At 63.7% G+C, this 55,098-nt stretch carries 55 protein-coding genes and 1 other RNA gene; 39 read left to right on the top strand and 17 right to left on the bottom strand.

All coding sequences use genetic code 11. The features are described from left to right. Positions 1–229 precede the first annotated feature (229 nt). The 4 genes from putA to ACN0X9_RS09760 all read left to right on the top strand — a co-directional run bounded on the left by putA (position 230) and on the right by ACN0X9_RS09760 (position 7,858). Positions 230–3,355 carry a bifunctional proline dehydrogenase/L-glutamate gamma-semialdehyde dehydrogenase PutA gene (gene putA, locus ACN0X9_RS09775; protein WP_417487418.1) on the top strand — a complete coding sequence of 1,042 codons (3,126 nt, stop codon included), beginning with the start codon at positions 230–232 and terminating at the stop codon, positions 3,353–3,355. A 285-nt stretch (positions 3,356–3,640) separates the two neighbouring features. Further along, the gene (locus tag ACN0X9_RS09770) at positions 3,641–5,554 is read left to right on the top strand and encodes a ribonucleoside-diphosphate reductase subunit alpha (protein ID WP_417487417.1); all 1,914 of its coding nucleotides are present in this window, start codon (positions 3,641–3,643) and stop codon (positions 5,552–5,554) included. Positions 5,555–5,773: 219 nt separating this feature from the next. Beyond that, entirely contained in the window at positions 5,774–6,604 is an 831-nt protein-coding gene (locus tag ACN0X9_RS09765; RefSeq protein WP_417487416.1) for a lipid A-modifier LpxR family protein, read from the top strand. Between the two features lie 219 nt (positions 6,605–6,823). After that, on the top strand, positions 6,824–7,858 hold the full coding sequence (locus tag ACN0X9_RS09760) for a ribonucleotide-diphosphate reductase subunit beta (protein ID WP_417487415.1): 1,035 nt from the start codon (positions 6,824–6,826) through the stop codon (positions 7,856–7,858). Between the two features lie 432 nt (positions 7,859–8,290). Here the strand turns inward: ACN0X9_RS09760 and cueR are convergent, their stop codons facing one another. Continuing rightward, on the bottom strand, positions 8,291–8,680 hold the full coding sequence (gene cueR, locus ACN0X9_RS09755) for a Cu(I)-responsive transcriptional regulator (RefSeq protein ID WP_417487414.1): 390 nt from the start codon (positions 8,678–8,680) through the stop codon (positions 8,291–8,293). Between the two features lie 71 nt (positions 8,681–8,751). On the opposite strand from cueR, the gene ACN0X9_RS09750 reads away from it, so the two are divergent. Further along, positions 8,752–9,204, top strand: coding sequence for a DUF4396 domain-containing protein (locus ACN0X9_RS09750; RefSeq protein WP_417487413.1), 453 nt, complete (start codon positions 8,752–8,754; stop codon positions 9,202–9,204). A gap of 32 nt (positions 9,205–9,236) precedes the next feature. Here the strand turns inward: ACN0X9_RS09750 and ACN0X9_RS09745 are convergent, their stop codons facing one another. Beyond that, entirely contained in the window at positions 9,237–10,439 is a 1,203-nt protein-coding gene (locus ACN0X9_RS09745) for a helix-turn-helix transcriptional regulator (RefSeq protein ID WP_417487412.1), read from the bottom strand. Between the two features lie 152 nt (positions 10,440–10,591). Between ACN0X9_RS09745 and ACN0X9_RS09740 the strand changes: the two genes are divergently transcribed. Further along, complete coding sequence (locus tag ACN0X9_RS09740) at positions 10,592–11,281, top strand: hypothetical protein (RefSeq protein WP_417487411.1); 690 nt, start codon at positions 10,592–10,594, stop codon at positions 11,279–11,281. Continuing rightward, the gene (locus tag ACN0X9_RS09735; protein ID WP_417487410.1) at positions 11,278–11,991 is read left to right on the top strand and encodes a DUF2306 domain-containing protein; all 714 of its coding nucleotides are present in this window, start codon (positions 11,278–11,280) and stop codon (positions 11,989–11,991) included. Before ACN0X9_RS09740 ends, ACN0X9_RS09735 begins: the two co-directional genes overlap by 4 nt. Here the strand turns inward: ACN0X9_RS09735 and ACN0X9_RS09730 are convergent. Then, entirely contained in the window at positions 11,988–14,561 is a 2,574-nt protein-coding gene (locus tag ACN0X9_RS09730; protein ID WP_417487409.1) for a bifunctional aspartate kinase/diaminopimelate decarboxylase, read from the bottom strand. The two genes, ACN0X9_RS09735 and ACN0X9_RS09730, sit on opposite strands and share 4 nt — an antisense overlap. Positions 14,562–14,728: 167 nt before the next feature. On the opposite strand from ACN0X9_RS09730, the gene ACN0X9_RS09725 reads away from it, so the two are divergent. The 5 genes from ACN0X9_RS09725 to ACN0X9_RS09705 all read left to right on the top strand — a co-directional run bounded on the left by ACN0X9_RS09725 (position 14,729) and on the right by ACN0X9_RS09705 (position 19,980). After that, positions 14,729–16,195, top strand: a complete 1,467-nt coding sequence (locus ACN0X9_RS09725) for an AMP nucleosidase (RefSeq protein WP_417487408.1) — start codon at positions 14,729–14,731, stop codon at positions 16,193–16,195. Positions 16,196–16,375: 180 nt separating this feature from the next. Continuing rightward, a complete protein-coding gene (locus ACN0X9_RS09720; protein ID WP_417487407.1) occupies positions 16,376–17,008 on the top strand; it encodes a hypothetical protein in 633 nt (210 codons plus the stop codon). Between the two features lie 94 nt (positions 17,009–17,102). After that, positions 17,103–17,873 carry a tyrosine-protein phosphatase gene (locus ACN0X9_RS09715; RefSeq protein ID WP_417487406.1) on the top strand — a complete coding sequence of 257 codons (771 nt, stop codon included), beginning with the start codon at positions 17,103–17,105 and terminating at the stop codon, positions 17,871–17,873. 14 nt (positions 17,874–17,887) lie between these two features. Continuing rightward, positions 17,888–19,183, top strand: a complete 1,296-nt coding sequence (pabB, locus tag ACN0X9_RS09710) for an aminodeoxychorismate synthase component I (protein ID WP_417487405.1) — start codon at positions 17,888–17,890, stop codon at positions 19,181–19,183. After that, positions 19,180–19,980 carry an aminotransferase class IV gene (locus ACN0X9_RS09705; protein ID WP_417487404.1) on the top strand — a complete coding sequence of 267 codons (801 nt, stop codon included), beginning with the start codon at positions 19,180–19,182 and terminating at the stop codon, positions 19,978–19,980. The genes pabB and ACN0X9_RS09705 overlap by 4 nt, the downstream gene beginning before the upstream one ends. Here ACN0X9_RS09705 and ACN0X9_RS09700 read toward each other — a convergent pair. Genes ACN0X9_RS09700 through ACN0X9_RS09690 form a run of 3 tightly spaced genes read right to left on the bottom strand, consistent with a single transcriptional unit; the run spans position 19,977 to position 21,607 of the window. Continuing rightward, positions 19,977–20,540, bottom strand: a complete 564-nt coding sequence (locus ACN0X9_RS09700) for a TadE/TadG family type IV pilus assembly protein (protein ID WP_417487403.1) — start codon at positions 20,538–20,540, stop codon at positions 19,977–19,979. The two genes, ACN0X9_RS09705 and ACN0X9_RS09700, sit on opposite strands and share 4 nt — an antisense overlap. Further along, entirely contained in the window at positions 20,533–21,090 is a 558-nt protein-coding gene (locus tag ACN0X9_RS09695) for a TadE/TadG family type IV pilus assembly protein (protein ID WP_417487402.1), read from the bottom strand. Before ACN0X9_RS09695 ends, ACN0X9_RS09700 begins: the two co-directional genes overlap by 8 nt. 58 nt (positions 21,091–21,148) lie before the next feature. Beyond that, the gene (locus tag ACN0X9_RS09690) at positions 21,149–21,607 is read right to left on the bottom strand and encodes a pilus assembly protein N-terminal domain-containing protein (protein WP_417487401.1); all 459 of its coding nucleotides are present in this window, start codon (positions 21,605–21,607) and stop codon (positions 21,149–21,151) included. 274 nt (positions 21,608–21,881) lie between these two features. On the opposite strand from ACN0X9_RS09690, the gene ACN0X9_RS09685 reads away from it, so the two are divergent. The 11 genes from ACN0X9_RS09685 (at position 21,882) to ACN0X9_RS09635 (ending at position 31,943) form a co-directional block, all read left to right on the top strand. Continuing rightward, positions 21,882–22,040 (top strand): Flp family type IVb pilin, encoded by a 159-nt coding sequence (locus tag ACN0X9_RS09685; protein ID WP_011642356.1) that lies wholly within the window; start codon positions 21,882–21,884, stop codon positions 22,038–22,040. A gap of 127 nt (positions 22,041–22,167) precedes the next feature. Continuing rightward, a complete protein-coding gene (locus ACN0X9_RS09680) occupies positions 22,168–22,665 on the top strand; it encodes an A24 family peptidase (RefSeq protein WP_417487400.1) in 498 nt (165 codons plus the stop codon). Positions 22,666–22,804: 139 nt separating this feature from the next. Continuing rightward, positions 22,805–23,641 (top strand): Flp pilus assembly protein CpaB, encoded by an 837-nt coding sequence (gene cpaB / locus ACN0X9_RS09675; RefSeq protein ID WP_417487399.1) that lies wholly within the window; start codon positions 22,805–22,807, stop codon positions 23,639–23,641. An 8-nt stretch (positions 23,642–23,649) separates the two neighbouring features. After that, positions 23,650–25,113, top strand: a complete 1,464-nt coding sequence (locus ACN0X9_RS09670) for a type II and III secretion system protein family protein (protein WP_417487398.1) — start codon at positions 23,650–23,652, stop codon at positions 25,111–25,113. An 11-nt stretch (positions 25,114–25,124) separates the two neighbouring features. After that, positions 25,125–25,808, top strand: a complete 684-nt coding sequence (locus ACN0X9_RS09665; protein ID WP_417487397.1) for a CpaD family pilus assembly protein — start codon at positions 25,125–25,127, stop codon at positions 25,806–25,808. Positions 25,809–25,820: 12 nt separating this feature from the next. Next, complete coding sequence (locus tag ACN0X9_RS09660) at positions 25,821–27,323, top strand: AAA family ATPase (protein ID WP_417487396.1); 1,503 nt, start codon at positions 25,821–25,823, stop codon at positions 27,321–27,323. A gap of 7 nt (positions 27,324–27,330) precedes the next feature. Next, on the top strand, positions 27,331–28,857 hold the full coding sequence (locus ACN0X9_RS09655; RefSeq protein ID WP_417487395.1) for a CpaF family protein: 1,527 nt from the start codon (positions 27,331–27,333) through the stop codon (positions 28,855–28,857). Between the two features lie 17 nt (positions 28,858–28,874). Beyond that, complete coding sequence (locus tag ACN0X9_RS09650) at positions 28,875–29,858, top strand: type II secretion system F family protein (protein ID WP_417487394.1); 984 nt, start codon at positions 28,875–28,877, stop codon at positions 29,856–29,858. A 7-nt stretch (positions 29,859–29,865) separates the two neighbouring features. After that, positions 29,866–30,861 carry a type II secretion system F family protein gene (locus ACN0X9_RS09645; protein ID WP_417487393.1) on the top strand — a complete coding sequence of 332 codons (996 nt, stop codon included), beginning with the start codon at positions 29,866–29,868 and terminating at the stop codon, positions 30,859–30,861. Positions 30,862–30,923: 62 nt separating this feature from the next. Next, positions 30,924–31,424 (top strand): hypothetical protein, encoded by a 501-nt coding sequence (locus ACN0X9_RS09640; RefSeq protein ID WP_417487392.1) that lies wholly within the window; start codon positions 30,924–30,926, stop codon positions 31,422–31,424. Positions 31,425–31,505: 81 nt separating this feature from the next. Then, positions 31,506–31,943, top strand: a complete 438-nt coding sequence (locus tag ACN0X9_RS09635) for a hypothetical protein (RefSeq protein ID WP_417487391.1) — start codon at positions 31,506–31,508, stop codon at positions 31,941–31,943. Here the strand turns inward: ACN0X9_RS09635 and ACN0X9_RS09630 are convergent. Continuing rightward, entirely contained in the window at positions 31,940–32,734 is a 795-nt protein-coding gene (locus tag ACN0X9_RS09630) for a tetratricopeptide repeat protein (protein WP_417487390.1), read from the bottom strand. The genes ACN0X9_RS09635 and ACN0X9_RS09630 overlap by 4 nt on opposite strands. A 102-nt stretch (positions 32,735–32,836) precedes the next feature. Between ACN0X9_RS09630 and ACN0X9_RS09625 the strand changes: the two genes are divergently transcribed. The 3 genes from ACN0X9_RS09625 to ACN0X9_RS09615 are packed head-to-tail and all read left to right on the top strand — an operon-like array spanning position 32,837 to position 35,426. Further along, a complete protein-coding gene (locus tag ACN0X9_RS09625; protein WP_417487389.1) occupies positions 32,837–34,201 on the top strand; it encodes a leucyl aminopeptidase family protein in 1,365 nt (454 codons plus the stop codon). A gap of 32 nt (positions 34,202–34,233) precedes the next feature. Next, positions 34,234–34,635: a MarR family transcriptional regulator gene (locus ACN0X9_RS09620; RefSeq protein ID WP_417487388.1), complete on the top strand. Its 402-nt coding sequence runs from the start codon at positions 34,234–34,236 to the stop codon at positions 34,633–34,635. Next, positions 34,575–35,426: a C40 family peptidase gene (locus tag ACN0X9_RS09615; RefSeq protein ID WP_417487387.1), complete on the top strand. Its 852-nt coding sequence runs from the start codon at positions 34,575–34,577 to the stop codon at positions 35,424–35,426. The genes ACN0X9_RS09620 and ACN0X9_RS09615 overlap by 61 nt, the downstream gene beginning before the upstream one ends. A gap of 83 nt (positions 35,427–35,509) precedes the next feature. Here ACN0X9_RS09615 and ACN0X9_RS09610 read toward each other — a convergent pair whose 3' ends face one another. Continuing rightward, positions 35,510–36,220 carry a c-type cytochrome gene (locus tag ACN0X9_RS09610; RefSeq protein WP_417487386.1) on the bottom strand — a complete coding sequence of 237 codons (711 nt, stop codon included), beginning with the start codon at positions 36,218–36,220 and terminating at the stop codon, positions 35,510–35,512. Between the two features lie 283 nt (positions 36,221–36,503). Here ACN0X9_RS09610 and ACN0X9_RS09605 point away from each other — a divergent pair, with 283 nt between their 5' ends. After that, complete coding sequence (locus ACN0X9_RS09605; RefSeq protein ID WP_417487385.1) at positions 36,504–37,028, top strand: porin family protein; 525 nt, start codon at positions 36,504–36,506, stop codon at positions 37,026–37,028. A gap of 58 nt (positions 37,029–37,086) precedes the next feature. Here ACN0X9_RS09605 and nudC read toward each other — a convergent pair whose 3' ends face one another. Continuing rightward, positions 37,087–38,007 carry an NAD(+) diphosphatase gene (gene nudC / locus ACN0X9_RS09600; RefSeq protein ID WP_417487384.1) on the bottom strand — a complete coding sequence of 307 codons (921 nt, stop codon included), beginning with the start codon at positions 38,005–38,007 and terminating at the stop codon, positions 37,087–37,089. Between the two features lie 154 nt (positions 38,008–38,161). On the opposite strand from nudC, the gene ACN0X9_RS09595 reads away from it, so the two are divergent. The 6 genes from ACN0X9_RS09595 to ACN0X9_RS09570 all read left to right on the top strand — a co-directional run bounded on the left by ACN0X9_RS09595 (position 38,162) and on the right by ACN0X9_RS09570 (position 42,224). Continuing rightward, positions 38,162–38,395, top strand: coding sequence for a hypothetical protein (locus ACN0X9_RS09595; protein WP_417487383.1), 234 nt, complete (start codon positions 38,162–38,164; stop codon positions 38,393–38,395). A 44-nt stretch (positions 38,396–38,439) separates the two neighbouring features. Continuing rightward, positions 38,440–38,537: signal recognition particle sRNA small type (gene ffs, locus ACN0X9_RS09590), an RNA gene on the top strand. A 127-nt stretch (positions 38,538–38,664) separates the two neighbouring features. Continuing rightward, positions 38,665–40,485 carry a DNA polymerase III subunit gamma/tau gene (locus ACN0X9_RS09585; protein ID WP_417487382.1) on the top strand — a complete coding sequence of 607 codons (1,821 nt, stop codon included), beginning with the start codon at positions 38,665–38,667 and terminating at the stop codon, positions 40,483–40,485. Next, positions 40,482–40,805 (top strand): YbaB/EbfC family nucleoid-associated protein, encoded by a 324-nt coding sequence (locus ACN0X9_RS09580; protein WP_417487381.1) that lies wholly within the window; start codon positions 40,482–40,484, stop codon positions 40,803–40,805. Before ACN0X9_RS09585 ends, ACN0X9_RS09580 begins: the two co-directional genes overlap by 4 nt. A gap of 16 nt (positions 40,806–40,821) precedes the next feature. Beyond that, entirely contained in the window at positions 40,822–41,427 is a 606-nt protein-coding gene (recR, locus tag ACN0X9_RS09575) for a recombination mediator RecR (protein WP_417487380.1), read from the top strand. Between the two features lie 62 nt (positions 41,428–41,489). Further along, positions 41,490–42,224, top strand: coding sequence for a queuosine precursor transporter (locus tag ACN0X9_RS09570; protein ID WP_417487379.1), 735 nt, complete (start codon positions 41,490–41,492; stop codon positions 42,222–42,224). Between the two features lie 14 nt (positions 42,225–42,238). Here the strand turns inward: ACN0X9_RS09570 and ACN0X9_RS09565 are convergent, their stop codons facing one another. Then, complete coding sequence (locus ACN0X9_RS09565) at positions 42,239–43,366, bottom strand: PQQ-dependent sugar dehydrogenase (RefSeq protein ID WP_417487378.1); 1,128 nt, start codon at positions 43,364–43,366, stop codon at positions 42,239–42,241. A gap of 101 nt (positions 43,367–43,467) precedes the next feature. Continuing rightward, the gene (locus ACN0X9_RS09560) at positions 43,468–44,586 is read right to left on the bottom strand and encodes a GNAT family N-acetyltransferase (RefSeq protein ID WP_417487377.1); all 1,119 of its coding nucleotides are present in this window, start codon (positions 44,584–44,586) and stop codon (positions 43,468–43,470) included. A gap of 186 nt (positions 44,587–44,772) precedes the next feature. Between ACN0X9_RS09560 and rmuC the strand changes: the two genes are divergently transcribed. Together rmuC and def are read left to right on the top strand one after the other, a co-directional pair. Next, positions 44,773–46,254, top strand: a complete 1,482-nt coding sequence (rmuC, locus tag ACN0X9_RS09555) for a DNA recombination protein RmuC (RefSeq protein ID WP_417487376.1) — start codon at positions 44,773–44,775, stop codon at positions 46,252–46,254. Between the two features lie 31 nt (positions 46,255–46,285). Further along, positions 46,286–46,810: a peptide deformylase gene (gene def / locus ACN0X9_RS09550; protein WP_417487375.1), complete on the top strand. Its 525-nt coding sequence runs from the start codon at positions 46,286–46,288 to the stop codon at positions 46,808–46,810. Here def and ACN0X9_RS09545 read toward each other — a convergent pair. Continuing rightward, on the bottom strand, positions 46,807–47,658 hold the full coding sequence (locus ACN0X9_RS09545; RefSeq protein WP_417487374.1) for a pirin family protein: 852 nt from the start codon (positions 47,656–47,658) through the stop codon (positions 46,807–46,809). The genes def and ACN0X9_RS09545 overlap by 4 nt on opposite strands. Positions 47,659–47,809: 151 nt before the next feature. Here ACN0X9_RS09545 and ACN0X9_RS09540 point away from each other — a divergent pair, with 151 nt between their 5' ends. The 3 genes from ACN0X9_RS09540 (at position 47,810) to truA (ending at position 50,199) form a co-directional block, all read left to right on the top strand. Then, a complete protein-coding gene (locus tag ACN0X9_RS09540) occupies positions 47,810–48,382 on the top strand; it encodes a hypothetical protein (protein ID WP_417487373.1) in 573 nt (190 codons plus the stop codon). Positions 48,383–48,520: 138 nt separating this feature from the next. After that, the gene (gene fmt, locus ACN0X9_RS09535; RefSeq protein WP_417487372.1) at positions 48,521–49,450 is read left to right on the top strand and encodes a methionyl-tRNA formyltransferase; all 930 of its coding nucleotides are present in this window, start codon (positions 48,521–48,523) and stop codon (positions 49,448–49,450) included. After that, positions 49,450–50,199, top strand: a complete 750-nt coding sequence (gene truA / locus ACN0X9_RS09530; RefSeq protein WP_417487371.1) for a tRNA pseudouridine(38-40) synthase TruA — start codon at positions 49,450–49,452, stop codon at positions 50,197–50,199. Before fmt ends, truA begins: the two co-directional genes overlap by 1 nt. Here the strand turns inward: truA and ACN0X9_RS09525 are convergent. The 5 genes from ACN0X9_RS09525 to ACN0X9_RS09505 all read right to left on the bottom strand — a co-directional run bounded on the left by ACN0X9_RS09525 (position 50,196) and on the right by ACN0X9_RS09505 (position 53,874). After that, the gene (locus tag ACN0X9_RS09525; protein ID WP_417487370.1) at positions 50,196–50,777 is read right to left on the bottom strand and encodes a hypothetical protein; all 582 of its coding nucleotides are present in this window, start codon (positions 50,775–50,777) and stop codon (positions 50,196–50,198) included. The genes truA and ACN0X9_RS09525 overlap by 4 nt on opposite strands. Next, positions 50,774–51,943: a succinyl-diaminopimelate desuccinylase gene (gene dapE, locus ACN0X9_RS09520; RefSeq protein ID WP_417487369.1), complete on the bottom strand. Its 1,170-nt coding sequence runs from the start codon at positions 51,941–51,943 to the stop codon at positions 50,774–50,776. The genes ACN0X9_RS09525 and dapE overlap by 4 nt, the downstream gene beginning before the upstream one ends. Then, positions 51,933–52,517, bottom strand: a complete 585-nt coding sequence (locus tag ACN0X9_RS09515) for a hypothetical protein (protein ID WP_417487368.1) — start codon at positions 52,515–52,517, stop codon at positions 51,933–51,935. The genes dapE and ACN0X9_RS09515 overlap by 11 nt, the downstream gene beginning before the upstream one ends. 516 nt (positions 52,518–53,033) lie before the next feature. Next, positions 53,034–53,441, bottom strand: a complete 408-nt coding sequence (locus ACN0X9_RS09510) for a GNAT family N-acetyltransferase (protein WP_417487367.1) — start codon at positions 53,439–53,441, stop codon at positions 53,034–53,036. A 91-nt stretch (positions 53,442–53,532) separates the two neighbouring features. Continuing rightward, on the bottom strand, positions 53,533–53,874 hold the full coding sequence (locus ACN0X9_RS09505) for an aspartate decarboxylase (RefSeq protein ID WP_291764055.1): 342 nt from the start codon (positions 53,872–53,874) through the stop codon (positions 53,533–53,535). Positions 53,875–54,013: 139 nt separating this feature from the next. On the opposite strand from ACN0X9_RS09505, the gene ACN0X9_RS09500 reads away from it, so the two are divergent. Next, positions 54,014–55,098, top strand: a 1,085-nt coding sequence (locus ACN0X9_RS09500; protein WP_417487366.1) for an NAD(P)/FAD-dependent oxidoreductase, incomplete at its 3' end; no start/stop codon positions are given.

Here is a 55,098-nt window from a genome sequence, read left to right as displayed (position 1 = left end):
CCGGGAGACTTCGTCGCCGGCGACGGTTTAGCGGGCAAGAAATTTGTGATCAGGCCGGGCTTGTACCGGTCGCCACGCAATGTTTGTCTCGAAGACGAAGGGCGTTCGCTGTTTGGTCCGCCCAAGGGATGTGAGTGCGAAGACAGACGAGCGGAAGACTTCGCTTGCTCTTGTCAAAACGCCATACCATTGTCCGCGCCAATCACTTGCCCAACAGGGAGTTTCCGCCATGAATGTCCAGGCCCGTGACATGATGCGATGGGATGATCTTGATGCGGTGAAATTCGCCGACGAGACGGCGAGTGTCCGCGACCTGGCGGCGGCCACCGGGCTGGACGATGCGGCGCAGGCGCGCGTGCGTGATGCCGCGGTCGAGCTGGTCAGGACTGCGCGCGAGACCACCAAGGCGCGCGGGCTGATGGACAGCTTCCTGCAGGAGTTCACCCTGTCCAACCGTGAGGGGCTCGCTCTCATGTGCCTGGCCGAAGCACTGCTGCGCGTCCCTGACGCGGCCACTGCTGACAAGCTTATCGCGGAACGGATTTCGGACGGCGCCTGGTCGGAGCATATGGGGCGGTCCGAGAGCTGGCTGGTCAACGCCTCGACCATCGGGCTGATGCTGACCGGAAACATCATCGATGTCGAACCGGAGGCGCGAAAGAGCCCCGGCACTTATCTGCGCAAGCTGACCCAGAAAATGGGCGAGCCGGTAATTCGCGCCGCCGTCTTCCGTGCCATGGGCATCATGGGTGAGGAATTCGTGCTGGGGCGGACCATCAAGGAAGGCCTCAAGCGCGCGAAGAAGGGTGAAGGTGAGTTGTGCTCCTTCGACATGCTGGGCGAGGGCGCCCGCACGGCCAAGGACGCGGCGCGCTATCACAAGCGCTATCTCGAAGCGATTGCCGCAGTTGGAAAGGCCCGCGAAGAGGGCCCGGTCGAACGCGTGCATGGCGTGTCGGTCAAGCTCTCCGCCCTGCACCCCAAATATCTGGCGGTGAAGGAAAAGCGGGTGCTCGAAGAGCTTTACCCGCTGGTGCTCGAACAGGCGGTCGCGGCGAAGTCGCATGATATCAGCTTCTGCCTCGACGCCGAGGAATCCGACCGTCTGATCCTGTCGCTGAAACTGCTCGACAAGCTGGCGCGCGCGCCGGAACTGGCCGGCTGGAACGGGCTTGGGTTGGCGGTGCAGGCCTACCAGAAGCGCGCCCGCCAGGTGATCGAGACGCTGATCGAGCTGGGCCGGGCCAGCGAGCGTCGCTTCATGGTCCGTCTGGTCAAGGGCGCTTATTGGGACAGTGAGATCAAGTTCGGCCACCAGAATGGCTGGCCGGACTTTCCGGTCTGGACCACCAAGCCGGCGACGGACCTCAACTATCTCGTTTGTGCCCGCGTCATGCTGGGGGCGCCGGATGCGATCTATGGCCAGTTTGCGACCCACAACGCCCATTCGTTGGCCGCCGTGCGGGAACTCGCGCAGCAGGCCGGTGTCGACTCCTACGAATTTCAGCGATTGCACGGCATGGGGGATGCGCTCTACGCGGCTGACGGTCAGCTGAACCCTGACACACCGGTGCGGGTCTACGCGCCGGTCGGCAGCCATGAAGACCTGTTGCCTTATCTGGTCCGTCGTCTGCTTGAGAACGGCGCCAACACCTCTTTCGTACACTCCTTCCTCGATCCCGAAGTTCCGGTCGAGCAGGTCGCCGGTGGTCCGTTCGAGGCGGCCGCGACAATCGACCGTCATGCCAAGATCGCGCTGCCGCGCGATCTTTATGGTGAGGAGCGGGCCAACTCGGACGGGTTGGATCTGGCCCAGGCTACGGCCCGTAATCGCGTTGCGCGGGCCCTGGAGGCTTTCAATCGCGAAGACCAGCTGATGGCGTCACCCCTGGTGGCCGGACATGCGGTCGACGGTGCCGCGCATCAGGTGATGTCACCGGTCGATATGAGTCGCCAGGTCGGAGCGGTGGTCGACGCGTCCGTCGAAGATGTCGACACCGCGTTCGACAGTGCCGTTGCCGCCCAGCCGGGCTGGGACCAGCGCGGGGGTCGGGCGCGCGGCGCCATCCTGCGGGCCATGGGCGATGCCATGGAAGCGGATATGGACCGGCTGCTGGCGATCATGGCCGTCGAGGCCGGCAAGACCCTCGCCGACGGCATCGCCGAAGTGCGCGAGGCGGGCGACTTCTGCCGTTATTATGCCGCTCAGGCCGAGCGTGAATTCGACAGCGCCGTACGGCTGCCGGGTCCGGCGGGCGAGACCAATCATCTGGGCATGAAGGGGCGGGGTGTCTTCGTCACCATCAGCCCGTGGAATTTCCCGCTGGCGATCTTCGCCGGCCAGATCGCCGCTGCCCTTGCGGCCGGCAATACCGTGCTGGCCAAACCGGCCGAGCAGACTCCGCTGATCGCCTTTGAGGCCGTGAAGATGTTTCATGCCGCCGGTCTGCCAGCGGACGTGTTGCACCTCCTGCCGGGCCGCGGGGAGATCGTTGGAGCAGCATTGACCACGGATCCCCGGACCGCCGGTGTTGCCTTCACCGGTTCGACCGAGGTCGCGCGCCTGATCAATCGGTCCCTGGCCGCCCGTGAGACCGCGATTGCCCCGCTGATTGCCGAAACCGGGGGTCTCAATGGCATGTTCGTCGATACCACCGCCCTGAAGGAGCAGGTCATCGACGACGCGATCAACTCGGCCTTCGGATCGGCCGGTCAGCGGTGTTCGGCTCTGAGGGTGATCTTCCTGCCGGAAGACACTGCTGACGAGATCATCGAGGGGCTGGCCGGGGCGATGGACGAGTTGCAGATCGGCGATCCGAGCGATCCGGCAACCGATGTCGGTCCGGTGATCGACAATGAGGCCCGCGAAATCCTGCTGCGCCATGTCGAGCGCATGGAGGCCGGCGCGAAAATCATCAAGCAGATCGATGTCGGCGACAAGTTCGACAGCGGCTTCTTCTTCGGGCCGACGCTGGTCGAGCTGCCGTCGCTGGACCTGCTTGAGCGCGAGGTGTTCGGCCCGATTCTCCACGTCGTCCGCTACAAGCGCAAGGAATTGTCGGCCATCGCCGCCGAGCTTGCCGACAAGGGCTATGGTCTGACCCTCGGCATCCATTCACGCCTGACATCTTTCCACAGGCAAATTCAGTCGCTGGTGCCGGCTGGCAATATCTACGTCAATCGCAACATGGTGGGCGCTGTTGTCGGGGTCCAGCCATTTGGCGGAGAGGGCTTGTCTGGCACGGGTCCCAAGGCGGGCGGGCCACACTATCTGCACCGTTTTGCCGGCGAGCGGACGGTGTCAATCAACATCGCGGCGCAGGGCGGTGACCCGGAACTGCTCAATCTCGAGTGAGCCGGGGTTAACGGCTGTTAATCCTTGTTGGACACGCGGATGCGCCCCGTTAACGATGTGTGACGGGGCGCATATCTTATTAGCGGCTTGTTAACCAAAAAATCCGCTCAAGGATCATTCTCCCCGTTGACCAGCGCCCCGGCTTTGATCCACTATATGTTGGGTCGGCTGGCGACAGCGACACACTATACAGATTTTCAGACGACCTTTGGGTTTGTTCGGTGCGCAGCATTGGGGCTGTCGCAGCAGGGATTTTTTGCCTCGGGCTTGGGGAGTAGACTTACCATGACGCCAATGGATACAGCCGCAAAACAGACACCGGACGACGCCCGGCAGACCGTTTCCACGACCCGTCGTGGCAAGCCCAAATCAACGACGTCGAAACCGGCGGCTGACACCACGCACCTGCGCGTCGTCGAGAGTGTCCGCATTGACCGTTCGCGCGATGCCTTCCTGACCGAGTTCGGCAAGAAGACCCTGGAAGACCGCTATCTCCTGCCCGGCGAGAGCTATCAGGACATGTTTGCCCGCGTCGCCACCGCCTATGCCGATGATACCGAACACGCCCAGCGTCTGTATGATTACATCTCACAGCTCTGGTTCATGCCCGCGACACCGGTCCTGTCCAATGGCGGCGCCGATCGTGGTCTGCCGATCTCGTGCTTCCTCAATTCGGTCGGCGACAGTCTCGACGATATTGTCGGCACCTGGACCGAGAATGTCTGGCTCGCCTCAAATGGCGGCGGTATCGGCACCTATTGGGGCGATGTCCGTTCGATCGGCGAGAAAATCGGCGAAATCGGCCAGACCTCCGGCATCATTCCCTTCATCCGTGTGATGGACAGCCTGACCCTGGCAATCTCGCAAGGCTCGCTGCGCCGCGGATCGGCCGCCGTCTATCTCGACATCCACCATCCGGAAATCGAGGAATTCCTCGAGATCCGCAAGCCGTCCGGCGACTTCAACCGCAAGTCCCTGAACCTGCACCACGGCCTCAACATCTCCGACGCCTTCATGGAAGCCGTGCGCGATGATGAAGAGTTCGAGCTGAAATCCCCGAAATCCGGTGAGGTCGTCAAAACGGTCAACGCTCGCAAGCTGTGGCAGAAGATCATCGAGCTGCGCCTGCAGACCGGCGAGCCCTACATCATCTATTCGGACACAGTGAACCGCGCCCTGCCGGCCCACCAGCGCAAGCTGGGCCTCAAGGTGCGCCAGTCCAACCTGTGTGCAGAAATCATGCTGCCGACCGGTTTCGACCAGAACGGCAAGGAGCGTACCGCGGTCTGCTGCCTGTCTTCGCTCAATGCGGCGAAATACATGGAGTGGAAGGACAATCCCGATTTCATCGAGGACATTTACCGCTTCCTCGACAATGTGCTGCAGGACTTCATCGACCGCGCCCCGGCAGAGATGGACCGCGCTGTCTATTCAGCCATCCAGGAACGTTCGGTGGGCCTCGGCCTGATGGGCATGCACACCCTGTTGCAGCAGATGAATGCGCCGTTCGAGAGCGCCATGGCCAAGTCGTGGAACCTCAAACTGTTCAAGCATATCCGCACGGCCGCCGACGCCGCCTCGGTGAAGCTGGCGGAAGAACGCGGCGCCTGTCCGGATGCCGAGGCCTCGGGCGTGAAGGCCCGCTTCTCGCACAAGCTGGCGATTGCCCCGACCGCCTCGATCTCGATCATCTGTGGCGGTGTCTCGGCCGGCATCGAGCCGATCCCGGCCAATGTCTACACCCACAAGACGCTGTCGGGTTCGACCACGGTCAAGAATCCGCAACTGGAAGCTGTGCTGGAAGCCAAAGGGCTCAACACGCCGGGCATGTGGGCGTCGATCCTGGAAGCGGAAGGCTCGGTCCAGCACCTGGATTGCCTCGACGAGCACGAGAAGGCGACTTTCCGCACCGCTTTCGAGATCGACCAGCGCTGGGTCATCGAGCACGCCGCCGACCGTACGCCCTATGTGTGCCAGTCGCAGTCGCTGAACATCTTCCTGCCGGGTGATGTCGATAAGTGGGACCTGCACATGCTGCATTGGTCAGCCTGGGAGAAGGGCGTGAAATCGCTCTACTACTGTCGCTCCAAGTCGATCCAGCGGGCAGCCTATGCCGGCTCCGAGAAGAAATCGGACGCTGAAGCCTCAATGGCCGAGGCCGCCCCGACCGACTACGAAGAATGCCTCGCCTGCCAATAGGTGTGGCGGGCACATCGCCGGTCCGACCGAGGGGGTAGGAGCGGCAGAAAAGGGGCGCGGCAAGGCGCCCCTTTTTGCGTCTGGCGTCGCGCTTTTCGCATTGCAGCAAGCCTTTCATTGGACCCGGTTCGCGGGCACCGTTAACCTTTTCGCTTCCAGGGTGAATCAGCGTGCGTAACCGCCGCCGATTGCCCAGTGTCGCGCGAGGGGGGATGCGTGATGGCTTTCGGGCGCACATCGGAGATCATGACGGCGGGGCTTGTCGCGCTCGGCGGTGTCTCGTGGGTGCTGACTCAGCCCGGCGAGGCGGCGTCTGACTGGGCATCGTCCACCCAGATGATTGAACAGCAGATCGCCGTTGAAGGCGATGTCCGCCCGCTGTCGCCTGAAGCGGCCCGCGTGGCCCTGTCGGCCCTGGCGCTGAGTGATGACCCGTTCAGTGGCAATCCGCTCGCCGGACTGACACCGACCGGCGCCACCAGGATCGATCTGGGCAATGCCGGAGTGATTGAGGTCGCCGTCCTCGAGGACTCGCGGACAGATCGGGCTCACCAGTTGTTCGCCGCCCTGGGCGACAGTTATTCACCGGTCGTGCTGGATCGCGGCCGGCACGAGGCGACGATTGCCGTTGCCTATGAGCGGGCCTTCCAGTCGACCGGTGCCGGTGAAGAACTCGATGTCAGCTTCACGCCGCGGGCAGCCGTCAGTGTCGGGCCGGACGGTTCGGCGACCAGTGCCGGTGCCGAGGTGCGCGTCGGACAGTATCTGCGTCAGAACAATTTGTCCGAGAGCCCGGCATGGTATGTTTTTGCAGGGGCTGACCGCCGAACCCTGATGTACGATCCGGGTGCCGGCGTTGATTTTCAAAATGCCATGTATCTCACCCAGCGTGAGGTGATCGGTGATGCCCAGGCCGGCATCGCCATGCGCATGGGCAAGGCCGATCTGTCGCTGGCCTATGTGCGCCGCGAATACCGCCATGTCGCCGGCGTTCGCGCCTTCGACGAAACCGAGGAATTCGGCGCGGTGACGGTGAACTGGCGCTGGTAGGGGCCGAGGCCTGCGACGCGCCACCCTCTGACAGAAATCGTGATGTGGCCAACCCTGCCCATGAACAGGGGAATCGGGCAGTTTCCACAGTCGCGATCAGTCATGGCTTCATCAAGCTGTAGACGATTTGGAAACCACGAACACAATATGTTGTGTTCATCGCAATGATTCGGGCGCGCGCCATGTGGGCTGCCAGCGCCAAGCAGGAGAGCCAAGACCATGACCACTGAAACCGCGAAACTTCCCGGCCTCCTGACCACCTCGCATTCCTACAAGCCGTTCCGCTATCCGTGGGCCTATGACTTCTGGAAGAAGCAGCAGCAGGTCCACTGGATGCCGGAAGAAGTCCCGCTCGGCGAGGACTGCAAGGATTGGGCGACCAAGCTCAATGATGGCGAGCGCAATCTGCTGACCCAGATCTTCCGCTTCTTCACCCAGTCCGATGTCGAGGTGAATGACAATTACATGGAGCGTTACAGCCGCGTCTTCCGCCCGACCGAGGTGAAGATGATGCTGGCCTCCTTCTCCAACATGGAGACGATCCACATTGCCGCCTATGCGCTCCTGCTGGAGACGATCGGCATGCCGGACTCGGAGTTCTCGGCCTTCATGGAATACCAGGCCATGGCCGACAAGCATGACTACATGCAGCGCTTCGGCGTCGAGGACGAAGCCGACATCCTGCGCACCGTCGCGATGTTCGGCGCCTTCACCGAAGGCCTGCAACTGTTCGCCTCCTTTGCGATGCTGATGAACTTCCCGCGCTTCAACAAGATGAAGGGTATGGGCCAGATCGTGACCTGGTCGATCCGTGATGAGAGCCTGCATTGCGAAGGCATGATCAAGCTCTTCCACGCCTTCGCCGAGGAGACCGGTGCCCTGACCCAGGAGGTCAAGGACGACATCACCGAGTGCTGCCGCACCGTGGTCGGCCTGGAAGACAAGTTCATCGACCTGGCCTTCGAGGCCGGTGACGTCGAAGGCATGACGCCGGACGATATCAAGACCTATATCCGCTACATCGCCGACTGGCGTCTCGGCCAGCTCGGCCTGCCCAAGATCTACGGCGTCAAGGAACACCCGCTCCCGTGGCTGTCGGAAATCCTCAACGGCGTCGAGCACGCCAACTTCTTCGAAGCGAGAGCCACCGAATACTCCAAAGGCGCCACCAAGGGCGACTGGCACGGCGATGAAGGCGTGTGGGGCATGTTCGACAAGATGAAGGTGGAGAAGACGGAAGAGCCGGCGGAGTAATCCGTCGCCATCCGAACCGTATCAGAGGGCCCTCGGCAGACGCCGGGGGCCTTTTGTTATCCAGGCGCCCACGCGCACAAACATCCATAACCTCTTGTCAGCCAGCGGGCCGTATCGGGTTCTTCAGGTCAAGGGCGCCGCAGGCCCCGCTCCGCGGTTTCACCCTTGAGCTGAAGAACCCGATACGGCGAACTCCCGGCAAGGAGTTTAGGGCGGGGAATGCGCCGCGCGCGCCTTTCCCCAAACCAACCCCTACTATTTTTCCCGGACGCGCATCAGCGCGATCCGGGACCCACGGGAGACTCATCGCTGGCCAGCCAGGCCGGTGGGTCGCGGCTCTGCGCCCCGCTTTTGCGGGGCTTCGGCCGGGAAAAATGTGGGTGGTGACGGGGTGGTGTGCGTAGTGGCACGCAAAATCGGCCCAGCCCCCCGCTATTCCGCCTCCAGCCGATCCAGGATCGGGCAATCGGGGCGGTCATTGCCCTGGCAGGCGCTCACCAGATGGGCGAGTTCGTCGCGCAGGGCGGCGAGCTGGCGTTGTTTTTCCTCGATTTCGGCAAGATGGGTGACGGCGAGGGCGCGGACATCGGCGCTCGAGCGGTCACGGTCCTCATAGAGGGCGAGCAAGTTTCGGCATTCCGGGATGGAGAAGCCGAAATCGCGGGCGCGGCGCACAAAGACCAGTTTGGCCAGCGCTGCCGGGTCATAGTCCCTGTAATTGCTGTCTGTCCGTCCCGGCGGCCGGACAAGGTCGATATCGGCATAATAGCGGACGGTTTTGACCGGCAGCCCGGCGCGCCTGGCGGCGTCGCTGATCTTCATTCATCCCTCCTTGACCTTCCAGTTACTGGAAGCATTAGCGTCCAGCACGGTTGCTGACAAAGGAGCATGACATGTCTGCCCCGACCTTCTCGATCGCCCGACCGGCCTTCTGGTCGAATCCGGGCCATTGGCGCGCGGCGTCACAGAATACGGCCTGGTGCCTGCTGGGATGTTCGATCGGAGATTTCGGCACGATTGCCGTCTTCCAGGTTTTTGATATCGGCTGGCCGACCCTGGCGATCATGACGCTGGCCATCATCAACGGGCTCTTGACTTCGATTGCGCTGGAAACCGTTATCCTGTCACGGCAGATGGCGCTGGCCACGGCTTTCAAGACGGCCATCGGCATGTCCTTCATCTCGATGATCGCCATGGAAGCGGTGATGAATGGCGTCGATGTCTGGCTGACCGGCGGCGCGATGCTGACCTGGTGGGTCATTCCAATCATGCTGCTGGCCGGCTTCCTGGCACCCTTGCCCTATAATTACTGGCGCCTCGCAGCCCTGAACAAGGCGTGCCATTGATGCGCCAAGGGCGGGCGACAGTCCGTGCCGCCCTATCCCGGCTCAGTGCTCTGGCTGGCCCGCCACTGGCCTGGGGTCTGGCCGGTAACCGCCTTGAAGGCGGTATAGAAGGTCGAGCGGGCGTTGAAGCCGACATCAAGCGCGATGGTCAGGACGGTCGCATCGCCCGCGAGAACCCTTGGCAGCGACGCCTCGATCCGCCAGCGATTGACGTAGTCGAAGAAAGTGGTGTCGAGGTTCTGGTTAAGAACCTGGGAGACCAGATTGGCCGGTACGGCGATGGCCTTGGCCAGTTTCGGCAGCGACAGGTTGGGGTCGAGATAGAGCGCGTCCTTGACCATGACGGCTTCGATGCGCGCGGCGATGCGGGCGGCGTGATCCGGTTCGAGGGCTGACTTGCGATATTTGGCCGATCTGTTTTCTGCTTGCGTCTCATCATCCGGCGCGTCGACATTCGTGCCCCCGTCGACCCGCTCGACCGTCGCCAGGCCCGGGAATTGTGACAGGCCACGCGCGGCCAGCATCGCCGTCAGCAGCATGACCAAGAGGCTGCCGACAACCGGCGGAAGCGACAGGCTGGCGACCAGATTGTCCCAGACAAGCACCGCCATGACGGCCAGCCAGACGGCGACGATCGCGACAATCATGACCCGAAGCCAGGCCAGTTCGCGGCGTTCGGTATTGGAGAAATGGTCGCGCAGGGCGCGTCTATAGGCGTTCAGACGGGACAGGATGCGGTGGACATAGACGCCCGACACCAGGTTCCAGGCCAGCACGAGGACGAAGACGCAAAAGACAGTTGCCGCAGCGTGGGTTCCGCCCGGCAGCTCGCCGGTCGCCAGGATGAAATCGACGCTTCCCGCGGGCAGCGTCCAGATCAGCCCGGCACAGGCCAGGGCCAGTCCCGGCCCGACCCAATGCCAGAGCGAAAGCGGTCGAGGCGCGTCCGGGCCCAGCCGTGTCAGGGCCGTCACATAACCCCAGAAGAGCGGTGGCAGGGCGTAGAGTGCGACCAGCAGGAGACCGGCCATCAGCGCTTGCCCGCTGGGCAGCATCGCCGCCACGACCGGACCGGAAGCGAGGATGGCGAGCATGGTGAAAAACCCAGCCAGCCAGCGGCGCGGCAATGGGCTGGACTGGCCGGTCAACACAACAAGAAGGCAGAGCAGGGCCTGCCCGCTCGCTGCCGAGGCGAGGGCAAATGGCAGCAGGTCTAGAGAGGCGGATGGGCTCATGCGGGCAATGCGCCTTGCTGGAGTTTGCCTGTCCGGACCGGCTGGCCCGGACATGTCCGGTGTCCGCGCCTGCAGGGCGAGGCGCGCAAATATTCGCAAACCGACATGTTGCGAGCCTCGCTCTCTGACACAGGCCAAATCAGGAATCCAGCATGACGCCCGAATTGCTCACACTCTTTCATGTCCTCACCGGCACGCTCTGTGTCGCCGCTGGCGGGATGGCTTTCCTGGCCCCCAAGGGCAAGTCCATCCACCGGGCTGCCGGATCGCTCTTCCTGGTCTCGATGCTGGCAACGGCCCTGTCGGGCGCGGTGATTGGCCTTCTGGATCCTGAACGCCTGTTGATCACTGCCTTCGCCGGGCTGCTGGCCGCCTATCTGGTTCTGACCGGATGGCGTACCGCGCGCTGGCGGACCCACCGGCCTGGTGCCTTCGAATGGACGGCCCTGGCCGCCATCCTCTTCGGACTGGCTGGACTGACGACGCTGGCTGTCATGGCCTTCCAGACAGAGACCGGCCGCCTGTTCGGTTTTGCCGCCGAGGACTATCTGATGCTGGCCATGATGACCGCGATGGGTGCAATCGCCGATCTGACCTTGCTGGTGCGCGGCCCCGTCTCCCCGCGTCACCGCATCGCCCGCCATCTCTGGCGCATGGGTCTGGCCTATTTCATTGCGGTCGGGTCCTTCTTCACCGGACCGGGTGCCCGTGTCTTTCCCGAGGCGTTGCGAGAGAGCGGCTTGCTGTCCCTGCCCGAGGGGCTGACGGCCTTGCTGATCCTGTTATTCCTCGCTCGCACGCTGTTGAAGCGGTCGCGCCGTCATCCGGGAACGGCGTCATGATCAGCACCATCAGCAGCCTGCCGCTTGTCGGACAGCTCCATTTCCTCGTCGGTGTGATCTGCCTCCTTGCTGGCGGCACGCCCTTTCTTGTCCGCAAGGGCGGGACTTCGCATCGCCTGGCCGGGCGGGTATTTGTGGTCTCGATGCTGCTGCTTTGCGCCAGTGGCCTGTATATGAGCCTGTCGCGCTCAATCCTGTTCACCGCCTTCCTCGCCCTCTTGGCCGGGCATGCCGTGACGACCGGCTGGATGGCCGCCGCCCGGATTACGGGTCTGGCTGAGCGGGTCGCCGCCGGCCTTATCTCCCTCGTCGCCATCGCGGCGGTCGGCTCCGGCCTGGTGGTCGCCAGCCTGCCCTCGGGCACATTAAACGACTTGCCGCCCATGGCTTTCTACAGTCTTGGCGGTGTGGCGTTCTGGATTGCCGGCATTGATGTCCTGTCCCTGCGGCGCGGCCCGGCGAATGACCGCCAGCGCCTGACCCGGCATGTCTGGCGCATGGGCTTTGCCCTCTTCATCGCCAGCTTCATCTTCTTCTTCGGCAATAATTCCGTACTGCCGCCCGTCCTGCGCTCGCCGCTGGCATTGTCGGCTCCAGTGCTGACGGTCATTGGTCTGACACTGTATGCGAGCTTGCGCATGCGCTTCGGCCGCCGCCCTGCGTTTCCATCCAGGATGAAAACGCAGGGTCGGGGAGAGGAGGGCGTCTAAATCACAGCCTCACCCGCCGGTTCGCGCATATTATAGCTCGACGCCATGACCCGCCCATAGGCGCCGCCATTGGCGATCAGGATGACATCGCCTTCCTGCGTCTCCGGCATCAGGCGCTGGGCGCCCAACCGGTCGGCGGTTTCGCAGATCGGGCCGACAATGTCGGCGATCCAGGCGGGCGCTTCGTCGAGCCGCGTCAGGTTCACAATCTCGTGGCGGGCACCGTAAAGCGCCGGGCGGATGAGTGAGTTCATGCCGGTATTGATGCCGACAAAGCGCGCATCCGGTGTGTGTTTGAGCTGGGTGACGCGGGCCAGCAGTACGCCCGACTCGGCCGAGATATAGCGGCCCGGCTCGATCCAGAGCTGGTATCTGGGATGGGCCGTCTTGAGGTCGGTCAGGACTTGGTCGAGCGCCGCCATGTCGATGCGGCGCACGCCGGAGGCTTCATCGACCGAGAGACCGCCGCCGAGATCGAGGATTTCGACATCGGGCATGTCGCGGGCGGTGTCCACCAGGAAGAGGCCGACACGGCGCCAGTGATCGGGATCGGAAATCCCCGAGCCGGAATGCACGTGCAGGCCGTTGATGATGGCGCCGGCCTTCTTCGCGAGGTCGCGCGCCTCAACCAGCTCGTCGGCATGCAGACCGAATTTGGCCTCCGGCCCGGCCGTGCGGACATGTTTGTGATGACCTTCCGGGCGCTGGGGATTGATCCGCAGCGTGATCTTGCGGCCCTTGAAAATCTCCGGCCAGGCGCGCAGCGGGTGCAGACCGTCCAGGGTCAGGTGGATGCCCATCTCCAGCGCCTGGGCGTATTCCGCCCTGGGCGCGAAATTGGGGGTGAAGAGGATGCGGTCGACCGGCAGGTCCGGCACCGCCTTGCGGGCGGCCTGGACTTCGTTGATCGAGACGCATTCCACGCCCAGCCCGGCCGCAACCGCGGTGCGGATCATGTCGGGATGGCCATTGGCCTTCATCGCATACCAGCCACGATCCAGCCCCTTGAGACCGGCAACGGCCGAGGCGCGCGTTTTCACGGTCTCGAGGTCGTAGACATAGGTCGCGCCATCAACCGGGCAGAGATCCAGCAGGGCCTGACGCTTGGCGCGCCACCAGGTGCCGGTTCCCGCCGGGGCGGTCTCGGTCAGGTTTTCGCCGATCTCGCGCCAGGACGGGCCGAAGGTCCTGTCCATCGGCTTGGGCTGGATCAGCTGGTCGTGCAGGCGGCGGCACAGTGGCTTGCCCTGGTCGCCATCGACAACAACGGTGAGATTGAGATCGTTGGCCGCTTGCGAGACCAGGCGGACCGGATAATGGGCAAAGGCCTCCATCGCCGGGCCGAACTGGGCCAGCAGGGCGCGCACGCCGCGACCGACCAGGCTGACGGCGGCGCAATTCTCGATGATTTCGACGCGGGCGATTTCGGCCAGGTCGTCCTCCAGCGCGCCGAGCACGTCCGGGGTCAGGCCCGGATCATCGTCCAGCGAGACGGTGACGGAGGTTTCCGAGGTCGAGACCAGGTCGATCGAGACGCCGTGGCGGGCGAAGGGTTCAAAGGCTTTCGACAAAAAGCCCGAAGCGCGCCACATGCCGTCGGTTTCCAGCGTGATCAGGCGCACGCCCTGCTTGACCGATACCGCTTTCAGGCGCGGCGCGTCCTCGGACGGATTGACCGAGATGGTGGTGCCGGACATGTCCGGGCGGTGGGTGCACAACACCTGCATTTCGATCCCGGCCTTGCGGACCGGTGAGATGGCACGCGGATGCAGCACGCCGGCGCCCATCGAGGCCAGTTCCTGGGCTTCGGCATAGGCGAGCGAGCGGATCTGGCGGGCGGCACCGGTCAGGCGCGGATCGGCCGAGAAGAAGCCGGGCACATCGGTCCAGATTTCGATCCGCTCGGCGCCCAGCTTGGCGGCGAAATAGCTGGCCGAAGTATCCGATCCGCCGCGCCCGAGAAGGGCCGTATCTCCATCTTCGCGCCGGGCGATGAAGCCTTGCGTGACGACGACCGGCGGCAGTTCGGCGCACAGGCGCAGCAGTTCGTCATCGCGGTCATGCTCACAATCGACGGCCAGATAGCCGCGCGCACCCGGGGCGGGCAGGGCGGCGAGGTGGTCGCGCGCATCCAGCCAGATCGAGTCGGTGCCGCCCCTGGCCAGCCAGGCCTGGCCGAGGCGGGTCGCCATCAGCTCGCCCTGGGCCATGATGCGCGCTTTCAGGCGCGGCGAGGCATCGCCGGTCAGCGCCAGGCCGGCGCGAAGCCGGGTCAGCGCGTCGAAATGGTCGGCGAGGAGGTTGTTGCCGTCCACACCCAGCTCGTCGGCGAGCTCCAGGTGGCGCGCCTTGATCGCGGCCAGCTCGGCCTCGCCCTCACCCTCGACGGCGCGGGCGACCAGCGTGTCGAGCAGGTTGGAGATGGTGGCGATGGCGGAATGGACGACGAAGACGCGCTTGCCCTCAGCCCTCACCGCTTCGATCCGTTTCGAAATCACACGCCAATCAGCCAGCGATTTAACGCTGGTGCCGCCAAATTTCAGGACGACCCAACTTTGCGCATGTTCCATGTTGAATTCTCCGTTCTTATGCCCGTGCCGGGCAACCGGCGTGCATATCCGTTCAAAGCCGCGACGCCAATCTCTGAATACGACTGTCATGGAGTTTTGGCAGTCTGCATTTCCGGGAAGCGGGTTTGCCCTTTATCCGGCGCGCAAAATCGGGCATGAGAGCGGCGATGAAAAAAGACTATAAGGTCGCAAAGACACCCGCTGAAGCGGTGGAGCAACTCGAAGCGCTCTACCAGACGTCCGTTGAACGCCTCCAGACCGCGTTGAAAACCTTCCTTGATGGCGGACCGCCGCCGTCGGAAGCGACGCGAAAGTCGGGGGCTTTTGTTTATCCCGAACTGCGCGTGACCTATGAGCCGGACGGCCCGCCGCCGCCGGTCAGCCGCGCCTTCGGCAAGTTTACCGATACCGGGCTCTACGCCTCCACCATCACCCATCCCGAGCTGTTCGCCGATTATCTGATCGAGCAACTGACCCTGCTGGCCGACCAGTACGAGATCACCATCGAGACCGGGCCGTCAGAGACGGAGATCCCCTTCTCCTATGTGCTCGACGGCGCCGACGATCTGGACATGGACGCGGCCTCGCCGGCTGATCTGGTCCGCCACTTCCCTTATGCCGACCTGTCCAAGGTCAATGATGACCTGCCCAACGGGCTCAAGGTGATGCAGCAGGAAGCGGTCAAGCCGCTCTCCCTGTTCGAGGCACCCCGGGTCGATTATTCGCTGCAGCGGCTGCGCCACTACACCGGCACGCCCTATGAGGACACGCAGCAATTCATCCTCTTCACCAATTACCACCGCTATGTCGACGCCTTCACGGCCTGGGCGATCCGCCAGCTGAAGGAAGACAATCACTACGAGGCCTTTTCGGCGGCCGGCAATGTGCGCGTCGATGCCGATACGCCGAACGCCCATGCCGTGGTCGAGGGCGCGCCCTGGCGCCGTTTCCAGATGCCGGCCTACCACCTGATCGCCCCGGGCGGTCGCGGCATCACCCTGGTCAATATCGGGGTCGGCCCGTCCAACGCCAAGACGATCACCGACCATCTCGCCGTTCTGCGCCCCCAGTGCTGGCTGATGATCGGCCATTGCGGCGGGCTGCGTCACTCGCAGCGCCTTGGGGATTATGTGCTGGCCCACGCCTATCTGCGCTATGACGCAGTGCTGGATGAGGACCTTCCGCTGGAAGTCCCGATCCCGCCGATCGCCGAGATCCAGATCGCTCTGGAACAGGGCGTTGCGTCGGTCTCCGGCGATAATCGCGAAGCGCTGAAAGCACGTCTGCGCACCGGCACCGTCGCCACCTATGCCGACCGCAACTGGGAGCTGCGCTATGCCGCCCAGGCGCGGCGCATCAACCAGTCTCGCGCCATTGCCGTTGACATGGAATCCGCCACGATAGCTGCCAATGGCCTGCGCCTGCGTGTGCCGTACGGCACGCTGCTCTGCGTCTCCGACAAACCGTTGCATGGTGAGCTGAAACTGCCCGGCGCCGCCAATCTCTTCTATCAGCGCTCGGTGTCGGAGCACCTGGCCGCCGGAATCGAGACGGTGGAAATCCTCAAACGCGACGAGGGCGAGGCCCTGCATTCACGCAAACTGCGCAGCTTCGACGAGCCGCCGTTCAGGTAGGGGGGGAACGGGGGACGCGGCTGGTAGGCTGACAAGTGAATAAGGAGGCCTTCGCGCCTCGCGCGTCCTGTAACCCCGTCAGGTCGGGGAGACGCTGTCCGGGACTCAAGCCTTGTCAGTCCTGTTGTTGTCCGGCGGCAATTCTGCATAGTCTCGTCTGAAACAATACCGGACCTGCCCATGTCGACTGCCAACACGCCCTCACTCCCCTCCTGGTTCGGTCGCGCCGTGGTCGAGGGGACGCTTATCGTCTTTGCGGTGGTGCTCGGTTTTCTGGTCAATGAATGGCGTGAGGATGTGGCCGACCGGCGCGCCGCCGAGGCGGCGATGGGGCGTGTGGTGGCCGAGATCGAGGCCAATATCGAGGCGCTGGAAGATGTCGTCGCCTATCACGAAGAAGTGGTCGAGCGGATCGGCGCGCGGCTGGCAGAGATCGAAGCCTCGCCGGAACTGGCCGAGGGCGTGTTGTTCGACGAATTCCCGAGAGTCCTGCCACGCGGGGTCAATGCGCCCGGTCTGTCGCGTTTTGCCTGGGAACATGCGCAGCAACATGGTCGGCTGAATGTGCTGCCTTATGAGCGCGTGTCGGAAGTAGCCCGCATCTATGAAATGCAGGCCTATGGCGTGGAATCGACCTGGCGGCAAATTGTCGAACTGATGTTTTCCGGCCCGCAGATCATGAGCCCCCAGGACCTCGTGCCCAGCCTGCGTTTCACCCAGATCGGCTTTACCGAACTGGCCTCGCAGGAGCGCTTCCTGATCGGGCAGTATCGTCGCCTCCTGGAGGAAATAGGCGAGGCGGAGGTCGGTTGATCCCGTCAGGCCTGTTGGCGGTGTATTCAGCCGTCAACGGATTTTGTCGGGCGGCAGCCTTGTCGCGGGGCAGGTGATTGCGTACCTCCGATACATGACACGCATTACACCGCTCGAGGGCGTCCACAATTTCCGGCACTTTCACGGCTATGACGGCCTTGATGGCGCGCGGGTGAAGACGGGGCTCTATCGCTCCGGCCATTTTTCCCGCGCCAGTGATCCTGACTGGGATCATATCGGCGGGCTGGGCATCCAGGTTGTGGCCGATCTGCGCAAGCCGCGCGAACGCACCAATGAACCGTCCAACTGGCCCGACCCGATCGCGCCGCGCGTACTGGCGTCTGACAAGGGTGATGCCGGCGAGCCGCCGCATCTGCGCTTTCTGCGCACCGGCGTGCACACGACCGAAGGCGTGCGCGACTACATGCTCTCGGCCTATCGGCGGATCCCGATGGAAGCGGGCAATCAGGATGTCTATCGCGACGCCTACCGGGCCCTGGCGACTGGCGATGCCGAAGCCGGTTTCCTGGTCCATTGCGCTGCCGGCAAGGACCGGACCGGGATTTTCTGCGCCATCATTCTCGATGAGTTGGGGGTCGATGCCGACACCATTGTCGCCGATTACGAATTGACCAACCAGGCGGTCGATTTCGACGCCATCATCCCGCGTATTCGCGAACGCGTGCTGGCCGATTACGGCCAGGCCATGGAGCCGGCCATGATGCGCACCTTCCTGGGCGTTGATGGCGATTACCTGCGCCAGGCCTTCGAGGTGATGGGCGGGGTCGATCACTATGTGCGCGATCATCTGGGCATTGCCGAGCACGAGCGGGATGCGCTGCGTGCGCGTTGGCTGACGGGCTAGGCCGCGCGCGCCCGATGGCGGTTTCCCGACACGAAGTTTCACTTGCCTGGCGTGATCCGGTCACGGCGTTCACGCCGTGGAGCGACCAGCCGCACGCCTTGCTTCTGCATGACGGGCGGCAGGAGCGGGCGCGTCTGTTTGTGTCACCCGACCAGGTTCTGGTCGGCGAGGGCCGGGAAGGCTTCGACCGGTTCGCGGCCGTCGCCCGGCGTGATGGCGGCATGTGGGCCGGACTGCTGGGTTATGATCTTGCCGCCGCCTTCGAGCGCCTGCCCGATCTCGATCCGCGCTGGCCGCCGCTGGCGATGGCCCACTATCCGGCCTGGGCCGAGTTCGACCGGGGTGCGGGGACGCTAGTGGTACGCGGCAACTCGCGCGAAGCGGCACAAGAGATGGCCGCGGCGATCGAGGCGGTTGATGCGTCCACTGACCTGCCAGTCCCTGCCGGGACTGCCGACTGGTCGCCGCGCTGGGATCGCGACACCTATCTCGCCGCGGCGCGCAAGGCGCGTGATTATGTCCATGCCGGCGATGTCTTTCAGGTCAACCTGTCCCAGGCCTTCGATGTCCGTCTCGACCCGGCAGACACGCCCTGGCCGGTCTTCCGGCGTTTGTGCGCGCATTCACCCGCCCCGCACGCAGCCTATCTCTGTCTCGACGCCGACCGGATCGTGCTGACCAATTCGCCCGAACGCTTCCTGCGGGTTGATGGCGGGCGCATCGAGGCGCGACCGATCAAGGGTACCCGGCGGCGGGCCGCCGACCCGGTCGAGGACCGGCAATTGGCGGCGGAACTGTCGGCCAGCGCCAAGGATCGGGCCGAGAACCTGATGATCGTCGATCTGATGCGCAATGATCTGTCACGCGTCTGCCGTCCCGGCTCGGTCCGGGTGCCGGCCCTGTGTGACATCGAGAGCTATGCCAATGTCCACCATCTGGTCTCGGTGGTCGAAGGCGAGTTGGCGGCCGATCATGACGTGCTCGACCTGCTGGCGGCCAGCTTCCCGCCGGGCTCGATCACCGGCGCGCCCAAGGTGAGGGCGATGGAAATCATCTCTGAACTGGAAGGCGAACCGCGCGGCGCCTATTGCGGTGCGCTGGGGTGGATCGATTGTGACAGCGGCGATATGGATCTCAATGTCATGATCCGGACGGCGGCCCTGCGTCGGGATGAAGAGGGTGGTGGCTGGTGCGCCAGCCTGCGGTCGGGTGGCGGCATTGTCGCCGACAGCGACCCGGTCTCGGAGTATGAGGAAACACTGACCAAGGTGTCGGCCTTGCGCCGGGCGCTGGGAGCGGGGGAGTCATGACGGGCATTGCCTTCAAGGACGGGGAATGGCTGGAAGCCGGACAGACCGGCTGGGCACTGGCGGACCGCGGCGTCCTGTTGGGCGACGGGTTGTTCGAGACCTTGCATGTGATCAAGGGCAAGGTGGTCCGGCTGGACCGCCACATGGCGCGGCTGACCCGCAGCGCGGCCGAGCTGGGCCTGCCCGGGCCGCGCGACAGCGACAGCATTGCCGAGCTGGTCGCAGAACTGGTGGCCCGCAATGCCCTGAAGGACGCCATTGTGCGCCTGACCCTCACATCAGGGCCCGGGCTTCGGGGCCTGGATCGGCCGGACGAGCTGGTACCCTCGCTGACCCTGACTGCCGCTCCGCGTTCGACGCCGCCGGCCTCGGTCCGGCTGGGGCTCAGCGAAATCCGGCGCTCGCCGGCCAGCCTCGCCGCGCGTCACAAGACACTCTCCTATATGGACAATATCCAGGCCCGACGTCAGGCACGCGGACAGGGCGCCGACATGGCCCTGCTGCTGGATACGCGTGGCAATGTATCCGGCTGCGATTGCGCCAACCTGTTCTGGCTGATCGGCGGCGAGATCTACACGCCGGCGACGGCTTGCGGTGTCCTGGCCGGAACGGTGCGCGCGGAAATCCTGGATTCGATGCCGGTCGAGACCGGTGCTTTCGGACTGGATGTGCTTGAAGGCGCCGAGGCTGTCTTCGTCACCAATGCCGCGTTTGGCGCTGTTCCAGTGACCGGGCTGGACGGGCGGGCGCTCGGGTCCGGCGAGTTGCCGTCCCGTATAGCGGCGCTGTTCGCCTAGCTGCGCGACACCACGATCGACCGGCGAGGGCGCAGGTAGAAGATTTCCGAGATATCGAAATGATTGACGCCCAGTTCGCCGAACATCGTCTCATAGCGGTATTCGACCTCCACCATGATCACCGAGCGATTGCGTTCCAGGACACCGTCCGGCACCGAGATCGCGCTGCCCTCGGCATAGGGTGACATGCCGTCAGCGTCGGACCATTGAACTTCGACCTCGCCGGCCGCATCCATCAGGATCGAGGTGATACGGATTTCCAGGGGAACCGGGTCAAACGGGGCGACAATCACCGCACCGGCATTGAGGATGTCGGATATTTCGTCGTCGGTGATGACATCATCCTGGGCCACCAGGTCGGCGAGGGCGCTGGAGACCGACGTGATCTTGCGGTCGATGGACAGGGCCAGGCTGATCTCGACCGAGCCGAGATAGAGCAGGATCATGAAGGGCGCGATCAAGGCGAACTCGACCGCGGAAACGCCGCGGCGATCGTCACGAAAGCGACCCAGAGCACTTGCCAGGACGCGACCGATAGAGCTGAGGAGCGATCTAGTCATCGAACGGCTCGTTGCGGAAAACCGTGGCCGAGGTGATCAAGCGCTGATTGTGCTCCATGTTGGACAGGGCGCCGCCGAAATTCGGCGTCATCAAGGACCAACGATAGAAGACACGCACCAGGACAATGTCGCCGGCATCGCCTGGCTCCCAGCCGAAATCGTCGGTGTCGATGGTGCCGTCTTCCTGGATCGGGCTGGACTGGTCAACATTGTCGAAGTCCTCGAAGACCTGGACGTCAATCTCCAGATTGTCGCAATTGGCGACCGCTTCGATAAGCGCGCAGACTTCCTGTCGAAAGCCGGCTTGGGACATGCCGCCCGTTTGAGCCTCGCCGGTTCGGATTTTCCGGGCCGACTCGAGCACCGCATTTTCCAGAACGGTGCCGGTGAAGAAGACCGCGGCGATCTCGATCATTGCGAACAGAAGCATGAAGAAGGGCGCGCCGATCATGGCGAATTCGACCGCGGTCGCGCCGGAGCGAGCCCGCGCGAAACGCGCGATGCGCGATGCCGGCCGGTTTGTCGATGCCATGTCTGACGCGCGGGTCATGACGGATTGCCCTTCAAGGGTCCGGACAATGTGCGGACCGTGCTGAGTATTGTGTTGCTTATTGTGGCGCGTCGCCCGCCATCGCGGCATCAACGGTCGCCAGACGTGCACCTTGCTGATCGGTGAGAACTTCGGTGCGGGTCGGGTCGCCGCCGACGCGCGGGATCTCGTCGCAGACCGCGCCGCAGGACAGCGTGCTCTGGTTGGGACCGCGGAACAGGGCGACCTGGCCCTCGACAGGATTCGAGACGACGATGTCGCGCTCGTAGATGATGCGACCGACGCGATCGAGCGCGATGACATTGGTGCGGCCTTGCAGACGCCCCGTCACGACAAGTGTGCGGCCGTCATGGACCATGGCGTCCGCGATGGACGGGTTGCCAACCACGATTGCCGAGGCTTCGGCGGGCAGACGGATCACTTCCGCGTGCTCGACCGGGACCGCGAGATCGTGAGCGGCCGCGGGGGCGACGCAAACAATCGCCAGGGTGATAGCTGTGGCAATCCGGTTGAACATGGCAGGGCTCCGAGCCGCGAGTGGAAAACGTGATGGCCATCCTCGCGCGCGCGTCTGAATCTTTTCTAAACGCTGCTGCCAAAATTTGTATTCTGAATTGGAGGGGTGAATTATCCAAGTATTAACTATAGCGAACTTTGCCGCATTTATAGATTTTGTTAAGTACGAATTTTTACTCGGCTGAAATCCTTCTCGTGTTTATTGGGTCTCGTTCAGGAGGGGTCGGGACGGATCGGCTCCTGATGGTTGGGAAAAAAACACGGGAGTAATACCAATGAAAATGATTTCACGTTTCTTCAAAGACGAGTCTGGCGCCACCGCGATCGAGTACGGCCTGATTGCCGCCCTTATCGCCGTTGTCATCATCGGCGCCGTGACGGCCCTGGGTACGGGCGTCAGCGACAACTTCAACACGGTTGCCGGCGCGCTCTAAGCGTCCGTCACACGTGACACGACAAGCGGGGTCGCTCCAATCGGAGCGGCCCCGTTTCGTTTTGCCAACCGGTCATTAAGCCTTCGCCGTCAGTCTTCAACGCGACAAGCGAACGGGGATTTGACGCATGTTGATGCAGATCACGATACTGGTCCTGGCGGGATTGATGATCGCCGCCGCATTTTATGACGCGACCAGCTTCACTATCCCGAACTGGTTGAGCGGGCTGGTGATCCTGACTTTCCCCGCCGCGGCCCTCGCCGCCGGACTGGGATGGGGCGAGGCCGGCAATCATCTGCTGGGTGGTCTGATCGCGCTGGTGATCGGATTTGCCCTGTTCGCGCCGGGCTGGATAGGCGGTGGCGACGCCAAACTGTTCGCGGCCGCAGCCCTGTGGTTCGGCTGGCCGGAAATCCTTGCATTTCTAATCCATACCGTGCTCGCCGGCGGAGCGCTGGTTATCCTCCTTCTGGCTTTGCGTTGGCTGGCGCCGCGCCTGCCTGCGCTGGGCAGCCGGGTCGAAGGTACCGCGCTGGCGATAAATGCCCCGGTCCCCTACGGAATCGCCATTGCGGCGGGGGTGTTCTGGAGTCTGCCAAACACCGTATTCTGGAGCGCATTTTAAGCGCAATTGAATGGGGTTTTAGCGGCTCTGACAAAAGGTCGGGTTAGGCGGTATTCTCCGCAAAGCATTAACGCGACTTTGAGGATTTCAGCGTCTCCTAGCACACGTATTCGTGTGCCTGAGAGGTTCGAGACGCCTGATGAACGCCGTCCGCATAGCCATTCTTGCTGCTGCCGCCCTTGCTGCGGTTGCTGTGGCCTTTTTCGTGCGCCAAGCCATGTCCAGCAACGAATCTCCGCAAGTCGTCGAGGTCGAGCAAAGACCCGCTGTGCGCATCCTTGCAGCCCGTCGTGACGTCGAAATCGGCGAGCGAATCAGTGCCGCCGACTTCTACTGGCAGGCCTGGCCCGACGAGGCTCTGGCGCCAGGTTATATCGTCGAGAATCGTGGCCAGACCATCGCCGACTTCGCCGGCTCGGTCGTCCGCGCACCGATCAGCCAGGGTGAGCCGATCACCGGACGCCGTCTGGTCCAGCCGGGCGATGCCGGTTTCATGGCGGCTGTCCTGACTCCGGGCATGCGAGCCGTCGCGGTACCGATTTCCGCCGAAACAGGCGCCGGCGGTTTTATCCTGCCCAATGACCGCGTCGATGTGATTGTCTCTTTTGAGGAAGAAGCCGAAGGGCGGCGCGGGTCCAGTCGGGCCTTTGTTGCGCGCACGATAGTCGAGAATGCCCGCGTACTGGCGATCGACCAATCCTTCTCGAGCGATGCCGATGATGATGTCGTCGTTGGCGAAACCGCCACACTTGAGCTGACGCCGGATCAGGCGCGCGCCGTATCCGTGGCTGTGGCCCGAGGCGAGATCGCCCTTGTCCTGCGCAGCCTGACCGACAATTCCGGTGCCCCCGTCCTGGTGTCGGGCGGTGAACTGCCGGAGCAGCCGTCACAATCATTCCAGGAGCGTCGTTCCAGCTCCGTCACCCTGATCCGCTATGGCCGTGCCCAGCAAGTCGCGCTGGGTGGGGACGAATGAGGACCGAGATGATGATCCGCACCCTGCTCCTGCTGGCCAGCCTTGCCCTCGCCGCGCCGGTCGACGCCCAACCGGCGGGTACCGAACGTGGCAACACGATGCAGGTCTATATCCGCGAGCCGGGAAATGGGCCGGTCTCCGAAACACTGGACCTGCCTCTGTCGAAGGCTGCGGTGGTGCATTTGCCGGTCGATGTCGCTGATGTCCTGGTTACCAATCCGGAAGTCGTCGAAGCCATCGTTCGCACGCCGCGTCGCGCCTATATCATGGGCATGGGCATCGGTCAGACGAACGCCTTCTTCTTCGACGCCAACGGACAATTGATATTGGACCTGAATCTTCGGGTCGAACGCGACCTGTCGCCCTTGCAGGAATCCATCGACCGCTTCCTCCCCAATGCGCGGGTCGAGGTCGAAGCCATGAACGACCACATCGTCCTGTCCGGTCGTGCGCCCAGCGCGGCGGACGCGGACGCCGCCTTGCGTATCGCCCAGCGTTGGGTCGAAAATCCCGATAACATCCTGTCGATGATCTCGGTCGAAGCCCGTGAACAGGTCATGTTGCGCGTCCGCATTGTCGAGATGCAGCGCACCATCGTACGCCAGCTGGGCGTCAACCTGTCGACCGCCGGCACGACCGGTGAGTTTGGCTTCGGTGTTTCGACCAGTCCTGATTTCTCGCGCGTGGGCCGCTTCCTCGGCGGGACCAGCGCCACGCTCGACTGGCTTAGCGGCAATACCGGTGGCGTTGAATCGGTCAGCGCCATGCTGCAGGCGATGGAACGCGTCGGACTGGTGCGCACCCTGGCCGAGCCAAACCTGACGGCGATCACTGGCGAAAGCGCCAACTTCCTGGCCGGTGGCGAATTTCCGGTCCCGGTCGGTCGCGACCGCGACGGTAACATCATTATTGAATACAAGCCCTTCGGTGTTGGCCTCGGTTTCACCCCGGTGGTCCTGTCCGAGGGCCGCATCTCCTTGCGGATCTCGACGGAAGTCTCGGAGCTGACCAGCCAGGGCTCGCTCACCTTCCAGTCAAACAATGTCCTCGACGATGACGGCAATGTCATCGGGACGGTTCCCGGCCTGACGATCCCGGCGCTCAATGTGAATCGTGCCGAGACGACAGTGGAGCTGCCGTCCGGCGGCAGCCTGGTCCTTGCCGGACTGATCCAGGAAGAAACACGCCAGAACCTCGACGGGGTTCCCGGCGTCCAGAACTTGCCGGTCCTGGGCTCGCTGTTCCGCTCGCGGGACTATGAGAACCAGGAGACCGAACTGGTCGTGTTGGTGACACCCTATCTGGTCGATCCGACGAACCCGAACCAGTTGCAGACGCCTGCGGACGGTTTCCGCAATGCCAGCGAAGCCTCGGGCTTGCTCTTTGGCCGCATCAATCGCGCCTATTCGGTCCCCGGATCGGATACGGGTGATCGCGGCTGGAGCGGTCCGGTCGGCTTCCTGTTCGAGTAGTGGAGTTGGTGATGGTGGCCTACAAGAAAACAATCGGTGCCCTGATCGGACTGGCCGGCCTCGTGACACTCGGAGCCTGTGCGACGACTGCGCCAACCGGCCTTGGAACACCGCAGGCCAGCGCCGTGGCTGAAACCTATCGGGCCGGTTTCGCCGTCGATCCGCGTGACAACGGTCTTACCTGGGCCCAGCAGGGCATGCTTGCGGCGGTTGCCGCCGAGTACAAGGCGCGCGGCCATGGCCCGCTGGTGATCAGCTATCCCCAGGGCGCCGGCAATGAGGACGCCGCGATCGGCGCCATCGCGGAAGCGCGCAGCTTCTTCTACGAGCAGGGCATCGACTGGCGGGTGATTGCCGGCGGTGCCTATGACGCCCGCGGTCGCCAGAATGGTGAGCTGATCTTCTCCTTCACCCGCTATGCCGCTGAAGCGCCGGCCGAGTGCGATGGCAGCTGGGACCAGATGGCGCTGGAGTTCGACAATCAGCACCACACCAATTTCGGCTGTGCCATGGCGGTCAACCTGGCCGCAATGGTTGCCGATCCGCGCGATCTTGTGGCGCCTCGCGATATGGATGCAAGCGATACCGGTCGTCGCCAGACGGTGATCGACGGATATCGCGAAGGCCAGTCCACGGCCAGCGAGCGTAGCGATTACGAGAGTGGCGCCGTGTCCCGTGTCGGCAGCGGAAACTAGGGAGGGCCCAGCATGTCAGATGCAAATCGCGCAATGAAGCAAGACCCTTTCCTGGATGGTGACGACCCGTTCCTGGACGCCGCCGATGTGGAGCGTCTCCTGCTGGGTGAAGCAACCCGTGAGGAACTCGAGCGTGGGCCGAGAAACGCTGCGCCGCTTGACGGTACTGTTGATGATGACCCGTTCCTGGCGGAGACCGGACCCGCGCCTGCCGGAGAACCCGAGGATCGTGTGATCGATCCGGTGTTCGAGGACCTGCAGGACGAAGTTGCCGGCCTTCAGGTCGGGGAAACCCTCTACGGCGAGGTCGATAGCGACGTACCCGACCAGCCGGTACCGCGCATTTCTGTCGGCGCTTTCTGCGAGCGCCCGGAAACCGGTGCCCTGATCCACAATGCGGCCGGCGACCGGCGCCTCGCCAAGGCCCATGTCACGGTCGAGCTGGGTGGATTGCCCGCAGCAATCGAGCGCTATCACGACGAGACGACACCGAATCTGTTGATCATCGAGAGCGGCATGCGTGGCCGCGGCCTGTTTGATCAGCTCGAGGAGCTGGCCGGGGTCTGCGATCCGGAGACCAAGGTGATCATCGTCGGCGCGGCCAACGATATCAGCCTCTACCGCGAGTTGATGAAGCGCGGTGTCAGTGAATATCTGGTGCCACCGATGACGCCGATGCACGTCATCCGCACCATCTCCGAACTCTTCCTCGACCCTGAGCAACCCTTCGCCGGAAAGACTATCGCCTTCGTCGGCTCCAAGGGCGGTGTCGGCTCATCGACCATCGCGCACAATTGCGCCTGGGCCATGACAGAAGGCATGCAGTCTGACGCGGTCCTGGTCGATCTGGATCTGTCTTTCGGCACGGCGGGGCTCGATTTCAATCAGGACCCCGCCCAGACGCTGGGCGACGCACTGGCCGAGCCGGACCGACTCGATGATGCGCTGCTTGATCGCCTTCTGGTCCGCTGCACCGACCGTCTCAGCCTGTTCTCGGCCCCGGCCACGCTCGACCGCGAGTGGGATTTCGGTCCGCAGGACTATGAAACTGTTTTGGAAAAAGTCCGCCGCCAGGCCCCATACGTGGCGCTTGACCTGCCACACATCTGGACGCCCTGGGTCAAGCAGACCCTGCTGGCTGCCGACCAGGTGGTGGTGACCGTCTCGCCCGACCTTGCCTCGCTGCGCAATGCCAAGAACCTGTTCGACCTGGTGTCCGGCGCCCGTCCGAACGACGAGCCGCCGCGTGTGGTCATCAACATGGCCGGCATGCCCAAGCGTCCGGAAATACCGATCAAGGACTTCGCAGAGGCGCTGGGCACCCCGCCCACCCTGGTCCTGCCGTTCGAGCCGCAATTGTTCGGAAAGGCCGCCAATAACGGTCAGATGATCACCGAACTCGACCCGAAATCGAAGGCCGCGGAAGGCTTCTCGCATCTCGCCAGCCTCGTCTCCGGCCGGACACCGGTGGCGCCGCCCAAACGCTCACTCATCGCGAAACTTTTCGGAGGCTAGTTCGCCCATGTTCGGCAAGCGTGCCGGAGGACCGACACCCACGACCGCCCCGATGACGCCGCCGCCGGCAGCGCCAAAGGACGAGGCGCGTCCGGATCCTGCGTCGCGCAGGGAAGCGCCGTCGGCGCCCGCCGCCAAGCCCAGTGCACCGAAAGCCGCCGCGCCCGCACCGAAGCCGGTCGCCAAGCCGGCACCCGGTGCCTATACCGGCCCCAAAGCTGCCAAGCGCACCGTGCGCGTCGCTGAGCCCAGTGGCCGGTCGGAAGAGTACTACGCCATCAAGACGACGATCTTCAACGCCCTGATCGACACCATCGATCTGGGGCAGTTGGCGCGTCTGGACAATGAAACCGCGGCCGAGGAAATCCGCGACATTGTCACCGAGATCATCTCGATCAAGAACGTCGCGATGTCGATCGCCGAGCAGGAACAACTGCTCCAGGACATCTGCAATGATGTGCTCGGCTTTGGTCCGCTGGAGCCGCTCCTGGCCCGTGATGACATCGCCGACATCATGGTCAATGGCGCCGACAAGGTCTTTATCGAGGTCAACGGCAAGCTCGAGGAGACGAATATCCGTTTCCGCGACAATGCCCAGCTGATGAATATCTGTCAGCGCATCGTCAGCCAGGTCGGCCGACGGGTCGATGAAAGCTCGCCGATCTGTGACGCCCGCCTGATGGACGGCTCCCGCGTCAACGTCATTGCGCCGCCGCTGGCGCTGGATGGCCCGACACTGACCATTCGTAAGTTCAAGAAGGACAAGCTGCAGATGCAGAACCTGGTGGAGTTTGGCTCCATCACGCCTGAGGGCGCCAAGGTCCTGTCCATCATCGGCGCATCGCGTTGTAACGTCCTGATTTCCGGTGGTACCGGCTCCGGCAAGACCACGCTTTTGAACTGCATGACCGGCTTCATCGAGGAAGATGAGCGGGTCGTGACCTGCGAAGATGCCGCCGAACTGCAACTGCAACAGCCGCATGTCGTGCGCCTGGAGACCCGGCCGCCGAACCTGGAAGGGTCCGGCATGGTCACCATGCGGGATCTGGTCAAGAACTGCCTGCGTATGCGTCCCGAGCGGATCATCGTCGGTGAGGTGCGTGGCCCGGAGGCCTTCGACCTCCTGCAGGCGATGAATACCGGCCATGACGGATCGATGGGCACGCTGCACGCCAACTCGCCGCGCGAAGCCATGTCGCGGATCGAGTCGATGATCACGATGGGCGGATATAACCTGCCGGCCAAGACAATCCGCGAAATGATTGTCGGCTCGATCGACGTCATCGTGCAGGCGGCACGCCTGCGTGATGGTTCGCGGAAAATCACCCACATCACTGAAGTGGTTGGCATGGAAGGCGAGGTCATCGTCACCCAGGACCTCTTCCTCTACGAGATCAAGGGTGAGGACGAGCACGGCAAGATTATCGGCCAGCATGCTTCGACCGGCATCGCCCGTCCCAAGTTCTGGGACCGCGCCCGCTATTTCGGGCTGGAACGCGAGCTCGCCAATGCGCTCGATGCCTCGGAGGCCTGATCGCGATGAATGGTGACATGGCCTTCGTCATAGCTGCTGTCGCCGCCTTCATGGCGGTGGGCGGTGTTGGCTGGGTTGCCGTCGGTGCTGTCGGTGATGCGCAGTCGAAAAAGCGCATGAACCGGGCGGTCGGGGCGGGCGGCCTCCAGCGCGGTCGCCGTCAGACTTCCGCGCTCGACCAGGCCGCGCAACGCAAGCGCCAGGTCCAGGAATCGCTCAAGGATCTCGAACAGCGCCAGCGCGACCAGCGCAAGAAGTCGCTGTCCATCAAGGCCCGTATCCAGCAGGCGGGCATGTCCTTCACGCCGGCCGTGTTCTGGATGGTGTCTGCCGGCATGGCGGTCGCGGGATTGTTGATCGCCTTCATCACCGGGCAGAGCCTGCTGGTGACTGCCGGTATCGGCCTGGTCAGCGGCCTGGGCATGCCGCGCTGGTGGCTCGGTTTCCTGCGGGGGCGGCGCCAGAAGAAATTCTCCGGCGAATTCGCCAATGCCCTGGATGTGATCACCCGTGGTGTGAAATCGGGCCTGCCGCTCAATGAGTGTCTCAAGATCCTGTCGGTCGAGAGCCCGGAACCGGTTCGTACCGAGTTCGAAAAGCTGGTCGAGGGGATCGCTGTCGGCGTGTCGCTGGCCGACGGGCTGGACCGGATGTGCGAGCGCATGCCGTTGCCCGAGCTCAACTTCTTCCGGACCGTCCTGATCATCCAGCAGAAGACAGGTGGCAACCTCGCCGAGACGCTGGGCAATCTGTCGGTCGTGCTGCGGTCCCGCAAGATGATGCGCGAGAAGATCGGCGCCCTGTCGTCGGAAGCCAAATCGTCAGCCGCGATCATCGGCTCGCTGCCGCCGGGCGTGATGGGCATCGTCTATGCCACCACACCCTCTTACATGGGCCAGATGTTCACCCATCCGACCGGGCAGCTGATGCTGCTGGGCGGGCTGACGTGGATGTTCATCGGCATCATGGTCATGCGCGGCATGATCAACTTCAAGATCTGAGGCGGGCATGTTCGGGATCGGCTTCACCGAGATACGCGACTTCCTGACCGATCCGGGCTCCCTGATCGCAATGGTTGCGGCCATCCTGGTGTTCGCGACCATAGTCACGCTGACCTCGCCGGCCATGGGGTCGGACAAGCTCGACAAGCGGATCAAGTCGGTCAACAACCGTCGCGAGGAATTGCGCCGCAAGAACCGGGCAGCCCTGGATGTCGCAGCCATGTCCGGCAAGGGCACCATCCGCGGCGCCGAGGCGAAGGGGCTGGTGCGCAAGGTGGTCGAGGCACTCGATCTGCAAAAGGCGTTCGAGGACCCGGCCCTGCACGAAAAACTGGCCCAGGCCGGCATGCGCGGCCAGCGACCGGCGATGACGTTCTATTTCTTCCGTCTGTTGTCGCCCTTCCTGCTGTTCGGCGCGGCATTGTTCTACGTCTTCATGATCAATGATTTCGGCCTGCCGCAAGTGACGCGCGTCTGTTTCTCGTTCGGACTGGGCCTGCTGGGCTATTACGCGCCCAACCTCTATCTCTCGAATCTTGCTGCCAAGCGCCAGCAGTCGATCATGGGCGCCTTCCCGGACGGTCTGGATCTGCTGTTGATCTGTGTGGAAAGCGGCATGTCGATCGAGGCGGCCTTCCACAAGGTGTCCAGCGAAGTCGGTTCGCAGTCCATTGAACTGGCAGAAGAGCTGTCCCTGACGACCGCAGAGCTGTCCTATCTGCAGGACCGCCGGGTGGCGTACGAAAACCTGGCCAAGCGAACCAATCATCCCGGCGTCAAGGCCGTCTGTACCTCTTTGATCCAGGCCGAGCGCTACGGTACCCCTCTGGGGCAGGCGCTGCGGGTCATGGCCAAGGAAAACCGGGACATGCGCCTGGCGGCTGCGGAGAAGAAGGCGGCCTCGCTGCCGGCCAAGTTGACCGTGCCGATGATCATCTTCTTCCTGCCGGTCTTGTTCGTGGTCATCCTCGGCCCGGCTATCATCCGCTTCCAAAGCATGTGACGAATCCGTTCTGGCGCGTTACTTGAATGGTATCGAGCATGTTGAACAGGTGGACACAGCCCATGTTTTCCGGGCGCAAGACGGCTGAAAAGCTCCGCGAGGAAATCCGCAGCGCCGATGCCGCTGTGGGCGAAGCCATGAGCGCGCTGGCCGCCGATGATACCGACGCGGCCCGCAAGGCGCTGTCGCAAGCCCCCAAAACCCATTTCGTCGACATGGGCTGGAAGGTCGGGCTGGCCAGCGCCATGATCGAACTGAAAGCCGGAAAGCGAAAGCCCGGCCTGCAAAAACTGATCGCCGTCTGTTCGCGCCTCGATGACACCTCGCTGTCCCGGGACGACAAGAACTATCTGCGACTCTATGCGCTCTACCGCAGCAGCGAGGCCAGCAAGGATGGGCGGGCTCCGGTCGAGATGCGGGTACTGGTCGAGGATTTCCGCTTTGATCACACGCTTGTCACACCGCTGCTGCGAAAGGATTTTCCGCTCAAGGCCGTGGACGAGCAGGACGCACCACCTCCGCCGCCACCGCCACCGCCGCCGGTAGCCAGCGACGCCGGCTGAATATTTGTATTCCGATGTTGCGGTTGGCTGGTGTAGAAAAGGGCGGGGCGAGGCGACGCAAATTTCGGGCGGAACAATCACATGAAACTCACGCGCGACGTCGCGCTTTATTGGGGCACCGTGCTCCTGTGTGGCTACGGGACCTTCACCTACGGACGCTGGGGCCTGCTCGAATTGCTGGTACGCACCGACACCTGGCCATCTGACTGGTTCAGCTTTGATGCCTACGGTTACGTTGCCAGCATGAGCGTGCTGCAGGAAGGCATCTTCGTCGTCGCGCTGATCGCTTCGATTCTGGCCATAGTGATGCTGTTGATGCGCTCGAAATGGTCAGCCTTCGCCTATGGAGGCTTTTTCCTCGCCTCGATGGTCGACTGGCTGTTGCTGGTCGGCAATCCGTTCATCGGCATGGAGATGAACGGTTATCTGGGCGTCACTATCAACCTCATTGCCCTGTCGGCAGTGGTGATGATCACAGCGCTCGGCTTGCTCAAGGGGCGACCGGTGGCCAAGCCCTAGTTTTCCCGGACTGCATCATAGCGGCGGCGGCTGGTCAGCATGGAGCGGATATAGGCCATGTTGGCTTCGGCCATTTGCGGCGAAACATCGATGCGGGCCATTTCCTCGGCCTCGTCGAAGCGTCCCTGCAGGGCAATCACCAGAGCGAGGTTCTGCCGGATGGTGGCGTCGGCTCCCGGACGGATCATGGCTTCCCGCAGCATCCGCTCGGCGGTGTCCGGATCCCCACTGGTGACATAGGACATGGCGATATTGGACAGGATGGATGGCTGGCCCGGAGACAGGGTCAGGGCCGACCGGAACGCCGTGCGGGCACCGTCGCTTTGTCCGGCCTGCTCAAGGGCGATCCCGAGCGCATTGAAAATTTCCCAGCGACCGGGCTCGAGTTGACTGGCACGGCGCAGGGATTCGACTCCTGCAGCACCGCGACCGGCCGCTGCGAGGGCGCTGCCATGGGCCAGCAGCAGGTCGGCGTTCTCGGGATAGAGTGCCAGCGTCTGGCGGGCAACTTCAGCCGCACGCTGATGATTGCCAAGCTGACGCAGGGTGCGGGACAGCTCCAGCGCGGCCTCGAGGTCGGTCGGGTTGAGCTCGTGGGCTTCGGCCCAGAAGGCGGCCTGGGTGAGTACGTCCTGACTGCGGATGGCCTGCCGTTCGGTGGCCGAGGCCGGCACGATGGAGTTGGCATTCATCGAATCGATGACAGCCTGTTCCTGTTCTGTCGGAGCTGTCGTTGCACAGGCTGCCAGCAAAAGGGCGCCAAGCGGGGCGAGGACGAAGTGTTTGCGCATGGTAGAAACCGGGCCACTGTTAAGCATGGCTTGAATCTGGGCTGCGCCGGTCAAGAATGGGTTAATCCGTCCGACAGCTCCGGACACACGAAAGGAACGACCATGACCGCCCTCATTCCCTCCGCCTCGAAAGCCCGCAAATTGCGTCTTGTCAGCGAGGTTGAGGTCGAGGCTGCGATCAAGTCCCTGCCGGCCGAACAACAGGGTCTGGCCGCGACTTTCAAGGGCAAGCCGGGGCAGGTCGTCCTCCTGCCCGATGGCGGAGAGGTCCAGGCCCTGTTCGGCATTGGTGGTGGCAAGGACGCTTTCGTCCTCGGCGCCGCAGCCCTGACCCTGCCGGAGGGCGACTGGCAGCTGGTCAACCTGCCCGACACGTTCGAGCCGACACTGGCCGCGACCGCCTGGGCGCTGGGTGGCTATACCTTCACGACCTACAAGCCTGCTCCGCGCGAAGCGGCACGCCTGGTCGCACCGGAAGGCGCAGACCTTTCTGAAGCCACGGCCATTGCCGAGGCCGTCCATCTGACGCGGGACCTGGTCAACACGCCGGCCGACCGGATGGGGCCGGAAGGTCTCGAAGCGGCTTTCCGCGGTCTGGCGGACAGGTTTGACGCCACGGTCCGCGTGACCCGCGGGGATGACCTTCTCGCCCAGAATTATCCGATGATCCATGCCGTCGGTCGTGCCGCCGGCGAGGCGCCACGACTGCTCGAGCTGGAATGGGGTGATGAAAGCCATCCGCGACTGGCCATTGTCGGCAAGGGGGTGTGTTTCGATACGGGCGGTCTGGATCTGAAGGCGGCCCAGTTCATGCGCCTGATGAAAAAGGACATGGGCGGCGGCGCCAATGCGATGGGGTTGGCCAGCATGGTGATGGCCGGCCAGCTGCCCGTGCGCCTGCACCTGCTCGTCCCGGCCGTCGAGAACGCAGTCGGCGCCGGGGCTTTCCGTCCGGGCGACATCATCGATTCGCGCAAGGGCCTGACCGTCGAGATCGACAATACAGATGCCGAGGGCCGGCTGGTTCTGGGCGATGCACTGGCCCGCGCCGTCGAGGAACCCAGCGACCTCTTGCTCGACTTTGCCACTCTGACCGGTGCGGCCAGGGTCGCGCTGGGGCCGGAAGTGGCGCCTTTCTATACGGATGACGATGACGTCGCGGCAGCACTAGCCAAGGCTGCCGGTGAGGTGGCCGACCCGCTGTGGCGCATGCCGCTTTGGGATGGATATGAGTCCGAAATGGACGGCGAGATCTCGGATCTGGTCAACAGCGCCGCGACGCCGATGGCTGGCTCGATTACGGCCGCACTCTTCCTGCGCCGCTTTGTCGGCGAGGCGCGCTGGGTGCATTTCGACATCTTCGCCTGGAACCCGAAACCCCGCCCCGGACGTCCCAAGGGCGGCGACATGCATGCCGCGCGCGCCGTTTACCAAATGCTCAAGGAGCGGTTCCAGAATAAGGGCTGATCACTTGGATCGGGTCTGTTTTGGAGTCAGTCATGCCGTCACAGGCGATGACATCGCTCGAGATGATGCGGCGCGTGTCGGCGGATGCCGTGCGCGGGGCTGCGGCTGATCTGACGGCCCGTCAGTTCGCCCTGCTGTTGTCGATCTTCATGAAACCCGGACCCCACGCCATCCGCGATCTGGCTCGCCAGCTCGACCTGCCCAAGCCGGCGGTCACCCGGGCGCTGGACGTGCTGGAACGGCAGGGCTTTGTGCGGCGCAAGCGCGACCGTGAAGACAAGCGCGATGTCTCGGTGCATCGTACTGTAAAGGGAGCGGTATTCCTGTACGATTATGGTGAGACCGTCGCCCATCGTGCCGAGGAAACGCGTACATGTCCCAGCTGGATCCCCGTGTCACAGCCGCCAGGCCCGACCTCGCATCCGATGAGCTGAGGGGGCGTGTCGAGGCGGAGCGCTTCGTCGCACCGGTCGATCATCAGGTCATCATTCCCGCCCTGCCGATCCGCAAGGCGCCGGATGCGGCCGCAGCCATGGACGATCAACTCCTGGCCGGCGAGATTTTTTCCGTGCTGGAGACCCGCGACGGCTGGGCCTGGGGACAGTCCCGGGCCGATGGCTATGTCGGCTGGGTCGAGTGTTCCGGCCTGTCAGACACACTCCGCCCGGTTGATCATGTGATCAGTGTCCTGCGCACCTATGCCTTCCCGGAGCCGAGCATCAAGGCGCCGCCCAATCATCTTCTCAGTCTGAATGCCGGTTTCACGGCCGGTCGGCGTGAGGGCCGCTTTGTCGAGGCCATTGGTCTGGGCTGGGTGGTAGAGGCGCATTGCCTGCCGGTCGGCGAGACCGCGTCAGACTTTGTCGCGGTCGCCGAGGCGTTTCTGGGTGCTCCCTATCTGTGGGGTGGCAAGGAAAGCCTCGGCCTGGATTGTTCCGGTCTGGTGCAGATGTCGCTGCAGGCCGCTGGACAGGCGATGCCGCGGGATGCTGACCAACAGGAAGCGGCGCTGAAGGCGATCTGGGAGGACGTCACCGACACGGCGGAACGTCGCCGGGGTGATGTGGTGTTCTGGCCCGGCCATGTCGGCATCATGACCGACAGCGAGCATCTTCTGCATGCCAATGCGTCGAGCATGGATGTGACCCTTGAGCCCTTTGCCGAGGCCGAGGCGCGAATACGCGCAGCGGAAAACCCGGTGCGGGCGATCTACCGACCGCGCTGACCGGTTGTCCCGATCGCAGACATGAAAAAGCCCCGGACAATTCATCCGGGGCTTTGATCATTGTGATGTCAGGTCAGGCGAGACTATGGCTCATTGCCTTCGGTGTCGTCATCGGTGCCGGCCACCTGGTCGACAGCCTCTTCGACAACTTCGGTCATCGCCTCAACGGCTCCGTCGACAGCGTCAGTCATGGTGCCCATGGCATCGTCGACCGCGTCGGCAGAGGCGGTTTCGACCAACGGTGCCGGCAGCGGCATCGGATTGTCTGACAGCGACCGCAGATAGGCGATCAGCTCAAGGCGGGTGTCGTCATTGCCAAGGCCGCGGAAGGACATCGCCGTGCCGGGTGCGTAGCCGGCCGGGCTTTCGATGAAGGCGTCGAGCGCCTCATAGGTCCAGACACCTTCGAGGCCTTCCAGGGCGCCCGAGTAACCAAAGCCGTCATGGCTCGCAATGTCGGCGCCGACGATACCCCAGAGATTCGGGCCAACGCCGTTGGCGCCGCCCTGATCGAAGGTGTGACAGGCGGCACAGCGACGCGCAGCGCGTTCACCGGAACCGATGTCAGCCGCAGCGAGGACCAGGCCGTAATCGGTCGGGCCTTCCTCGACGACTTCGGCACTAGGTCCGGAGCCGATCGCTGCCCAGTCTACCGGGTATGCGGTATTCTCGGCCGTCAATTCATGGGCGGCGTGAGACGGAACCAGGAGATGCCCCAGTTCAGTGATCGCCAGGACACCCAGCACGGTCGCAAGCACGGCGCCGGCAACTTTGTTCCAGAAGAGTTCGCCCATGGACGCCCCCAAATACAGTCAGGTTGAAAATCGACCCGTGTTTGGCACGCGCCGCGCTCGCAGGCAACACCGCAACGCGCTCATCTGCATGCGGTATCGCGACGCACGACCGCAGAATGGTGCTTTCCGGAGGCTATGGGGATGGCGCAACTGCGCCGGATTGCAGCGATGCCTGCAATCGGGGCGAGGGCGGCCTTGATTCGGTCCCAATCGACCACCAGATAGCCAGCCGCTGGGGGCGCCCATGGCGTGCAGCCAATAAAACTCAACAAGGTTTACCGATATGTTCCGTACAGTACTTGTCTCCTCCCTCTCCGTTCTGGCCCTCGCCGCTGGCGCCTCGGCCCAGGAAGGCCAGATCCGTCTCGGCGCCGGCTATGAAGCCGCCGATTTCGACGGCGTCGATTTTGATACGGTTGTCGTGCGCGGCAGCTATGATTTCACCCGCTATCTGGGTGTCGAAGGTCAGCTGAATATCGGCCTTGGCGATGAAAGCCTGACCGTTGGCGGCCTGACCGGCGATGTCAGCCTCGATTATGTCGCCGGCGTCTTCGGCGTTGTCCGTCCATGGTCGAATGAAGACGGTTCGGTGTTCCTGCGCGCCGGTTACACCACGACCGAAGCCGAGGCCTCCGCGGCCGGCCTGAACTTCAGCGCCAGCGACGAAGCCTGGGCCTATGGCGTCGGCGGCGAATATTTCTTCGACGATCGCAATGGCGTCCGCGCCGACTACACCCGTTATGACTATGATGATGGCGGCGATGCCGACTTCTTCGGCATCTCCTACGTCCGTCGCATCGGCGGCTGATCCGGTTCGGAGGGGTCGCGCCGTCGCGCGGCCCCTCTGCCCGTGATACGTCCGGGCGTCAGATCAGCTCGTCGGCCCACAATTCGGCCAGTCGCCGGGCGATGGCGATCGACGGCGGCATGACTGCCTCTGGATGGCGGGTCGCCAGCATCTCACGCACCTCATCCCGGCTGAACCAGCGCGCTTGTTCCAGCTCGTGCGTGTCGATGGTCAGGCTCGCGTCCAGCACCGGTGCGACAAGACCGATCATCAGTGAAGACGGAAACGGCCAGGGCTGCCCCATGACATAGCGGATCGCCGCAATATCGGCTTTCACGCCTGCTTCCTCTTCCAATTCCCGGGCGCAGGCTTCTTCCAGGGTCTCCGCCGGTTCGACAAAACCGGCCAGCGCCGACCAGACGCCCTCCGGCCAGGATTCCTGTCGTCCGAGCAGGCAGCGATCGCCATCGAGTGCCAGCATGATCACCACCGGGTCGACACGGGGGAAGTGTTCGCTCTCGCAGGCCTCGCAGGCGCGACGCGCCCCGCCGGACTTAACCCGGGTCGGTTGGCCACATGCGGCGCAGAACCCATTCCGTGCATGCCAGGCAAACAAGGCCTTGGCCTGTGCATAGATGGCGGCCTCATCATGGCTGAGCGCCATCGCGGCCTGGCGGGCGGGTGTGATCTCGCCATCCAGTGGCAGGCTGTCGGGCTTGTTGATCACGGCGGCGAAGCAGGGCGAGCCCTTGTAGTGTCCGAGGAACAGCCCGGTCTGGAGATCAGCCAGTCCGGCGATCTCGCTGCGGCGAAACCAGAAAAGGCCACCGCTCTGCTGCAGGACCGGATCACCGTCGACCAGTCCCAGCCACCAGCCATCATCACCGGTCAGCAGGTCTGCAAGTGCGCCCTCGTCGCGACGTAGCAGGTCTCCACGGTCGAGCGGGGATCCGGCGAAAACCAGGGGGTCACGTCCAGCGAGCAGGGTGCGGTCATTCATGGGTCGGATCCAAACGCGGTCGGTTAGCGGCGGGCTGGCCGGTTGCAGGCATAGATAGGTTTGACGGCGCCATCAACAAAGGTCGCGTTGCGCGGCAAATCAGGGCTTGCATTTGAGAATGAGTCGCAAATAATGCGGGGCAGGAGGTGCCCGAATGGCTTGCGATTCTACACGACCCTTGCAAAGCGGTGGCCCGGCAGCCGCGGCCCATGCCCAACTTGCTGTGCGGGACTGGCTGGAAACCCAGGCCCGGGTAACCGGCTACTGGCGCGATGTGCTGCTCGAGGCCGGTGGCAGCCTGGCCCTGATCGAGGCGCTTGATGATCACGCCCGATTCTTGCAGATGGCCGCGATCGGCGGTGAGGGGGAGCTCCTGCACACACAATGAAGCCATGCCTTGCACCGGGGCGTCGCACGCGCGATATAGAGCGCGGAAGATCGGCGGTGGACGAGCGCCTCGCCAACCCGGTCAGGTCCGGAAGGAAGCAGCCGTAACGAGTTTTGCTCGGGTCGCTGTCCGGTCTTCCACTTCAAACCACGCATCGCCCTTCGCGGAACGCGAATCTTGCTCTAGGCTCGAACGCGGCGACCCGAGGGGGCGTCGTGGGGGTTGCAGCGCCCGACCCGCACTCCACTCGCATCTGCCGACAGGACGTCATGGACGATACGCCGCTCCCAACCGAAGACACCGGAGCGACCGAAGCGTTGATGCCCGGGCTCGACATTCCCGCAACCGGTCCGACGCCCGGCTACCAGGTCCTGGCCCGCAAATACCGTCCCGACACGTTCGAGGACCTGATCGGCCAGGACGCCATGGTGCGGACCCTGACCAACGCATTTGCCGCCGGCCGGATCGCCCACGCCTACATGCTGACCGGGGTGCGTGGTGTCGGCAAGACCACCACCGCGCGCCTGATCGCCCGCGCCCTGAATTTCGAGACCGACGAGATCGATGCGCCCTCGATGGCTCTGGCCGAGAAAGGCCGTCATTGCGACGCCATCGGCCGCTCGGCCCATGTCGATGTGATGGAGATGGACGCCGCTTCGCGCACCGGCGTTAGCGACATCCGTGAAATCCTTGATGGCGTGCGTTACGCCCCGGTGTCGGCCCGCTACAAGGTCTACATCATCGATGAGGTGCACATGCTCTCGACCTCCGCCTTCAACGCATTGTTGAAGACGCTGGAGGAACCGCCCGAGCACGCCAAGTTCATCTTCGCCACAACCGAGATCCGCAAGGTGCCGGTGACCGTGCTGTCGCGCTGCCAGCGTTTCGACCTCAAGCGGATCGACCGTGAGGTCCTGACCGATCATCTCGAGCGCATTTGTGGTCTTGAAGGCGCGTCGGTGGAGCGCGACGGCCTCTCCTTGATCTCCCGCGCCGCCGAAGGCTCGGTACGTGACGCCCTGTCCCTCCTCGACCAGGCCATCGTCCAGGGCAGCGACGAAGACGGCCCGGTCAGTGCACCGCAGATCCGCGACATGCTGGGCCTGGCCGACCGCGCCCGTGTGCTCGACCTGCTGGAACAGACTTTGACCGGCAAGACCGCCGATGCCCTGGCCGAGTTGTCGTCCCTGCATGATGCCGGCGGCGACCCGGTCGTGATCACCCGTGACCTGCTGGATTATGTCCATGCAACCTCCCGCGTGAAGGCCGCCGGGCCCGGCGCCGATCTGGGCGAAGCGGCCGACACCGTGGCGCGGATCGTGACGCTGGCCGAGAGCCAGTCCCTGGGTCAGCTGACCCGCATGTGGAAGATATTGCTGACCGGTCTCGATGATGTCCGCGCCGCGCCGGACGCGCTGGCGGCGGCTGAAATGACCGTGCTGCGGCTGGCCTCGGCCGCCAGCCTGCCGCCGCCCGAAGATGCGGCCCGCCTGCTGGCCGGCATGCCGCGTGCGACCAGTCCGGCATCCGGTGCCGGGGAGGCGCCGGGAAAGCCTGAGCCGGCCGCTGCGCCGGCGACCGGGTCGGCGTCCACCGCAACAGATCGGGACACTGCTGCCCATCGTGCGCTGAGCACGCCGGAAGCCGTGGCCGAAGTTGAGCAGGATGCGCCGGGCATTTCCGGTCCGCAGACCTGGGAAGCCCTGATGGAGCTGCTGCGCGAGAAGCGCGATATCGGCCTGCAGTCGGACGTCGAACGTTATGTCCGACCCGCCGTCTTCAAGCCCGGCTCCTTTACCTTCCAGCCGATCGAGGATGCGCCGCGTGATCTGGCCCAGCGTCTGTCGCGACGGCTTCTGGAATGGACCGGCGAACGCTGGATGATCCTTGCGGACGGCTCGCTGGAAGGCGGCGAGACCTGGGCGGAGCGCCGCCTCCGCCTGAAAGCCGAACGGCTGGAGGCAGCCCGCTATGACCCGGCCGTGACCGAGGTCATGCGGCTCTTCCCGGGCGCCGAGATCGTGAAGATCCGAGATCCTCAACCGACCGCCGAAACTGACAGCAAAGAAGCGACGGAGAAACGCGCATGAAGGACCTGATGGGCCTGATGAAGCAGGCGCAGGCCATGCAACAGAAAATGACCGAGGCCCAGGCGCGCCTCGCCGAGACCGAAGTCACGGGCGAGGCCGGAGCCGGGCTTGTCCGTGTGGTCCTGACCGCGAAGGGCGACATGGTGTCGATCAATGTCGACAAGAGCATCATGGACCCCGACGAGCCGGAAATCCTGGAAGACCTGCTCAAGGCGGCGCATGCCGATGCGCGCCGCAAGGGTGAGCAGGCCCAGCAGGACATCATGAAAGACGCGGCCGGCGACCTGCAATTGCCACCCGGCATGCAGATGCCATTCTGACCGGACCGCTCATTCCATGAAAACAGCCTCCGCCGGTCCGGAAATCGAACGCCTGATATCGCTGCTGGCGAAGCTGCCCGGGCTTGGCCCGCGCTCGGCCCGGCGTGCGGCGCTGAATCTGCTTGGCAAGAAGGACGCACTGATGCGTCCGCTCGCTGAAGCGTTGGCCGATGCCGCTGACAAGATCCGCGCCTGCAGTGAATGTGGCAATATGGATGTCGCCGACCCGTGTACCGTGTGTGCTGCCCCGAACCGTCTGGACGCCGCCATCTGTGTGGTTGAGACCGTTGGTGACTTGTGGGCACTGGAGCGCGCCGGTGCGTTCAAGGGGCGCTATCATGTGCTGGGCGGCGTGCTGTCGGCGCTGGATGGCGTGCGACCCGAGGATCTCAACATCACCAAGCTGGTCGAGCGGTCGGCCCGCGACGAGGTGAGCGAGATCGTCCTCGCCCTCAATGCCACGGTCGATGGTCAGACAACCGCACACTATCTGGCCGACCGGATGGCCGGTTGCGATGTCTCGATCACCTCGCTGGCACGAGGGGTCCCGGTCGGCGGCGAGCTTGATTATCTCGATGACGGAACGCTGGCGGCGGCCTTCCGCAGTCGGTCCACCGTCTGATTTACCCTGTCCATCGCTAAAAATCGGTCTATCGTTGTCAGTCGGGCATCGGGGAGACTGGCATGCAGGAACCGACTTCGACGACCGCGACCGATATGGGCATGCCGCCCGACCGCGTGACGCGCCGCGCCTTCGTCCTGTTTTTCTGTACCGGCCTGTTCATGGTGTCTCTGGTGCTCGCCGCGATCACGGCGGTGAAGATCCAGGCCTTCAATCTGGGACCAATCACCGTGCTGGTCCCGGCCGGGACGATCGCCTTCGGGCTGACCTATCTGGCAACCGACGTGATCTCGGAGGTCTGGGGCCGGGGATATGCCCTGTGTGTGGTCATCTCCGGCGTGCTGATGCGGTTCATCATTCTGTTCCTGCTCCTCTATGCGATGCATGCCGAAGACGTGTTTCCGTTCATCTCGACCGCCGGCAACTGGACAGACGCGCAGCAAACAGCCTTCGTGGAGGTGTTTTCGTCCGGCAACCGGACCAATTTCGCCGGCATGGTCGCTTTCGGCATCAGCGCCCTGGCCGATGTGTTGATCTTTCATCACTTGCGCCAGAAACACGCCGGCAAGAACCGGTTGTGGTTGCGAAACAATGTGTCGACCATGGTCTCCCAGACCTTCAACAGCGCGATCTTCATTTCCGTTGCCTTCGCCGGCGTGCAGACCTGGTCGGTGATCGGCAGCCTGATCCTGGGGCAGGTGGTCGTGAAACTGTTGGTCGCGGCCTTTGATACGCCGGTCGTCTATCTGCTGCGCAATATCGCGGAAGGCCGCAAGCTGACCGATTTCAGCGGCTGATACTTGTCGGGAAATCAGGGAATGACGGGTACCAGGCGCAATATGGCGCCTTCAATATCGTCCGTCAGAACATAGAGATTGCCGTCTGGCCCCGCCGCGACATCGCGAATGCGCTCTCCCCGTTCAGAGAGCAGCGCCTCGCTGGAGATAACGCGGTCGCCTTCCACTTCGAAGCGAACCAGCATGGTCCCGGCAAGGGCGCCCACAAAAACGTCCCCGTGCCAGTTTTCGAAACCGTCACCGTCGTAGAAAGCCATTCCCGAAGGCGCAATTGACGGGTCCCAGAACCAGATTGGCTGTTCCAGCCCATCGCCGTGGGTGGCGTCGGTAATGGGTGTGCCATTGTAGTTGACGCCGTAGGTCGCGAGGGGCCAGCCATAATTGTTGCCGGCTTCGATGAGGTTGATCTCGTCGCCACCGCGGGCGCCGTGTTCATGGGCCCAGACCGAACCGGTTTGCGGGTTGATGGCGATGCCCTGGACATTGCGATGACCGAAGGAAAAGATTTCGGGACGGGCGCTGCGCGCACTGACAAAGGGGTTGTCGAACGGGACGGTGCCGTCGTCATTGAGACGGACGATCGTGCCGAGATGATTGGCAGGGTTCTGCGCCTCGTTGCGATACCGATTGCCGTCGCCCAGGGTCAGCAAGAGTGTGCTGTCGGGCAGGAATTGCAGGCGTCCACCGAAATGATAGCCGCGCTCCTTTTCGAAGTTGACCCGGAACAGGGTTTCAACCGCTTCCAGTGATGTGGCATCGGCGTTCAGTCGACCGCGGCCCAACGCTGTATGATTGGCGTTGCTGCGCCCTTCGGCATAGGCGAAATAGACGAGTCGGTTGCTGGCAAAGTCGGGATGCACCGCCAGGCCCATCAAGCCGCCCTGGCCCTCCGCCAGGATATCGGGCAGGCCCGAAACCGGTTCGGGGCGCAAGACGCCATCCCGGATCAGTCGGAGACGACCTTCGCGCTCTGAAACCAGCATGTCGCCATCGGGCAGGAAGGCGAGTGACCAGGGGAATTCCAGGCCATCAGCAATGGTCTCGACCCTGAAATCAGCCTGTTCGGTTTCATGGATTTCAGGTTGGGCGACGGCGCCTGATGCCAGTACGGCGAAGGCGGCGAGGCTTGCAACAACGCGCATGGGGTCACTCCGTGCTTGCTATTCCGGAGCAGAGACTAGCGTACTTGTGCGTCAACGACAGCCGGGACCGCATGAGAATACATGCAGTGCACAGGCGCAGCCTATAGCGCGATCGACCCGGCGAAGCTGGCAAGGCGCGGCGCCAGCTGCGGCTGGAAGGCACTGACCTGGGCCCAGCGCCGACGCAGGCGACCGGGCAGGGCTCCGACCTTGCCGGGGACACGTTCCACAGCCTGTTCCGCAATCTCCCACGTCCGGATGCCGAGCGCTGCTAGGCCGGGCGCCAGGATGCGACCCTGATCGAGCGGTACGGTGTAGCTGGAATAGTATTTCTTGTAGTGGTCGCCGCCATGACCCAGATCGACCCGCGCGATACCTCGCTCGGGGGCCTGCTCGAACAGTCCGTGCAGCAGCAGGAGGCCCGGCGAATAGCGCGACAGTTCGGGATCATAGGCCGGGAACCAGGAATGGTAGACGTCACCGGCGACCAGTCCGAATTCGACCGCTGCGAGGCGATCTCCGAACCAGAGTGCGGCGGTCAGACCGGAAAATTCCTCGCCCTCGCGACCGCGCAGGTCGGCCAGTACACTCTGGACCCAGTCGATGCCAAACACATTGAGCTTGCCGGTGTCGCGGTACTGGGTCTGTTTCCATTCGCTCAGGGCCGCGAAGGCCTTGCCGTCGGGATCTCCCAGGGTGACGCGAACCGGACCCAGATCGCGTTCGGCTGCGCGCTGGCGGCGCGCCATCTTCTTGAAATGGTCCTTGTGGTGTGTGCCGCGTTCTTCGAGGAATGCCGATCCGTTTTCACCGATGGCAGCGATGTGGCTGCCCGCGCAGACCCGGCTGTCGAAGTCCTGATCGCCGAAGGCGCCGTGCCAATTGTCGTATACCAGGGCCGATCCACCTGCAGCGCGAACCAGGGTTTGTGGCGGAATGGCAGCCGGGTCGGCCGCAACCACGCCCTGATAGTCGCTCATGGGCGCACCGACCGGCCGGACGATCCCGCCATGAGCCTTGTGATGCGGGAAGAAACCAACGGTCTGGTTGCCGTCTTCAATGATGGCGACCCGGACATCAGTCCGGCTGCGGGCGACGGTTTCGGCAAACTCGAACCGCAGATACGGGCTGACGAGCTTCCCGTTCGGGGACGCCCACTGGTTCCACTGCGCGATCTGACTCGCGGAAATGTCCTCGATTGAAACGGTTTTCGCTCGCACGTCGTTCCTCCCGGTTGTCCCGGCCTGTTACCAAGCAAGTGGCGGGCCGGATCCTGCGAAGCTCGATTCCAGGGTGACAGGTTTTGTCGAAGCCGGATGCCAGGGTGTCACAGGTGCCGGCCTGGCGGCTGGTCGCGCACCGGCGACTCGTCCAGAATGACCGCGAACAGGAAGGCAGCAGCAATCGTGACCCTCTCAGACATCTCTCCGGAAACCTGGCTGATCCTGGCCGGCCTGGCGGTCCTGCTTGTAGTGCTGGCCGGCGGCCTGTTTCTGCAACGAAAACCTGATGCGCCCGATGCCACCGAAGACCCGGAACTGGAGCGGCTGCGAAGCGAGCGTGACGACTGGCGTGCCCGTCAGGAAAGCGCGGCGTCCGACCTGGCCAAGGCGCGCGAGGCGCTGGCCCGACTGGATGGTGTGGTCGAGGAGCGCGACCGTCTGCGGGCCGCCCTGGAAGCCGTCACGGCCGAGCGCAACGGGCTCAATGCCAGCCATGAAGCGCTGAAGACCGAGCATGACGCCGCCCTGCGCCATCATGATGAAAAGCTGGCCGAGCTGGAAAAGGCCCGCGAGCGCCTCAATGACCAGTTCAAACTGACCGCCGCGGAAATCCTCAAGGCCTCGGGTGCCGAGCTGAACAAGCAAAGCACGGAAAGCCTGCAGACCCTGCTCAAGCCGCTGCGCGAACAGCTGACCGATTTCCGTTCGAAAGTGGAGAAAGACGCCGAGCAGCGCCACGGGCATGCCGGTGAGATCAAGCAATTGATGGAAACCGTGCGCAAGGACGCGTCGCGGATGTCGGAAGACGCCCAGAAGCTGGCCAATGCGCTGCGTTCCTCGTCCAAGGTGCAGGGCGATTGGGGCGAGATGGTGCTGGCCTCGATCCTTGAACGCGCCGGGCTTGTCGAGAATGAGCACTTCCACACCCAGTCCACCGAGCGCAATGCCGAGGGCGCGCTGCTGAGGCCCGATGTGATCGTCGACATGCCGGGCGGGCATCGACTGGTGATCGACAGCAAGGTCTCGCTGACCGCGTTCGAACGCTGCGTGAATGCCGAAGATGACGAGACACGGGCGGCGGCGCTGAAACAGCACATCGCCTCGGTCCGCGCCCATATCAAGGCGCTGGGGGAAAAGGATTACGCCAAGCTTTATGAGGGCGTGAATTTCACCCTGATGTTCATCCCGCTGGAAGGCGCCGCTTCGCTGGCCTTGCAGAACGACCCGGAGCTGTCGGCCTATGCCTGGGACCGCAATGTGATGATCGCGACGCCGACGACGCTGATGATGGCGATGCGCACGGTCGGCAATCTGTGGACGATTGACCGCCAGAACCGACACGCCATCGACATCGCCGATCGCGCTGGTGCGCTGTATGACAAGTTTGAAGGGTTCGTCGGTGATCTCGAGACGGTCGGCAAGCGGATCGACGGCGCCAAGGACGCCTGGGCAGCCGCCAAGGGCAAGCTGGTCGAGGGGCGTGGCAATCTGGTGCGCCAGACCGAAATGCTCAAATCACTGGGCGCCAATGCCCGCAAATCGCTGCCGGCCGAGTATCTCGATGCGGCGGGCGCCGATGAAGGTGCCGAGAGCGGCAGCGGCAAATCCGCCCCCAAGCCAGCCCCCAACCCAGCCCTGGCAGCGCCGGAAGCGGTCGATTCTTGATCCTGAAAGCCAGTGCGACTATCTAGGGCAAATGGCCATACGCGATATCCTCACCGTCCCCGATCCGATGCTCAAGGAAGTGTCCCAACCCGTTGACCAGGTTGATGACGAGCTCCGCGAGCTGATGGATGACATGCTGCAGACCATGTATGCCGCCGATGGCATCGGCCTGGCGGCGATCCAGGTTGGCGTGCCCAAGCGCATCATCGTGATGGATCTCGCCGGTTCCGACGAGGAGCCCAAGCCGCGCTATTTCGTCAATCCGGTCCTGTCCGACCCGTCCGATACGCTGAAGCCCTATGAAGAGGGCTGCCTGTCGGTGCCGACCGTCTATGACGAGATCGAGCGCCCGGACCGGATCCGCATCCAGTATCTCGATTACGACGGGAATGAATGCGAGGAGATCGCTGAAGGCATGTTCGCCGTCTGCATCCAGCACGAGATGGACCATCTGGAAGGTGTGCTCTTCATCGACTACCTCTCCCGCCTGAAACGCCAGCGTGCGGTTCAGAAGGTGAAGAAGGTCGAAAAATCCAAGGACCGCGACGCGGCCTAGAACTTCCCGGCCTGGAAATCCGTCACCGCCTGGTGCAGCTCGGCTTCGGTGTTCATCACGAACGGCCCATAGCGAGCGACCGGCTCGTTGATCGGCTTGCCGGCGACGAGCAGCAGGCTGGCGCCCTGCGGCCCGGCCTTCAGCTCGATCCGGTCACCATCTTCCAGCACACCCAGGTCCGGATCCTCGACCCGGCCCTCGCCGGTCGAGACCATGCCTTTGTAGACGGCGATGAAAGCCGTGTGGCCCGGATCGATATCCTCTTCCAAAGTGGCGCCGGGTTCGAGCACGATGTCGATCAGGGTCGGCTGGATCGCGGCAGACTTGGCCGGACCGGTGACGCCGGTGGAGCTGGAACCGGCGAGTACGCGCAGGCTGGCACCGGGCCGGGTTTCGACCGGGATCTCGGTCTTGTCGAATTCCTGATAGCCCGGATCGGTCATCTTCAACGCGCCGGGCAGGTTGACCCAGAGCTGGAAACCCCAGAGACGGCCATCATCCTCGATCGGCTGTTCGGAATGCACGATACCGCGACCGGCCGTCATCCACTGGACACCGCCGCCCTCGATCACACCTGAATGGCCCTTGTTGTCGCCATGGCGCATCCGGCCTTCCAGCATGATGGTGACGGTTTCAAAGCCGCGATGGGGGTGATTGGGGAAGCCGGCCATGTAGTCGGCGCTGTCGTCCGAGCGGATCTGGTCGAGCATCAGGAAGGGGTCGAGGTCCATCAGCCCGCGATGCCCGAGCATGCGCGTGAGTTTGACACCGGCGCCGTCAGAGGTCGGAAGGCCGCGTGAAACCTTGGTAATCCGGCGGGTCCGGGTGAGCGTGTCGGTGGCAGTCATGGCGGTCTTGTCCTGTGTGAGTGGCCGGTCCGGGCCAGTCCCTGATTGCCAAGGTAGACATTTTCCCGGCAAGCGCCATTTTCCGGATCGAAAGAGAATGTTTCCATGTCGGAAGGGATCGGGCAGTTTGGAGCTGATCAAGGAGAGAATCATGCGTCTGTCTTGCTTTATTTTTCTGCCACTTGCCTTGGCTGCGTGCTCACCGGCTGCTCCACCAGCCGACTCCTCCTTTTTCGCCAGCCTCTCGCAATTGTGCGGCCAGGCATTCGAGGGCCGTTTGGTCAGCGATGATCCGCGTGATGCGGATTGGGCCGAACAGCGTCTGGTGATGCATGTGCGCGAGTGTTCGGCGGGGGAGATTCGAATTCCGCTGCATGTTGGCGAGGATCGCTCTCGGACCTGGGTGATCACCCGTGAGGCCGCGGGCTTGCAGCTCAAGCATGACCACCGCCACGAGGACGGCACTGAAGACGTGTTGTCGCAATATGGTGGATCGACAATCGTTCCGCCGGCTGATGGACGCGCTGAATTCCCGGCCGACCAGTACAGCCGCATTCTGTTCGATCGCGAGGGCATCGCAGTCTCGATGGACAATGTCTGGTCGATCACGCTGACCGAGACCAGTTTCACTTATGGCCTTGATCGCCCGGACCGGCATTTCGCCGCCGAGTTCGATCTGACCAACCCGGTCGACGCCCCGCCGCCGCCGTGGGGCGCTGAGTGATCGGGGGGCGACGCCGGAAGGGTTGAGCGCGGTCGACAACAATCCGCGACGGCAAATCAGTGCGGGTCAGGCTTGGCGTTTTCCCCGCCGGGGCGATAACACAGGCACCGTCCTTTCCTCGTTGAGCGCCGAGAGCCAATGACCCTACGTCTCGCCTTCATGGGCACCCCCGACTTTGCCGCCCGCTCGCTGGCCGAAATTGCCGCGGCCGGGCATGAGGTGGTGCATGTCTACACCCAACCGCCGAGACGGCGCGGCCGCGGCCAGTCGGAACAGAAAACACCGGTGCACCAGCTTGCCGAAGTGCTCGGCATTCCGGTTTCGACGCCGGCGACCTTCCGCGATCCGGACGTGATTGCGCATTTCGCCAGCCTGGATCTCGATCTCGCTGCCGTGGTCGCCTACGGCCAGATCCTGCCGCAGGCCGCGCTTGATGCGCCGCGCATGGGCTGTCTCAACCTGCATGCCTCGTTGTTGCCACGCTGGCGCGGGGCGGCGCCGATCCAGCGCGCGATCATGGCCGGTGACACGCTGACCGGCGTCCAGCTGCAACAGATGGAGGCCGGTCTGGATACCGGCCCGATCCTGCTCTCCGAGACAGTCCGGATCAAGGACAGCGACACCGCTGCCAGCCTGCATGACCGTCTGATGGATGCCGGTGCCCTGATGTGGCCGCGTGCCCTGTCGGCGCTGGAGCGCGGATCGCTGGAGGCCGTGCCGCAGTCGAGCGAGGGCGTCACCTATGCGAGCAAGATCTCGTCCGACGAGGCCCGTATCGACTGGTCCCGCCCGGCCGGTGAGCTGGCTCATCATGTACGCGGCCTGTCGCCCTTCCCGGGCGCCTGGTTCGAGATGCCCGGCGAGAAGCGCCCGGTGCGGGTCAAGGTGCTGCTGGCCGAGGCTGTCGACGGCAAGGCGGCTCCCGGCACGGTGATCGACGGTCTGACCGTTGCTTGTGGCGAGGGCGCATTGCGTCTTGTTCGCTTGCAGCGCGAAGGCAAGGGCGCCATGGATGCCGCGACTTTCCTCAACGGCAATTCGCTGCCCGCCGGGACTGTGCTCGACTGATGCCGCGCTACAAGATCACAATCGAGTATGACGGGAGACCGTTTGCCGGCTGGCAACGCCAGGACAATGCGCCGTCCGTGCAGGAAAGCCTCGAGCGCGCCGCCGCAAAGCTCGATGGCGCACCGGTCCTCGTCTATGGCGCCGGGCGCACCGATAGCGGCGTCCATGCCCTGGCCCAGGTCGCCCATCTCGACTTGACCAAGGACCTCTCCACCGACAAGGTCCGCGATGCCATCAATTATCATCTCAAACCCGATCCGGTGGCGGTGATCGAAGCGGTACGGGTCGATGATGAATTTCATGCCCGTTTCTCGGCCACCCAGCGCCACTATCTCTACCGGATGATCGACCGGCGGGCGCCGCTGACGCTGGACCGGGGCCAGGTCTGGCGGGTCACCCGCAAGCTCGACGCCGAGGCCATGCATCATGCCGCCCAGGCGCTGCTCGGCCAGCATGATTTCACCACCTTCCGCGATGCCCAGTGCCAGGCCGAGAGCCCGGTCAAATCACTCGATGCGGTATCCGTGTCGCGCTATGGCGAAGAGGTCCAGCTGACCTGTTCGGCGCGCTCCTTCCTGCATCGACAGGTGCGCTCGATGGTCGGCTCCCTGGTCGAGGTCGGGGTGGGCAAATGGTCGGCGCTCGATTTCAAACGCGCCCTTGACGCGGCCGACCGCAGCCGGTGTGGCCCGGTCGCGCCGGCTCACGGCCTCTACCTGACCGCTGTGGACTATCGCGGTCCGGCCTAGCTGGCCGCTGTGGCCGCCGAGGCAGCAAAGGCCTGACTGATGCCGACCAGAACGATGTACGAGACCAGCGCCGGAACTGCGGCGGTGAAGGCTGAGGTAATGGTCGGCACGCTCAAAGCCACATAGGCCAGACGCCAGTGCACCAGGATGCGCAGATAGCCGTACAGGAAGAACAGGAAGTCGCGGAACTCGGCATTGATGATGCCGGCGACCTGCAGCGACCAGATCGCCGTGATCACCAGGTACAGCCAGACAACGCCCCAATTGTGCAGGATCACCCAGGCCAGATAGCGCTGTCCCGCGCCAATCACCATGACCGCCAGAGCCGCGGCGACGGGAAAGCTGAGCCAGGTCGCCGCGAAGATCAGGTAATACATCGCCGCGCTGATGCCGACGCCCAGATGGACCCGTTCGAAATAGACCAGCGTGACAAGGGGGATGACAAATAGCGCCGCTGCGAAGGATCGCCAGAACCCGCCGATCGAGACGTCAAACATCGCCTCGCCACCCTCGCGGAAGGTCAGGATGCGCAGGGCGCCCTGCATGCCCTGCCAGCCTTCGGCGACCAATCTGATCATGCCGGGAAATCCTTGAAGTAGCGCTGCAGGATGCGGGTATAGATGGCGGTCAGGGTCTCGATATCGCTGACCGGGACGCGCTCATCCACCTGGTGCATCGTGGCCCCGACCAGGCCGAATTCGGCGACCGGCGCGTAGAGCTGGATGAAGCGGGCATCGCTGGTGCCGCCGCCGGTGGTCAGCGCCGGACGACGTCCGGTCTCCGCCTCCACACAATCCTGGAGCAGGGTCGTGAAGGGGCCGGCCGGTGTCAGGAAGGCCTCGCCCGTGACATGGATGTCGGCCTCGATCCGGCCGTCGAAATCAAGATCGATCTTCGCCACTTCGGACCGGATCCAGTCGGACAACGCGTCCCCGGTATGGGCGATATTGAAGCGGATATTGAAGCGGGCCGTTGCGGCGGCCGGGATGACATTGGTGGTCGGATTGCCGACATCGACCGAGGTCACTTCCAGATTGGAGGGCTGGAAGGGCGAAACACCGTCATCCAGCTTGCGGGCCAACAGGCGTCCGAGCAGGTCGAGCAGGGCCGGGATCGGGTTCTCGGCGCGCTCGGGATAGGCGACATGACCCTGGCGCCCGGTCACGGTCAGGGTGCAGTTCAGCGAGCCGCGACGGCCCGACTTGATCGTGTCACCCAGCGCATTGGGATTGGTCGGTTCGCCCACCAGGCAATGGTCGAAGGTCTCGCCTTCTTCGGCCAGCGCCTTGAGCACGGACTTGGTGCCGTGGATGGCGGGGCCTTCCTCATCGCCGGTGATCAGGAAGGCGAGAGAGCCCTCCGGTTCGCAGTTGTCCAGAAAGCGCTGGACCGAGGCCACCATGGCGGCGATGGCGCCCTTCATGTCGGCCGCGCCGCGGCCCCACAATACACCATCGTCGGCTTCGGCGCCAAAGGGCGGTTTCTGCCAGGCCTCGTCGTCACCGGGCGGCACGACATCCGTATGCCCGGCAAACAGGAAGCACGGCGAAGCGGTGCCCCGGCGGGCATAGAGATTGTCGACTTCGCCGAAGGGATAGCGCCGGCAGGCGAAGCCCAATTGCTCCAGCGCGGCTTCCAGCACACCCAACGCACCGGCATCGGCTGGCGTGATCGACGGGCGACGGATCAAGGCCTGGGCAAGCGGCAGGGGGTTGGCGAGGCCGTCAAGGCGGTCAGAGGTCAATGACGAGGTCCTTGCCAAACTCGAGGCCGGTGATGCGGCATGCAGTCCGAAGGCGAGAGAGCTTCTGCTCCTTCGACAGGTTCACATCGACATACCAGTCGTCAGTTAGTTTTTCAGCCATTTTCGCCAGTTCGGGAGACCGTGTATAAAGCGCTTCCCGATCGGCTGCGACAATCCTCCGTCCCCGCCCTCCCGGATGGCTCGCCAATCGTCCAAGAGTTCCCGGATATTTCTTCTCCAGCCAGATCAACGCCAGTCGATAAGCCGCCTTCTGGCTGTCGGCGAACTGCACATACTCGTGCAGCTGGACCTGAAAATGTCCGGTTCTGCGATCGCATTCGCCAAACTTGTCGTGCCAGTCTGCCGGGGGAGCTTTCAGCTGGGAATGCGCGGCCTGCTGGCGAGACTTTGGCGCAGCCGTTGAGCCAACTGTTGCCGTGGCATCGGCCCGCAAGAGGGCGCGTTTCAGAATGTCCAGCTGGTTTTCTTCCAGCGAAACACGTTGAGCTTCCAATGCCCTATGGGCATCGAGATCCAGTTTCAACCAGCCGGTCGCTTCATCCATTTGCTTCATGACAGCCTCCATCCATTAATCCTTGTAAGGGATTATGGGCTTTGTCAAGAGATAGGTTTGCTTCTAAGGGTAGCTTCTTAAGTTTCTGTACCGGGTCAATGGTCGAAGTTGCGATTCGAGAACATTTCGACAGGCCCTCCCGCAACAGGCCCTCCCGAAGAAGAGAGTTTCGGACCCGAAGGGGGGCTCGGGGCCATGCGACCGCTTGGTCGAACTTGCAAGGGGCCGCCGATTGGGCCAATTTTTATCCCTTATAAGCAAAACATCTTTCGGCACGGTTTTGTTAGATGACACCGGCGTTGTTGTAATTCACCACCCCGAGCATAGAACCGAATCGATGTTCAGCTCACTGGGGGAGTAATCCACGGTTGGGCCGACATGGTGCCGTGTCTGAGTCCTACTGCGGTAAAGCAAACTTCCGTGCGACATGCCGTGTGGAGGGAGGCAATCGCGCTCGCCTGCCGGGGCAATACTCCGACGTCCCGGCGGTCGCGCCGGGTCAAGTCGGTATGTGTTCTAGAACACCTTTTCCATCGCAAAGCGCCGGAAGCTCTCGCCGCGGATCTCGACGGTTTCTTCTTCCACGACCTGATAGCCGACGGCGGCAAAGGCCGGCCGGGCCATCAGGCTGGCATGGACGTGCAGGCGTGTTTGGCCCCGGTGCAAGGCTTCCTGCTCGACCGCGTCATGCAGCCGCCGGAACAGACCCTGCCCCTGACTGGCGGGCCGGATGTAGGCGAAGTCCACATAGTCCGGCGGGTCGAGCGTCAGGAAGCCCTGGATGAGGCCACCCCGCTCGGCCAAAAACACGCATTGGCTGGCCAGGCGCTCGTCCCAGTCGGTGCCGCCGCGCGGTTCCGGCACCCAGGCGGCTTGCTGGGCCGGAGTGTAGAGGCTGGGCCCGTTGCGGACAGCGTCAAACATCACCTCGCCCAGGGCGACATGGTCTTCAGGCGTAGCGCGCCGGATTGTCAGAGCATCGGTCAGGACGCGGCTCCGGTTGGCGGGGCGCCGCTTAGTGCGAACGGCCGTGCGTTTCCCGGAAGCGTTCCATCGAGACGGAGATCTTGAAGGTCTCGCGGTATTTGGGTGAACCGACCGGACGGGGCGGCTTCTGCGAGGTCAGGGCCAGGATGCGCTCGAGCGTGTCGTGCGCCGCGCCGGACTGGCCGGCACCGATATAGGCATGCAGCTCGACCAGGGCGTCGGACAGCGGGTCACCGCCACGGATGATGAAATAGGGTTCGTCCGTGCCCATGCGGTGCAGGACATCGAATTCCGACGGATTGTCGGCCGAACCGTATGGCGCCGCGGGATCCTTGGCGGTCGGCTTTTCCCGGATGGTGTCTTCGCTCATGGCGCGCCCCTCATTGTGTGATTTGCCCCATGTGACCAGATTCGAGCCCGAAGCGGTAGCGGCGCATCAGCGCAGCCCGGACTCAGCCCTGACGCAGCGCGTGATGGCGGAGCGGGGCGGCGACCGCTACACAGGGAGGATGAGCACAATCCGTCCCAGACATATCGCCATTATCGGTGCCGGCCCGGCCGGGCTGATCGCCGCCGAACATCTCGCCACGCTCGGTCACGAGGTTGACCTCTATGAGCGCATGCCGACCCCCGGTCGCAAATTCCTTATGGCCGGTCGCGGCGGGCTGAACCTGACCCATAGTGAACCTTTACCGGCCTTTCTGGGCCGCTATCGCGAGGCCGCCGACTGGTTCGGCCCGGCGATTACCCGGCACAGTCCTGCGGCACTGCGTGAGTGGTGCGAGGGATTGGGCCAGCCAACCTTCACCGGCTCGTCCGGTCGGGTCTTTCCCGAAGCGATGAAGGCATCACCTCTGCTGCGGGCCTGGCGTGAGCGGCTGGAATTGCACGGTGTGACGCTGCACCTGCGGCATGCTTGGACCGGCTGGAATGATGACGGCGCGCTGGTATTCCAGACACCGGACGAGGAGGTCACAGTGTCACCGGAAGCCACCTTGCTCGCCCTGGGCGGTGCCAGTTGGCCGCGCCTGGGGTCTGACGGGGCCTGGACCGAAGCCCTGGCGGCGCGGGGCGTCGATCTGGTCGAATTCTCGGCCTCCAATTGCGGCGTCAATGTCGAATGGAGCGCCATCACCAAGGACCGTTTTGCCGGTGCACCGCTGAAGAGCATCGCCCTGTCGCTGGGCGATGAACGGGTCGCTGGCGAGGCGATGATCGCCCGTTACGGTCTTGAGGGCGGAGCGGTCTACGCCCTGTCCGCGGCCATTCGGGCAGCGCTGGCGAATGGCGAACCGGCGACCCTGCATATCGACCTCAAACCTCACCGTGACGTGACTGACCTGGCCAACTGGCTGGGCAGGGCGAAGAAGGGCCAGTCGCTCACCAACACGTTGCGCAAGGCCGGGCTGACGCCACAGGCGATCTCGGTCCTGCGCGATGCAGTCGGTGAGTTGCCGCGCGACCCGGCGGCGCTGGCGGCCCTGATCAAGGCCGTACCGCTGCGCGTGACGGCGCAACGTGATCTCGACCGGGCGATCTCCTCGGCCGGTGGCATCGCGCGCTCTGCCGTCGATGATCACTTCATGCTGACAGC

This window comes from Maricaulis sp. (assembly GCF_048268525.1).
Lineage (GTDB): Bacteria > Pseudomonadota > Alphaproteobacteria > Caulobacterales > Maricaulaceae > Maricaulis.
Note: the sequence above shows the minus strand (reverse complement) of the source record. Positions and strands in the feature narration are given on the sequence as shown.

Bases quoted from the DNA above. Each gene is read 5' to 3' on its own strand.
- putA (WP_417487418.1), top strand. From the start codon at position 230: ATGAATGTCCAGGCCCGTGACATGATGCGATGGGATGATCTTGATGCG.
- ACN0X9_RS09770 (WP_417487417.1), top strand. From the start codon at position 3,641: ATGACGCCAATGGATACAGCCGCAAAACAGACACCGGACGACGCCCGG.
- ACN0X9_RS09765 (WP_417487416.1), top strand. From the start codon at position 5,774: ATGGCTTTCGGGCGCACATCGGAGATCATGACGGCGGGGCTTGTCGCG.
- ACN0X9_RS09760 (WP_417487415.1), top strand. From the start codon at position 6,824: ATGACCACTGAAACCGCGAAACTTCCCGGCCTCCTGACCACCTCGCAT.
- cueR (WP_417487414.1), bottom strand. From the start codon at position 8,680: ATGAAGATCAGCGACGCCGCCAGGCGCGCCGGGCTGCCGGTCAAAACC.
- ACN0X9_RS09750 (WP_417487413.1), top strand. From the start codon at position 8,752: ATGTCTGCCCCGACCTTCTCGATCGCCCGACCGGCCTTCTGGTCGAAT.
- ACN0X9_RS09745 (WP_417487412.1), bottom strand. From the start codon at position 10,439: ATGAGCCCATCCGCCTCTCTAGACCTGCTGCCATTTGCCCTCGCCTCG.
- ACN0X9_RS09740 (WP_417487411.1), top strand. From the start codon at position 10,592: ATGACGCCCGAATTGCTCACACTCTTTCATGTCCTCACCGGCACGCTC.
- ACN0X9_RS09735 (WP_417487410.1), top strand. From the start codon at position 11,278: ATGATCAGCACCATCAGCAGCCTGCCGCTTGTCGGACAGCTCCATTTC.
- ACN0X9_RS09730 (WP_417487409.1), bottom strand. From the start codon at position 14,561: ATGGAACATGCGCAAAGTTGGGTCGTCCTGAAATTTGGCGGCACCAGC.
- ACN0X9_RS09725 (WP_417487408.1), top strand. From the start codon at position 14,729: ATGAAAAAAGACTATAAGGTCGCAAAGACACCCGCTGAAGCGGTGGAG.
- ACN0X9_RS09720 (WP_417487407.1), top strand. From the start codon at position 16,376: ATGTCGACTGCCAACACGCCCTCACTCCCCTCCTGGTTCGGTCGCGCC.
- ACN0X9_RS09715 (WP_417487406.1), top strand. From the start codon at position 17,103: ATGACACGCATTACACCGCTCGAGGGCGTCCACAATTTCCGGCACTTT.
- pabB (WP_417487405.1), top strand. From the start codon at position 17,888: ATGGCGGTTTCCCGACACGAAGTTTCACTTGCCTGGCGTGATCCGGTC.
- ACN0X9_RS09705 (WP_417487404.1), top strand. From the start codon at position 19,180: ATGACGGGCATTGCCTTCAAGGACGGGGAATGGCTGGAAGCCGGACAG.
- ACN0X9_RS09700 (WP_417487403.1), bottom strand. From the start codon at position 20,540: ATGACTAGATCGCTCCTCAGCTCTATCGGTCGCGTCCTGGCAAGTGCT.
- ACN0X9_RS09695 (WP_417487402.1), bottom strand. From the start codon at position 21,090: ATGACCCGCGCGTCAGACATGGCATCGACAAACCGGCCGGCATCGCGC.
- ACN0X9_RS09690 (WP_417487401.1), bottom strand. From the start codon at position 21,607: ATGTTCAACCGGATTGCCACAGCTATCACCCTGGCGATTGTTTGCGTC.
- ACN0X9_RS09685 (WP_011642356.1), top strand. From the start codon at position 21,882: ATGAAAATGATTTCACGTTTCTTCAAAGACGAGTCTGGCGCCACCGCG.
- ACN0X9_RS09680 (WP_417487400.1), top strand. From the start codon at position 22,168: ATGTTGATGCAGATCACGATACTGGTCCTGGCGGGATTGATGATCGCC.
- cpaB (WP_417487399.1), top strand. From the start codon at position 22,805: ATGAACGCCGTCCGCATAGCCATTCTTGCTGCTGCCGCCCTTGCTGCG.
- ACN0X9_RS09670 (WP_417487398.1), top strand. From the start codon at position 23,650: ATGATGATCCGCACCCTGCTCCTGCTGGCCAGCCTTGCCCTCGCCGCG.
- ACN0X9_RS09665 (WP_417487397.1), top strand. From the start codon at position 25,125: ATGGTGGCCTACAAGAAAACAATCGGTGCCCTGATCGGACTGGCCGGC.
- ACN0X9_RS09660 (WP_417487396.1), top strand. From the start codon at position 25,821: ATGTCAGATGCAAATCGCGCAATGAAGCAAGACCCTTTCCTGGATGGT.
- ACN0X9_RS09655 (WP_417487395.1), top strand. From the start codon at position 27,331: ATGTTCGGCAAGCGTGCCGGAGGACCGACACCCACGACCGCCCCGATG.
- ACN0X9_RS09650 (WP_417487394.1), top strand. From the start codon at position 28,875: ATGGCCTTCGTCATAGCTGCTGTCGCCGCCTTCATGGCGGTGGGCGGT.
- ACN0X9_RS09645 (WP_417487393.1), top strand. From the start codon at position 29,866: ATGTTCGGGATCGGCTTCACCGAGATACGCGACTTCCTGACCGATCCG.
- ACN0X9_RS09640 (WP_417487392.1), top strand. From the start codon at position 30,924: ATGTTTTCCGGGCGCAAGACGGCTGAAAAGCTCCGCGAGGAAATCCGC.
- ACN0X9_RS09635 (WP_417487391.1), top strand. From the start codon at position 31,506: ATGAAACTCACGCGCGACGTCGCGCTTTATTGGGGCACCGTGCTCCTG.
- ACN0X9_RS09630 (WP_417487390.1), bottom strand. From the start codon at position 32,734: ATGCGCAAACACTTCGTCCTCGCCCCGCTTGGCGCCCTTTTGCTGGCA.
- ACN0X9_RS09625 (WP_417487389.1), top strand. From the start codon at position 32,837: ATGACCGCCCTCATTCCCTCCGCCTCGAAAGCCCGCAAATTGCGTCTT.
- ACN0X9_RS09620 (WP_417487388.1), top strand. From the start codon at position 34,234: ATGCCGTCACAGGCGATGACATCGCTCGAGATGATGCGGCGCGTGTCG.
- ACN0X9_RS09615 (WP_417487387.1), top strand. From the start codon at position 34,575: ATGTCCCAGCTGGATCCCCGTGTCACAGCCGCCAGGCCCGACCTCGCA.
- ACN0X9_RS09610 (WP_417487386.1), bottom strand. From the start codon at position 36,220: ATGGGCGAACTCTTCTGGAACAAAGTTGCCGGCGCCGTGCTTGCGACC.
- ACN0X9_RS09605 (WP_417487385.1), top strand. From the start codon at position 36,504: ATGTTCCGTACAGTACTTGTCTCCTCCCTCTCCGTTCTGGCCCTCGCC.
- nudC (WP_417487384.1), bottom strand. From the start codon at position 38,007: ATGAATGACCGCACCCTGCTCGCTGGACGTGACCCCCTGGTTTTCGCC.
- ACN0X9_RS09595 (WP_417487383.1), top strand. From the start codon at position 38,162: ATGGCTTGCGATTCTACACGACCCTTGCAAAGCGGTGGCCCGGCAGCC.
- ACN0X9_RS09585 (WP_417487382.1), top strand. From the start codon at position 38,665: ATGGACGATACGCCGCTCCCAACCGAAGACACCGGAGCGACCGAAGCG.
- ACN0X9_RS09580 (WP_417487381.1), top strand. From the start codon at position 40,482: ATGAAGGACCTGATGGGCCTGATGAAGCAGGCGCAGGCCATGCAACAG.
- recR (WP_417487380.1), top strand. From the start codon at position 40,822: ATGAAAACAGCCTCCGCCGGTCCGGAAATCGAACGCCTGATATCGCTG.
- ACN0X9_RS09570 (WP_417487379.1), top strand. From the start codon at position 41,490: ATGCAGGAACCGACTTCGACGACCGCGACCGATATGGGCATGCCGCCC.
- ACN0X9_RS09565 (WP_417487378.1), bottom strand. From the start codon at position 43,366: ATGCGCGTTGTTGCAAGCCTCGCCGCCTTCGCCGTACTGGCATCAGGC.
- def (WP_417487375.1), top strand. From the start codon at position 46,286: ATGGCCATACGCGATATCCTCACCGTCCCCGATCCGATGCTCAAGGAA.
- ACN0X9_RS09545 (WP_417487374.1), bottom strand. From the start codon at position 47,658: ATGACTGCCACCGACACGCTCACCCGGACCCGCCGGATTACCAAGGTT.
- ACN0X9_RS09540 (WP_417487373.1), top strand. From the start codon at position 47,810: ATGCGTCTGTCTTGCTTTATTTTTCTGCCACTTGCCTTGGCTGCGTGC.
- fmt (WP_417487372.1), top strand. From the start codon at position 48,521: ATGACCCTACGTCTCGCCTTCATGGGCACCCCCGACTTTGCCGCCCGC.
- truA (WP_417487371.1), top strand. From the start codon at position 49,450: ATGCCGCGCTACAAGATCACAATCGAGTATGACGGGAGACCGTTTGCC.
- ACN0X9_RS09525 (WP_417487370.1), bottom strand. From the start codon at position 50,777: ATGATCAGATTGGTCGCCGAAGGCTGGCAGGGCATGCAGGGCGCCCTG.
- ACN0X9_RS09515 (WP_417487368.1), bottom strand. From the start codon at position 52,517: ATGAAGCAAATGGATGAAGCGACCGGCTGGTTGAAACTGGATCTCGAT.
- ACN0X9_RS09510 (WP_417487367.1), bottom strand. From the start codon at position 53,441: ATGTTTGACGCTGTCCGCAACGGGCCCAGCCTCTACACTCCGGCCCAG.
- ACN0X9_RS09505 (WP_291764055.1), bottom strand. From the start codon at position 53,874: ATGAGCGAAGACACCATCCGGGAAAAGCCGACCGCCAAGGATCCCGCG.